A 57,208-nucleotide genomic window follows, 5' to 3' on the forward strand; every position below is an offset into this window, starting at 1 on the left:
TTATGAGTTATTGCCAGAAACATCGGAGACTTTTATTTATCTGGCAATGATCCGTATCATGGTCAGGCGGTTGGCATAATATTTAACCCCTCACCACTTTTCAAACATCCTCTAAGCAAGACGCAGGTATAAACCTTAAGGTTTATACCTGCGTCTTTTTTGATTTTTGGTAACTCTATGGAACCTTTTATATGGTGACTTGTAATTCTCAACTCACTATTGATACTCCTTAAGTATTTAGATGTCCTTAGTACCTGCTGATGCGTGGTTTTCAGTATTTCATATTCAATCACCAAGATTTCATACCTGGCTCTTAGTGCTTCGTATCTATTCATGAAGTGGCTATTCCTATTTGCTCTTCATTCAATAATGATATTTGAGCCGTTAAAACCAACTGGAGGGAGCGATCGCTTTTTACAGAGTACAAACAGCCAGATATCCCCGTCGCAGCTTGTATTGGGGGAAATCCTCGCACAATGCTACCCGTGTAACCCGTTCAAACGCGATTTTCAAACCTGCTTGATGGCGTGGATGATACAGCAACGAAATACATTAAACTAGCGATCGCATTCTTTAAACTACCGCTTTTAAAGTGCATTGATCCACACCTCTAAGAGTGTCCAGAAATGCGAACACAGCCGGACTTTGAAGGGAATTCGCCAGCACCGCCACTCTAATTACTCTCTCTAAAGGAACTGGTAAACTGTAAACCTGCACTTCTGGCGGTAATGGTTCGGCAGCAAGACGAGGAAGAATAGCTGCTCCTAAACCTTGCAAAACCATACCAACCGTTGTCGAATCTTGCTTAACTTCATAAGCAGGATTTACATGAAAGTTTAAATTTACCAAATGTTGCCGAAGCAAAGCGTAGCAGGCATTGCCGTAAGCCAAGATTAACGGGTAAGTTGCCAACTGCTCCCACGTAATTTTGTCAGTCTCTAGTTTGGGAGTCGGAGGCAGTACAACAATATACTCATCCCGCAAAATTTCCCAGCCTTCAAATTCATCACCACCGGGTAAAGCCGTGAAGCCAATATCAGCATGACCGTCGCGCAAAGCTTGTTCTGCACCCAGATAATCAGAATGTTCGATGATGCTGACGGCAATTTTTGGGTAGCGATCGCGAAACCGAGCAATCGCAGCTGGCAAAATGTGAGTTGCTACGCTGCGAAAACAAGCAATTCGCACACTCCCCCCATGCAAGCCTTTTTCTAAATTGGCTTCTTTCTCTATTGCTCCTAGCAGTTGCAGCACGCTTCGCGCATGATCGATGACTCGTTCCCCTACGGGTGTGAGATGAGCGCCGTGACGACCTCGATAGAGCAAAATCACACCTAATTCTTCCTCTAGGGTAGCGATCGCATGGCTGATCGCTGACTGTGAAAGTTCTAAATGCAGCGCGGCTTCGCTGAAATTGCCGTACTCTGCGACTGTAACCAAGGCACGCAATTGGGAAAGCTTTATCCGACTGCTATTGATTTCATTCATAGACGTTATGAAGGTAATGTATGAATTTTGCCAAAAGTCTTCATCCTCTATCTATGAATTTTATTCATACTAACTATGCAAATATTACTTTGTTTATCAAATAAGCAATTGTTAGATTTAATTTATCAGCTAAATTTGTTTCTGCAATCTAACAGCCTTGGTTTGTTTGCCCAATATTTTAAATTCCATTTTGTGGCATAACATCACCCATCTGGGTGATTCAAATGGGTGATCTTACAGCGCCATTAAAGCTAACTTTTGGCACTTCTGGGACATTTTCTAAGAAAGATGTTCCCAGGCTGAAGTGAGATTATCCGTTACAAATTGGGAAATAAAACAAGTTGGCTATACCACACCTAATGAAAGCAAAATCAGACATTTAGCGATTTACATTTCCCATAAGGTACTTTTTTATGCAACCTTACATCAGTGAGTTAGACAGACAAAAGCTGGAAGATATTTATGCTAAACAATACCAGCAGCCAGCCAAAGAATCAAAACTATCTTTGGTACTGAATAAAATTTGGCAGCTCTTGATTACCACTTTCACCAAAGAGCCAGAAATGAAAGTTTGGCAGCGAAGCGATCGCTTCGGTAATACTTGGTGGGAAGCCTACAATCCTGCTACTGGTCGCTCTGCCACTTTTGGCAATGAAATAGAACTGTTGAGCTGGATTGAAAAGAGTTATTAAGGATAATTTAAACCAGTTTCAGAGGTTAAAGCAATGAAACTTTCATCTAACAACATTCCTAAATTAAGTTCTCAACAGATTGAGGAAACCGACAATAAAAAAGGAAAATATTCTACTCTGCTTCGCCCGTTGAGCGCGTTTTGGCGGTTTAGCTATTATTATGCCGAATAAAAAGACCGCAGCAGAGGATAGTGAATAACTTTTGGGCGAATCTCATGAAGACTTGGCGGATGCTACATTAACGCTTGAGTGCTAAAGTCAAACCATCAGCAATTGGAACGAGACTCAGAGAAACCCGTTCATCACCGTGCAATTTTTCATTAAAAGCTCTAATGCCTTTAGTGCTTTGATCCTGAACTTGAAGATCGGCAACTCGTCCAGACCACAAAACGTTATCGATGACAATTAGACCACCGCGACGGATTAATTGTAGCGATCGCTCATAATATCCGTCATAATTCCCCTTATCAGCATCAATGAAGGCAAAATCAAACGTTTCCGCCTGTCCAGATGCCAACAATTGATCCAGGGTCTCTAGTGCTGGTGCAATACGCAGCTCAATTTTATCCGCCACCCCAGCCGCCTGCCAATATCGCCGCGCTACCGAAGTGTACTGCTCACTGACATCGCAAGCGACAATTTTACCAGTCGGGGGAAGGGCAAGGGCAACACACAAAGAGCTATAACCAGTAAATACGCCTACTTCTAGCGTTTTCGTAGCACCCAGCAACTGCACCAAAAGCGCCATAAATTGACCTTGTTCTGGTGAAATTTGCATTCTGGCTTGGGGATGATTGGCGGTTTCTTGTCGCAGTTGTCGCAAAATTTCTGATTCGCGCAAAGAAGCCGATAACAGATAATTGTAGAGCTGGTCATCCAAGCCAAGGGCCTTTTTTGTTGACATCATAGATTTATAACTTAAAGACACCCACAGCCTATACTATCGCTTAAAAGCGCCGCCCCGTTCACGGGTACGAGGCGTATAGCAGGGTTATAAAAATTGGGTGGAAGATGTCAAGGAAACAGAGGAGAAGTAAGAGGGCGATGGTGCGGATATTCTTGACCGTGATTTTGGTAGGATTGCTGACAGCTTGTGGTGTTGCTGCACCGCTACTAAATAGCCAACTGATAGAGAAAGCGATCGCATTTCAAGTCAGTCAAACTCAAAAACAGCTAAGTCAGCAGTTGAACCAGCCAACCCCCAGTGTTCAAATTAGTCAGCTGCGAATTAAGAAGCAGGAATCCTCGATAGTTAACAAGTTACCCACTTACCACCTTCAGGGAACCTACAACCTTAACCTCGAATTCCCCAGTCGTCAGGTGACTCAAAAGCAAAACCTTTTTGATGTTTACCTGCAAAGTCAAATTGAGGGTAAAACTTGGCGTTTGTTGATTCCCGAATCCACAACTGAAGATGCTAAACCTATTTGGCGCAGTTATTTAATTCCTCCCTTGTATTAAATGATACGGTTGGCGAATCTATAAATCTTAAACTGCGTCCGGGCGTACCTGCCTAACCTACGCAGATTAAACTGGTGTGAGTGAGTGAGTGTGTGAGGAGTAAGTTTAAATGCTGAGTTGGGAGCAGACTCCTAGAGAGATATCCCCCGAAGGGTATCTAAATGCTGCCATGCGCAGCGATCGTTTACAGACGCTACGCGACAAGGTATCCGCCCCGCTACGCGATCGCGCTTGGGTAGAAATTGATTTAGCCGCTTTAACTCATAATGTGCGGCAATTGAGACATTTTCTATCGCCGCAGACGGAACTAATGGCGGTGGTGAAGGCTGATGCTTACGGTCATGGTGCCATAACTGTTGCCCAAACGGTTTGTGAAGCGGGTGCTAGTTGGTTGGGTGTGGCTACGATTCCAGAGGGGATTCAACTGCGAGAAGCTGGGATTGAAGCACCGATTCTGATTTTGGGCGCGAGTAATACTCCAGAACAAGTACAAGCGATCGCCCACTGGAATTTGCAACCTACTTTGTGTACGCCACAGCAAGCTTTGGTATTTTCAGAGACACTAGGCATTGAAAATCGTTCTTTATCAGTTCATGTAAAATTAGATACCGGAATGTCACGGCTTGGCACCATCTGGCAGCAAGCCGCTGAGTTTGTCCAGCTAGTGCAACGGTTGCCACATCTGAAAATTGCCAGTATATATTCTCACTTGGCAACCGCTGACAGTCCAGACCCCACAGTGATGAGACAGCAGCACGAACGGTTTGAGGAAGCGATCGCCTTCATCGAAGCCACTGGTATTAAAGGGCCGAAACTACACTTAGCAAATTCCGCCGCCGCCTTAACTGACCGCTCCTTACACTACGACATGGTGCGAGTCGGTTTAGCTACTTACGGGCTTTACCCAGCGCCGCATCTAAAAGCCATTAACCTCAAGCCAGTTATGCAGGTAAAAGCGCGTATAACGCAAGTAAAAGATATTGCATCAGGTACTGGTGTCAGCTACGGTTATCAATTTATCGCCAGTGAGAATATGCGCCTCGCCGTTGTTGGCATTGGCTACGCCGATGGTATTCCTCGCAATCTCTCCAACAAAATGCAAGTTTTGATCCGAGGTCAGCTAGTGCCGCAAGTGGGGGCAATTACGATGGATCAGTTGATGCTGGATGTCAGCGCTATTCCCGACTTGCAAACTGGCGAAGTTGTCACTCTACTGGGGAAACAGGGAGAATTTCAAATTTCCGCCGACGACTGGGCGGCGACTTTAGGCACAATTTCCTGGGAAATTCTCTGCGGCTTCAAGCATCGTTTGCCTCGCGTAGCAGTGGGTGAAGCACTGGAAATTTCAGATCAAGCTGCATCATCTTAACTTTTCTATCCCTGTTAGATACAGGAAGAACCTCACAAAAACCCCTCTTTGCTGGCAAAGAGGGGTTTTTGTGGCTTGCAGCTTTCTTAGTCCCACTTGGGAGGAATGGCACTTAACTTTTGCCCGGAACTTTAGTTCAGGCTGAAAGCTAAAGTCCGCTTTAACGGACTGAAAAGCCTGCTATATATGGGTTGCAACCCGTTTGAATGGGTTGAAGCTTTGAGCTGTGAAATAAATTTCACAGCTCCACTTTAGAGCGATCGCACATCTCGCAGATTAAATTTCTGGAAAATGCCCAAGCTCTATTGGAGTAGAACATAACTGCACATTGGACAATCTATCCAAAGTCTTAAATAGTGAATTTGAGGAAAATATGAGAATAGTCAAGAATGTTTTAGTCAATACTCAAGTAGTTGCCTTGACGGGGCTTGTGGCTACTTTGATGCTGTCAGCAGCACCTGCTTCTGCACAGTCAAAAATTCCTCAGCGTGAAATGTCTTATTGCATGGCAACGCTGACCGGTCAAACTCCGGGGGCGCGGGTTAATTTGCGTTCCGGCCCTGGCACAAACTATCAGCAGAAAGGCTATGGACTTGTGGGCGATCGCGTTCACATATTACGAGAGTCCGGTGGTACCCCTCAAGATTTAGCAGTCGTTGAGAATCGCCAAGGGTTTTCTTGGTACAGAGTTGGGTTTCCTAAAAGTGGCGCTCGTGGTTGGGTTCGCGGAGACTTCATGACTCCTGAATGCTTCAACTAATCTAAGTTGCGCTCAAAAATGTCATTTTAAGCGAAGCATCTTTGAGGCGCTTCGCTTGATTCTTTTACCAGTATTGCCCCCTAGTCTTTAAAAAGGGGGGTATTCTCAAAGCCCCTTTGGGTTTGGGCAAAGCAAATGGGTTGGGCAAACTGTATTCAGCGATCGCAGGCTATCGGGGATAGAATTATTTTACTTGCCAATTTTTATTCCTTAAACTTGTTAAAATGCGATATTGCCATTCACCCTGAATAAATATTCCTTGGCGTATCCTTCAATAACAAATCCCAATCTTTTTATAGCAATCCTATTTGAGTTTTCAGATTACTACCCCTTCAGATACCCGACTTCTTAAAGAAGTCGGGTATCTCGCCTTCACGAATCATTTAGGACTGCGATCGCACATTACCACTGCGCTGATTGTGGGGTAGATAAAAAAAGATATATTGATTGGAAGTATAAAAACGATTGAGAATGGATAATTTTTCTGTTGAGACTGCATCGCAGTTATGGAACTACCTGGTTAATCAAACGTACTTTAAGATTTTACAGAACCTTCTCTGGGCGGCTGGGATTCTGCTGCTCACACGATTAGCCGTAGGTTGGATAGGTGGTCTTACCCGCAAAACACTCAGTCGCACAGAACCAACTCTACGCAAGTTTCTGGTTCAGGTAGCGGAGATTTTTACGCTGGTGGTCGGAATCGTGGCAGTTCTCAATAAGTTGGGAATTCAGACAACCAGCGTAGTTGCGGTGCTGGGGGCTGCTGGTTTAGCAGTGGGTTTAGCATTGCAGAATACCCTATCCCACTTTGCTGCGGGTGTGATGCTAATTAGTACGCGCCCGTTTGAGGTAGGAGATTTTATTGAAGGTGCAGGGGTTGCTGGTGTGGTAGATGCTATTGGGACTTTCTCTACTACGCTAATAACGCGAGATAACGTGGTGATTACGGTGCCGAATGGTCAATTATTTAGTGGAAATCTCAAAAATACCTCCGCACTGGGTAAGCGACGAGTGGATTTGGAAATTGATATAGGCGATCGCCCGATTGAACCCACGATAACTCTACTTTTATCCCTAGTTCAACCTCATCCCTTAATCTTGGATGAACCAAAACCTACTTGTCACGTTTCCTCAATCTCAGCAACAGGGACAGTTTTATATCTACGTCCTTGGTGTAGTACGGAAGCTTACGATCATGTGCGTTCGGAAGTGCAACAACTGGTTAAAGAAGCACTGCGGACTGACTCGCCAGTATAAGCTAAGAGCGATCGCTATCTGTCTCCTTGCTTCCCTGAATCGGAATTTCAATCAAAAATTCTGTGCCTTTTCCTGGTTCAGACAGACACCTCAAGACTCCTTTATGCTTCTCGACCACAATTTGATAGCTAATTGATAATCCTATTCCCGTCCCCTTGCCTACAGGTTTTGTGGTAAAAAACGGATCGAATATCTGTTCTCGGATCGCTTCCGATATCCCAGAACCATTATCAGCAATGCTGATTAAAACAGAATTTTCTACCACCTCGGTGCGAATGCGAATTGTAGGCGTTTTTGACTGGGGATTGGTGATTGGGAATTGGGAAAAGGAAATTTCATTCTTCTGTTTCCCAGTCAAGAGTCCCCATTCCTCAGTTTCCATCTCCAGCGCATCAATAGCATTGCTCAAAATATTCATAAACACCTGGTTCAGGGGGCCAGGGTAGCATTCAACGGGTGGAAGGATGCCGTACTCTTTGATTACTTCAATGCCGGGATTAACCCCTGTGGCTTTGAGTCGATGCTGTAAGATTAATAGCGTACTGTTGATACCTTCATGGATGTCAACACGTTTCTTTTTTGCTTCATCCAACCGGGAGAAGCTGCGTAGCGACTTAACGATTTGATGGATACGGTCGGTACCCACTTTCATAGAAGACAGGGTTTTAGGCAAATCTTGCGTGATAAAATCCAAGTCAATCGCTTCTGCTTTTTCTTGGATATCTAAATCGGGATTGGGATAGCGCTGTTGGTAGAGAGATAACAGCTCGAGGAGCTCGCTAACGTAGTCATTAACATAGGGCAGATTGCCGTGGATGAAGGTGACGGGATTGTTAATCTCATGGGCGACACCAGCAACCAGTTGACCCAAGCTTGACATTTTTTCACTCTGAATCAGTTGAGCCTGAGTTTGCCGTAATGTTTTTAAAGTTTGCAACAGACGCTTATTAGTCTGGCGGAGTGCCTCTTCTACTCGCTGACTCTTAGCGATGGTACGTTCTAACTTAGTTACATTAATCCGTAGATCCAGCTGGGCGATCGCTTGACGACCCAATCTTTGCAGCGCATCCAGTTGTGCTGGCGTTAGATTGCGAGGAACCCGGTCAAGCACGCACAGAGTACCGATTCCAAAGCCATTGGCTGTTACTAGGGGTGTTCCGGCATAAAACCGGATATCGGGGCCATGTGTCACCAACGGATTATTGGCAAATCGCTCATCTTCTAAGGCATCTGGCACAACCAGCATTTCATCCGGTTTGGATATAGCATGGGCGCAGAAAGCAATCTCTCTAGGGGTTTCGGTTGCTTCCACGCCGATTTTTGACTTAAACCACTGTCTATGAGCATCCACCAAGCTGATTAAGGCAATAGGAGTGCCGCAAATCTGGGCTGCCAAAGCTGTTAGATCGTCGAATGCCTCTTCCGGGGGAGTATCGATAATTTTGTACTGATTCAGCTCTTTTAGCCTTTCTTCCTCGTTGAGAGGCACTGGAGGGCTTTTACTGACTGCTTTGATGGGCGGGGTTGGCTCCGGGATGGCATCATTTGTAAGGTTTGGTTCGCGCCTTTTAGGAATTGACTGGCGATGCCTTGTTCTGGAAAAATGAATGTAAAGAGCTTGAATACATTCATCAATAAAATCCAATATTCTTTGAAAAAGCCTTTTCACACTTGGGTTATAAACGCTTATTTAAGGTTATGGTAGATCATTTATTATGACTACTATTTTGTACATAGACCCAAGTTATACAACTACGCAAATAGGCTTAAATTTTCTCAGCTAAAAAGCTGAATGTGAAAAAAACCTCCAAGGCTGAGTACAGCGAGGAGGTTTGTAGGGTTTTTTAGGGCTGTTTTATCCTCGTTACGGTAGATCAGTGTACCTACCGTAGCGAGAAACAGGTTCGCCAGAGCTAATTTTAGGCACTAACTGAACTCAGCTCTTTTGCTGGTTCTTCCAATAAATGAGTGTAGAGTTCACCCAGTTGCGATGCCACGCCATCCCAGCTGAACTGCTTCTCTACCCGGACTCTAGCTTTCTTACCCAGTTCTTTAGCCCATTCTGGATTTGCCAGAATGCGGTCAATGGCGACGGCAAAAGCTGCATCATCCTTGGGAGGAGCCAGTAACCCAGTTTCTTCGGGTACGACGGTGTACTGGAGTCCACCGACATCGCTGGCGACTACGGGTGTTTCGGAAGCCATCGCTTCAATTGCTACTAAACCGAAGGGTTCGTAGTGACTGGGGACAACGCAGACATCGGCAGCGGCGTAGTAACTGGGGAGGGTATCGTCACCCAGCCGTCCGGGGAAGGTGGTGATGTCTCGCAATCCCACTTCGCCTACAATTTTTTCGATGCGATCGCGTTCGATGCCATCACTTTGACCTGGACGAGATCCGCCACCGATAACTAGCTTCAAGTTTTGATCGCGCATCTGTGACTTGCCAACGGCGCGAACCACGGTTTCAATCCCTTTACGACGATCAAATCGACCTACATAAAACACTACTTTAGCGTTTGGGTCGATTCCTAGTTTCTCTCTTGCTGCTTCGCGGTTAACTGAACCAAACTTGCGGATATCGGTGCCACAGGGGATGATGTCGATGCTGCCTTTTGTGGAAACAAGCGATCGCATATGTTCTTTTTCCTGCGGGCTTGTTGCTACAATTCGATCCGCTTTCTCTAATACCTTCTTCTCTACTTCTAATCGGGTAGTGGCAATTAGAGGAATGGTTGAAACCGACTTATACTTAACTGCTCCCAAGGAGTGGTATGTATGAACTAACTGGATCGGTTGGATTTTCTTTAGCTCCATTCCTACCCAAGAAGAGAGCCAATAATTAGTGTGTACTACAGAATATTCAATACCTTCTTGCTGCTGAAATTTTAGCAGTTGTTCCACAAACGTTGGCAAATACTCGAACAAATTGTCTCTCGGCACAAATTGTTCAGGACCTGCGCTTAAGCGAATCGTTCGGCAATTGGCACTATGTTCAACAATAGTGGGTTGCTCTGGACTCACTTTGCGGGTAAACATATCCACCTGCCACCCTTGTTTAGCTAGTGCCTCACCCACCTGCCTTACATAAACGTTTTGTCCGCCTGCTTCTTCCTTGCCAATTTCAATTGCTGGATCTCCGTGGACTGAGATTAGAGCAATGTGTTGTTTTATCGTGGATAGCATATGTTTTGTTGGTGTTGAAACTCAACGATGTTTAGGGCGTAGGTTGATATTTTACTCAGGTGCCTCTTTAGCCCACTGAAATTTTGAGTTTGATATTTTACTGTTATCTAAATTTAGCTCACCGAATCTTAAAGAATCTTCATGAGCTATTGATTATTAGGATATAACCTTAACCTGATGTTCAACATCAACTACTGGGGGGAATCTGCCAGCCTACTCATTTCCCACCTGGGAAGTAGGGATGAGTAAATCTGACTATTTTGGCACCTTCCCAAAGGAATAAAAAATTTCTATAAAATGAGATAGATTCTTGAGTGCGATCGCGAAGTGTATGCGCGTTAGCCCTACTCACGCTCAATGCTGTTGTTTCTGGGACTGAGTAAATGACCATTTCCTTGCTAGAACTGTATTATTTGAATCATTAAGCCCATATCGTTACTGCCCCTATGCCTAATTTTAGTTTATTTCTTTAAAAAAGCAAAAAAAGCTTGAGGCGAACGGTTGCAATTTATTAAAACCTGCTATTATATATAATTGTCACCCTGGAGAGGTGGCTGAGTGGTCGAAAGCGACAGATTGCTAATCTGTTGTACGGTTGGTAACTCCGTACCGAGGGTTCGAATCCCTCCCTCTCCGTTTTTGAATATATAACCCCTGTCAGCTCGTTGCGATGTTCAAGGATTGCAGCGTTGCGGATATATTGCGGGTATAGTGAGTAACTTAAGATAAATAAAATATTTAATTTCCCTTGCGGACTGTGGAAGAGTTGAGCAAACAAATGGATAAATCAGCAACAGCTTCACGGATCAAACCTGGTCGGGCGATCGCTTTGTTCATTACCACATTAGCTACAGGTTTATTGACCGCGGCTTGTGAGAATACTACCCAAAGCAGCAGTAACCCACAAACGAGTAGCCCCACCGAGACAACAACTGCTGCCCCAGCCACCAACGCCAAAGGGCTCAAACTTGGATCGCTGCTGCCGACAACAGGCGATCTATCCTCAGTTGGACAACCCTTACCGGATGCCGTCCGGTTGTTAGTAGACACTGTAAACCAGTGCGGTGGTGTCAACGGCGAACCCGTGACATTTATTCCTGAAGATGACCAAACCGATCCTAATGCTGGCGCAGCAGCAATGACCAAACTGGCGCAAGTAGACAGAGTTGCTGGTGTCGTTGGTTCCTTTGCCAGCAGCGTCTCTACTGCTGCCCTGCCTATAGCTGTACGCAACAAAGTAATGTTTATTTCTCCAGGCAGCACCAGCCCTGTATTTACAGAACGAGCCAAAACAGGAGAATATAACGGCTTTTGGGCGCGGACTGCTCCCCCCGATACCTATCAGGCGCAAGCGTTGGCAAAATTAGCCAGCGAGAGAGGCTTTAAGCGGGTTGCCACTGTAGTCATCAACAACGATTATGGTGTTGGCTTTGAGAAAGAATTTGTGCAAGCCTTCAAAAAACTTGGTGGAACGGTTGTCAACGAAGGTAAGCCGACTCGCTACGACCCGAAAGCCGCCACATTTGAAAGTGAAGCCGCAGCAGCTTTTAATGACAAGCCTGACGCTGTGGCAGCTGTTCTCTACGCCGAAACTGGTAGTTTGTTCTTGAAGTCTGCCTACGAGCAAGGTTTAAGTAAAGACGTGACGGTGATGCTCACCGATGGTGTCTATTCCGAAGACTTTCCCGAACAAGTGGGTAAAAGCAGTGACGGTAAGTTTATTTTGGATGGAGCAATTGGGACAGTTCCTGGTGCTAATGGCCCAGCTTTAGCTGAGTTCACCAAGTTATGGAAAGACAAGACTGGAAAGGAACTGAGTGCTTATGTTCCTCACGGTTGGGATGCCGCAGCTTTGATGGTACTCGCCGCAGAAGCCGCTAAGTCGAACACTGGGGAAGGCATTAAAAGCAAGGTTCGCGATGTTGCTAACGCCCCAGGCACAGAAGTAACTGATGTCTGCAAAGCTATGGAGTTAGTGCGGAAGGGAGAAGATATTAACTACCAGGGAGCCAGCAGCAACGTGGATATCGATGCCAACGGCGATGTAGTCGGTAATTACGATGTCTGGAAGGTAGAACCGGATGGCAAAGTAGACGTAACGGGTAAAGTTAGCCCTCAATAGAAGGAGGAAAAAGGTAAAAGACAAAATTAAGAAATTCTTTTTTTTGCCTTTTACCTTTTACTTTTTTTTAGAAGCCGGAGAAGGTGTAACCAACACCAACCATTAGCCCTACTGGTATTTCATCGTCTTGAAAACCGACATTTAAAGCCGCTGTTGCTGTAAATTCGCGTGACAAGGGAACATCGACACCACCAGTAGCTAGGAAACCAATAGTGCTGTCATCACCTGTAGAAATGGTCACGCCGCCACCAACGTAAGGGGCGAATCTAAGAGTTTCAAATGGGTCTGTTTGCCGGATGTTAAAGTCGTAAGTGACGGGAATCAAAAAGGTGGCATCGTCACCGATTAACACCGAGGGACGTACTGACAGAGTGTTGCTAAGACCGATTTTGCTAATTATCGCGAAGCTGCCATCACCCAATGCGGTATCACCGCCAAAACCGATATTAACTCCAGCTCCGATGTAACTACGACCGGAACGGGTAGCGCGACCAAGTTCGATGTCTGTTTGGGCAACTTTGTTTTGCGATCGCGTTTCTGAACTTGTCTGTTGAGGCTGCTCTGTTAGAGCAGCGGCAGAGGTGCTTGCGCCTGGAAATGGTTTATTTGCCACCAGATCGGCAGCTGTTCCGGTTCCATTTGCCGCCGAGCGATCGCGCATCGAAGGCAGAGCAGTTGCATCTGCATTCTCATTGATAACTTTCTCTTGGCTGCTGTCTTGTGGCAAGACTGAAGCAGTTGATTCGGTAGCGATTTGGACACCTAAAGCTGCAACGGCTGGGTTGCTTTCTGTTAGGGGGATCGCCGCTGGGTCTGTCGCTGCTTCCACCGCTACAGGTTCTGAATCCACGGTGACAGCAGTCTCCATGTCGGTGATGGCATCGGGTGTCTCAGCTTGCGCTGACAACCCACCACCTACGACACATAGAGCTGTCAGACCCAATAGGAAAGAAACGTGCTTGAAAAAATTAGTATTCACGGACACTCCTCCAAAATTTACTAAAAAACTTACCAAAGCCCAACTTTACAGCCTATTATCACGGAAATTATAATTCCATGACGTTAATTTAGAAAATTTTCCAAATTTTCGCTACCTACCAGGGAATAAACTTGGCTGCGAATTGGGAATTGGGGATTGGGGAGAATAATTTAGGGTTTAGGCTTCACCGTTGGGAGAAAGACTGCCCATTGCGGCGACGAATTGCTGGGAGAGAAAAGGCAAAATCGCTTTGTTTTGGCTGTTAGTTTTGCCTTCGGTAAAGGCAACTAGCAGAAAAGGTTGCAAGCCTGGTATCTCAATGTAGGCAGCATCGTGACGCAAACTTGAAGTCCAACCAGCTTTAGACCACAATTGGGCTTTTTGGGGAAGTCCGGCACCTAAGAAACCGCGAACCTGATTTTCTTCGTTGGAGGTTTCATCGTCTTCTAGTTTGAGGCTGCGTTTCATCAGGCTCATCATGGCTTGCGATCGCGCACTCTCAACCGCCACACCACCGACAATGCTGTGCAGCAGCCTCGCTGTGGCATTCGTCGTCACCATATTGCGATTCTCCATCATCTCCCCCACAAATACCCGTTCTCGCCCATACGGACCATCACCCCACGTTTTTTGATTGACATTGATGGTTTCCATCTCTGTCCAACCGAGGGATTGAAAGTAGCGATTGACAATGTTACGCTGCTGCTTCCAGGTTTCAAATGGCCCAGGCGGTAACTCTGGCCCGCTAGTTGTCCCAGTCAAGACATCCAGAACTAAACTGGTCGCATCGTTGCTGGAATCAATTATCATGTCGCGGATGGCTCGTTCTAACTCGGTTGAGGTTTGGATCATGCCTGTTTCCAGCCATTCTTGTACGGCGACGAGATAGAACAGTTTCACGACGCTGGCTGGGTAAATTCGCTCGACACCGCGATAGCTAAAGCCTCGGACTGGGTATTTCCAAAATTCCGCTGCACTGAGCGCACCACCAGTATTTACTGGCACAGGGGGATCGTAAACTATCCAGGTAAGGGCGATTTGGTTGCGCGCTAAACTGGGAAATTCTGCCCAGGCGGTTTCTAAGATGCGATCGCCCAGTTTTTCTAGTTGTTCGTTTTTTTGAAAAAATGTCATTTGATCAGATGTTAAATGTCAGTTGTTGATTAGTTTTTACCACCAAGAGAGGTCGCACTGACTAATGACCATTGACCAATTGTGTGAGTATCGTTGCCAAGTTAATCTGAATCTCTATGATTCCCCCAACTGTACTCGTTTGGCAACTCAGGCAGCATCTGGGCGTCACTTGCGGGTTTCGTCGATGTACGATACAGCTTTGCAGGTGTGCCTGTGCGAGGATGACTATACAGCCTGGTTAGCGATTGAAGACAAGAGCAAAATTGAGCAGGCGAAAACGCCTTATCAAGCGATCGCACTCTCCAGGGCAGAAATCCAAAACCGCTTACACAAGGTAATTGCCTTTACCCTAGCAGCAATGCAACAGCCTAATTATTACCTGTGGGGTGGTACACTCGGCCCTAACTATGACTGTTCTGGGCTGATGCAGGCAGCTTTTGCCTCGGTAGGGATTTGGTTGCCCAGAGATTCCTATCAGCAAGAGGCTTTTGTAGAGACGCGAAATTTTGCGTCTCTACAACCAGGCGATTTAATTTTTTTTGGCGTTAATGATAGAACAACCCATGTAGGTTTGTATCTAGGCGAGGGGCGTTATATTCATAGTTCCGGTAAAGAGCAGGGGCGCAACGGAATTGGAATTGATTGCCTCTCACAACAGGGGGATTCCATTAGTCAGTCTTATTATGAACAGTTGCGTTCTTGTGGGCGAGTGGTTGCAAGTTATCAGCCCCTGTCATAAAGAAACTAAATGATTTGTGAAGCCAAGATACCCGACTTCTTGAAGAAGTCGGGTATCTGAAGGGCTGGCTCACAACTCTGATCTTGATTGCTATAGTAGGCTAAGTTTAGGAACGTCGCCCAGCACTCATATAGCAATCTTTGCCGGAGTTGGAAATTTTTTTTGTTTATAGTGCAGGCATCACGAGAGCGATAGGCTGTCTGATCTGTGAGATTGTTATAGTTGGGTTTCGCTACCGATTAACTCAACTATAGCTCTAACTCTGCACTGTTAAATTTCCCCTTTCTTCTGTTATAACTATCGTCTTCATTGCTCAGCACTTTTCTTCTCTAGCCGCCAGAGATTTGCACGTTTATCAACGGTCTTTATTTTATAATCTTTTTCCAGTTTAGAGTTTAATTCTTTGGAAGTATTATATACAAATATATCGCTGTAGCCATCAGGAACCTGAGGAATATTTGGCTCAATTACTAATTGAAGCCGCACTTTTGAATCTAGAAGATAGCTAAGAGACAGTAAATCACCTGGATTCAGGGAATTATTACTACTAATTAAAAGTGGGCGACTAGCTTGGTTGATTATTTCAGCCCTGTTTATATTGTAATGACTAGCTCCCTTGTTCCACCACGCCTCTGCTTGAGAACTCATGGCACATGACAGAACACCGCCCGAAAACAGCAAAGCCGCGATAACTTTCCATATTTGCTGATTTGATGAACGAATGGAGAAAATTTTAGCAGTCAAAAGGTAAGCTACAGCCAACTGACTTCCTAAATAAAAGGGAATTAAATATCGGGATCTTGTACTCAACTTCAATCCGAAGATTAAATCCGGAAGAATTAGACCTATTAAGCTTATCCCCACCAAGCACAAAATAAATAACGCACCTTTTTTTGGAGCATTACGATAAACGAAATAAACCGCGTATCCTACCATTATTAAAATTAAAGGAGCTGAATATAAGCCTAATTTAAAATCTAGAAAAACCTGCCCAAGGTCACTAGAAAAAGTTTGTAACCTAGAAAATATGTTTACAGCTCTTTGACCGCTACTTGTATTTTTTTCAATATTGCTCAAGTTAGCAATAAACACTAATGTCCAGGGAACAAAGGTGAGACATCCAGCCAAAGATGCAACTATATAGGCGGTAGATATCTTATTCAATCGACGTTCAACAATAGCTACATAGATTCCATGTGCAATTGCTACCAAACCAGACATGAGAAAAGTATAAAAGCCTAATGACAAACTTACTGCGTAAAGTCCCCAGCTAGACTTTGTTTTTAGACGGATTGCTCGCAATAGTGCCGCGCTTGATAGTAAGATTGTCACTATCCACAAACTATATTGTCTTGCTTCTTGTGCGTACAAAACGTGAAAGGGCGAAATACTAAATAGTGCTATGCTCATCCATCCGAATAGCGATGAATTGAACAATTCCAGGCATAACCAATAAACCAGGGGAAAAACTAAGAGGCTAATAGCAGCAGATAAACTTCGCGTTGCTGCTACCGAATCACCAAACCACTGCGTCCAAAATCTGGCGATTAGATAATACAGAGGCGGATGTTCAGCATTTCCTGCTAAAGCATTCATTGTGTCTTTTAAGTCTTTTTCAGGATTAAAAGTCTGGTACTTTTGTAAATCTGCGGCGCTGATTACCTGTCCTTGAAAAAGTTGCTGAACATATTCGGAGTGCGTATGACCATGAATCCGTAACGAGGTCATAGTTTCATCGTACCAGTAGACTTTACGATCCAGATTAACAAACCGGAAGAATATGCCTAAGAATAACAAGGTGATAACTAAAAGTTTTAACCAATTTGGAGGCAGTTCCCAACTTTGACTTAGTTGCTCTTTTCTTTTGTCTTTTTCTTTAGTGAGTACGGCCTGATTTCTAATTTCTTGCTGTAGAACTTGCTGGTCATTCTGATACATATTAATACCATCCGTTCTAGTAGATGTTTTGCTTGTGAGTGTGAACCAACTCTCTGCCGTTGCAGTCACATACCCCGTACTTCCACGTATAAAAAATACTCTAAATACAGAAACAGGTTGAGAATTATGCTTAAACCGTAAAATTACTGAATTTATTATTGTGGTACATCCTAAACAAGTCCAAGGAAATACTGCTATCAATGAGAGGAATCTTTACTCAATCTTTACAATTGGGGTGGTTACGAGAATATATATAAATTTTGTGTAAAGCAAATGGTTAAACTAAGTAGAAATGCTGGGTGTAGGACAAACTGTGAGTAATCTAAATTTTGTGGCTAGTGGCTTCTAGCAGGCTGAGCTTTTGCAGACTGCTGACTCCGGCAGGATCTGGCAATATAAGTAAACGTCAAGGAATCAAGCTTACATAAGCAAATTTGGTTTCTCCTGAAAACATATTTGCGGTGAGGAATTCTGGGTGAAACGCAGTATTTATAAGGCTTTGGCACTCAAGGTATCAACATGAACACTTCGTCAATTTCACAGAACGCTCAAAGACAGGACATCTCAAGCCTGATTAGTCCAGAATTATCGGTGGTGGTTCCGGTGTATAACGAGGTGGAGAGTTTGCCTCATCTGATTGAAGCGATCGCTACCTCGTTGAAGGAAATGGCTTTCAGCTACGAAATTGTTTGTGTAGATGACGGTTCCACAGATGGCTCCGCAGAATTACTTAAATCTCTGGCACAAACCCGCACCGACTTAAGAGCAGTGCTGCTGCGTCGCAACTACGGCCAAACTCCGGCGATGTCAGCGGGGTTTAACTATGCGCGAGGCAAAGTAATTATCACAATGGATGGTGACTTGCAGAATGACCCGGCTGATATTCCCCGGCTATTGGCAAAGTTAGAAGAAGGCTATGACTTGGTAAGTGGTTGGCGAAAGAATCGACAGGATGCTGCACTGAGTCGCCTACTTCCTTCCAAAATTGCTAACTGGCTGATTGGTAGAGTTACGGGTGTGGAGTTACACGACTACGGTTGTTCTCTGAAAGCCTATCGCAGCGAACTGGTAGCAGATATGAACCTCTACGGCGAGTTGCACCGATTTTTGCCCGCTTTGGCTTTCATTGAGGGGGCAAGAATTGCTGAGATGCAGGTACGTCACCACGCCCGTAAGTTTGGGCGCAGTAAGTATGGGATTTGGCGGACTTTTCGCGTCGTGATGGACTTGCTAACTGTCTACTTTATGAAAAAGTTTCTCACCCGTCCCATGCACGTGTTTGGGCTGTTTGGGATGGTAGCGATCGCCTTGGGAATACTGTTGGGTTGTTATTTAACTTTCTTAAAGCTGGCTTTGGGTCAAAGCATCGGCGATCGCCCGTTACTAATTTTGGCTGTCGTACTTCTGGTGACTGGCGTACAGCTATTTAGCTTTGGACTGCTGGCAGAACTGTTAATGAGAACTTATCACGAATCGCAAGGACGACCAATCTATCGGGTGAGGGAAGTAGTCGGAGAAAACGGTAACAATAGTAACAAGATAGATGGCTAAAGATTAAGAAGGAATTACGCTTTGAAAGTTTTTTGGACGCTAGAGCCACAAAGTCGCCGCAATCTGCTGATTTTATTTACGGCTGGGCTATTATTTTGGTCTAGTATGGCTTCTTTGCTGCCGACTCTGCCTCTGTATGTAGAGTCTGTGGGCGGAACGACGCAACAGATTGGTGTGGTCATGGGATCGTTTGCCATCGGGCTGATTCTGTGTCGTTCGTGGCTGGGACGTTTGGCAGATCGGCGCAGTCGAAAACTGGTGGTGCTGATTGGGGCGGTAGTAGCTGCGATCGCGCCTTTAGGTTATCTAGTTGTAAATTCGATTCCCCTGTTGATGGTGCTGCGGGCGTTCCACGGTATCAGCATTGCAGCTTTCACGACTGGTTACAGCGCCTTGGTGGTGGATTTGGCTCCGGTGTCCAAGCGGGGCGAGATAATTGGCTACATGAGCTTGGTGACACCAATTGGGATAGCAATGGGGCCGGCAATTGGCGGTTATCTACAGGCTGGGGCGGGCTACACACCGCTATTTCTGGCCGCATCTGGCTTGGGAATTTTAGGTTTAATTTGTGCCACTCTTGTCAAGGAACCTGGTATTACTAAAGAAACACTTGCTTCTCAGGTATCTGCTGGTTCAGAAAATCCTGCCCAGTTTTGGAAGCTACTAGCCAGCCCCCGCTTGCGAACTCCAGCTATAGTTTTGCTGCTGATTGGTTTGTCGTTTGGAGCGTTGAGTACCTTTGTGCCTTTGTATATTAAGGCGATTAAGGTTGACTTAAATCCTGGGTTATTTTACACAGCAGCAGCGATCGCATCTTTCATCTCCCGCATAATCGTTGGTCGCGCCAGCGATCTTTACGGACGCGGAATATTTATCACTGGCAGTATATTTTGCTATGCCATAGCGATGCTAATTCTTTCTTTCGCTGACACACCATCAAGCTTTTTGCTGGGTGGTTTTCTAGAAGGTGCAGGATCGGGAACGTTAATGCCAATGATAATTGCCTTAATTTCTGACCGTTCCACCGCCCAAGAAAGAGGTAAAGTTTTTGCTTTGTGCATTACTGGATTTGATGTCGGGATTGCGATCGCTGGGCCTGTTTTAGGTTCTGTTGCTGAACCTCTCGGCTATCGGGGAATGTTTATTATTACGACAGCTCTTTCATTCCTAGCTCTTATCGTCTTTGCCACATCTTCCAGCAAAAATATACCCCATTCACTCCGCTTCGCCATAGGCAGAGAAAAGGATGTTTATGCTTTGAATAAGTAAGTAGTGATAAAGATGCTAAGCTCCCCGAACGGCAGATAACCTCTTGGACTCAGCCGAATGCTCTTATCCAGCACTTCGGTAAAGCGAAGTGTTGGGCTGCTGATACTACCTCGGCGATTTACGCCAACCATTTGCTATAGCCTCTGACTCTGTGCAAAACCATCTCTCCCCACTTGCTGGATCAATCCGTGTTGACTCATAATCCTCTGCACCCGGAAGGTGGTAAATCTTGTTTCCAGTTCCAATGGAAATGTTTCCTTTAATATTGCATCCCGGTTTTGTTATAGATGTAACAGATGTCATTGGAGATGAAGAACGGCTACCACTATATTCCGGAGAACGGCTACCGCTAAATTTCATTGCCACAATCGCAATAACACCCACAACTGCAATGCGGATAACCTTTTCCAGCCCGTGTTTTGTTGGCTTTTGCTTATAAGGCAAAGGTCGAGGTGCAACCCCTTCAATTGAGGCATTGGAGGCACGAACTTTTCCATTTGCCTCCGTTGTTAGATCGTAAAGAACTGTATCCCCTACTTTTGGGCGGCGACTCGCTTCTTTGAGCGCACTGATATGAAGAAAAACTTCTTTACTTCCATCACTAGGTTGTATGAAGCCGAAACCCCGATCATCCTTCCATGTTTTCAGTTGACCTTTACGCAGAACAGGTTTCATGAAAGAGCCTCATTGTCTATGCCCATTTTATAGTGTTTCCCCATAAAGACAAAGTAACAACGCTAATTTCTCCCATAGATAACCTTGCGATATCTTAAAGCTTAAACACCGACAGATAACCTTGAAGTACCGCATCTTGGTGGATGCGGTTTGAAGAAAGTTTAATTAGCCAACTTTTGCGGGAGGAAATTATGCAGGAATCTGTAACTTATCAAGCCATTATCCGAAAAGGACGACAACAGGGAAAGCAAGAGGAGGCGCGATCGCTAGTTATGCGTATGCTAACCCGTCAATTTGGTAATCTAGATGAACAATTGCAACAGCGCATTGGGGCATTATCGGTCACGCAGTTAGAGGAATTGGCTTTGGCGTTGTTGGATTTTCACTCTGCTGCGGATTTAATTGTCTGGTTGGATGAGAATTAGTTATGACTACACAGAGCGATCGCGCTTTGTCTAGCCCAGAGCGATCGCGTTTGATTCCAAAAGCAAAAAGACAAAAGACACTTTTTTTGCCTTTTGCCTTTTTACTTATTAAACGGGCTAGGAGGGATTCGAACCCCCGACACCGTGGTCCGTAGCCACGTGCTCTAGTCCACTGAGCTACAAGCCCTTGTCCGAATCTCATAATAACACAACTCAAAGCGATGACGCAAAATTTTTCTGAAATTCAACCGCTAACTCATCTGGATGCTCAAGGTGAGGCGCAGATGGTGGATGTTTCCGGCAAATCCGCAACCAAACGCATTGCAGTCGCCGCCGCGCAGGTGCGGATGTTGCCAGAGACGTTGGCGGCGATTCAGGCGGGGAATGCGCCAAAAGGGGATGTCTTAGGAACCGCGAGACTGGCAGGAATTATGGCAGCCAAACAGACTTCAGGGCTAATCCCCCTGTGTCATCCCTTACCAATCAGTAAAGTAGAAGTGAATCTGACACCAGACCCCCAACTGCCGGGATATCAAATTCGGGCAGAAGTCGTAACAAAAGCTGAAACAGGCGTGGAAATGGAAGCCCTGACAGCGGTTTCTGTTGCTGCGCTGACAGTGTACGACATGGCAAAAGCCCTGGAAAAGGGGATGATAATTGAATCAATTCGCCTAGTGAGTAAAACTGGCGGCAAGTCGGGAGATTATCAACGCCCGGAAGATGCCACTTAGAGCTTTAAAATGAAGTTAGTTGTTAGAAATGACAACTTATAACTCCTAACTCAGAACTTCCATGCCTCCTCGTTGGCCTCGCAAACCCGACCGTAATGACCCCGCCTATCGTCGCCTTGATGACCGGATGAATTTTGCTATGCACGTAGCGATTTTTGCCGCCTGTAATTCTGGCTTGTGGTTTTTTCACAATTTGCAGAATGCTACATGGCCTTGGGCTAAATGGGTGACAGGAATCTGGGCAACGGTCATATTGATTCACATGATTTATATCTTTGGAGTGGCAGATTACTCCACTCCTGTAGTCGAATCTGTAGCCGCAACTCCGCAAGGGTTCCAACCAAAACCCAAAGAGAAGACAAACAAAACAACCAAGAAAACTACCAAAAGATAGACCGTAGGTTCTGCTTTTCGTTGATGAAAACTGCGAGGGGATCGATTGCAATTAAAGCAAGTAGATTCCCATTCACAAAAAGAGAGTAGATGTTATGGCTAAAGCGAACACCAGCGAAGCAATCGAAGCACTCGCCGCTGAAATTGGCGAAAACATTTACATTGACATTGCTAAATGGCATCTCTATTTACGGGATGCTCATCTGCACACTGTCTTGGCAGAACAGCTGTATCCCATGCTGGTTAATGATTCCTTACAAGAAGACCGGGTGCTGCAAGTTCTGGAAAATATCCCTGTCAAGTTAGGCGGAGGAAAACGGGAAGTTCCTCTGATAGACTTGCTGCCTATGCAGTGCCAAGTTAATTTGATGGATCTTTTAGAAGAGTATCAGCGCAACTTGTAAAAAGTTGTTAAATAAGAGCTTTTCCGTGGGCATCTGGGTGAGATAAATTGCGATCGCGCACGGGCGATCGCATAGTCTTCTATCAGGGTAGGGCGACACTTGTTTATTGGCTCAAAAGCGCCATCAGTAACGGCTTTCTTCAATACCGAGTTTTTAAGGATTTGCGACGATAAGCGTATTGACCATGAATATTGACAAGATAAGGCATTAGATAGGTAAGAGATCCGGCAATCCAGCGATCGCGAGTCATTTCTCCTCTGAAGAAGGCAAGACCGTGATTGATCAAAAATAAAACAGAGCCTACGAATACAGCAGTCCGTAAGCCTGTCGGGATCAATTCTTTGTCAAATAGACTGGCTAGATATCCTTTGAAGGCCTTCATTGGTTGCCTTTGTTATTAAGCTAACGAGCCAAGTTTCAAAACTCATCTCGGCTTAATATTTAGATATCACACCTTCCTGCCAGACTTTGGTAGTGTTGCATACGGTTGAGTGAGTGCGTTTGCTTAACGCCCCTTGCCATCTTTATCTCACAAAGCGCTGGCGAATGCGGGAGACAAAAATATCCACTTCTGGCAAATTCAGCCGCGTGGCAAATAAGGCATAAACCCCTAAGCCGACTAACCCAGCTAAACTTAGCTGCAACAACTGCAACAGCAAACTGTTGCTACCCAAAAATTGCTGAAAACCTCGACTAACGCCCCAAGTTGCTAACCCAGCCAAAAAACTAGCGCCAGTTAAACTGAGGATAGGTAAGCACCACTCCCGCCAAGGTAAGCCGTGAAGCTTGCGATCTAACAACCACACCAGCGCTATTGTTGAAGTAATATTCACCCCCACGGTTGCCAGAATCAAACCGGGTGCGCCGAAACGTTGGACAAGAATATAGTCGAGTATGGCATTAAGGAAGATATTCACGATACTGATGCGAAACGGTGTTTCGCCATCCCCCAAAGCATAAAAGACGCGCACCAGCACGTCACGCGCTAAGTAGACAAACATCCCAATGCCGTAAGCAATTAGGACTGAGGAAACTAGCTGGGATGCCCTTTGATCGAAAGCATAACGCTCATAAACCACGCGCACAATTGGCACTGCCAGAGTTACCATTAAGGCACTCAAAGGCAGCATGGTAACGGCGGTGAGGAGTATTCCCTGACGAATCCGCGCCTTGAGTTCAGTCCAATTTTCCGGGGCAGCCAGCCGCGAAAATATGGGCAGTAGCGGCACTAAAATTACATTGGAAATAATTCCCAACGGCGTTTGCACTAAAAGCCCAGCATAGGTCATGGCTGCTGCTGCTTGGGGAATATAAGAAGCGAAAAATAAATCGGTGTAGAGGTTAATTTGCAGCATTCCAGAGGAAAGAGTTGCTGGCCCCATCACCTTGAGGACATCCTTAACTCCAGGCTGGTGCCAGTCAAAGCGCAGGCGTAATGTACCCAAGCCCGCCCGCCATTGTGCCGACAGCTGGATTAACCACTGTAAGATGGCACCAGCAAGGGTTCCCCCAGCTAAAACTAATCCTCCCAGCTTGGCGTATTGGGGGGCGTTGATTTGGTCGCCGAGTTGCAGTGCTAAGATGCCGAGTCCGCCAATGACTGTAATGCTGGAGAATAACGGACTAACGGAGGGCAACCAGTACATATCAGCGGCGTTGAGGGTGCCAAAGCCAATGCCGATGAGTCCAGCAAGGATTGCCATCGGAGCCATGATCTGTAATTGATCGATGGCGATCGCTTTTACTTGTATCCCGTAGGCTGTCTCGCTTAAACCGGGTGCCACCAGGTTAATGAAGACTCCGGCAAATACAATTAAAACGATGGTGACGATCAAGAGTATCCCTCCCACCAACGTTGTAATGGTTTCCACCAAAGGTGCGGCTTCCGATTTGTCGCGCTTGGCTAAGACGCTGACAATGGCACTATGAAAAGGGCCATTGATGCCGCCCAGTAAGATCAACAAAAAGCCAGGGATGACATAGGCGTAGTTGTAGGCATCGGCGGTGACACCTACACCAAAAGCAGCTGCGATCGCTTGCTGGCGCACTAACCCAAAAATTTTACTAATCAGTGTGGCAATTGCCACAATCCCAGCAATTCCAGCTAGGGAACGAGCGGTTTTTTGCTTTTCAGTCACAAATGCTTAAAGATACCTCAAGAGCCTCATTTTATTTAAACGCAAAGAATGCAAAGGTTAACGGTTTAGGTAGCAAAGGTTTGTCTGACTCTGCGATCGCCTAAGATTACCTTTGCGTTACTCTGCATTAAAAAACTACTATGGATTGGCTTTACCAATATCCAACTCTGTATCCGGGTGTCCTAGTCAAACGTTATAAGCGGTTTTTTGCCGATATTGAGCTGGTGACTGGGGAAGTAATTACCGCCCACTGCCCTAATACTGGCCCAATGACGGCGGTTTCTACGCCTGGGAGTCCGGTGCAGGTGTCCTACAGTGATAATCCTAACCGCAAGTTGCCTTATACCTGGGAAATGATTCAGGTTGGCGATACTGAACCAGCGTGGGTAGGAGTGAATACAGCTTTGCCAAATCGGGTGATTAAGTTGGCGTTGGAGAAGTTTCTGTTTCCCGAATTGGGTAAATACAGTCTAATTCGCTTTGAAGTACCTTACGGGAAAGAGAAAAGCCGGGTAGATTTTTTGCTGACTGGCGATGAGTCTGACAAACCGATTTATCTGGAAGTCAAAAGTACAACTTGGGCGCAAGGTAAACTGGTGCTATTTCCCGATACGGTCACGACGCGGGGACAAAAGCACCTGCGAGAACTAACGGCGTTAATTCCCCAAGCGCGGGCGGTGATGCTTTATTTTATTAATCGTGGCGACTGTAACCAGTTTGCGCCCGGAGACATTGCCGATCCTTTGTATGGGGAGTTGTTGCGCGATGCTGTTTCCTTGGGGGTGGAGGTGTTACCTTGCCGCTTTGAAATTAACCCAGAGGGGATTCGCTACTTGGGGTTAGCTGATTTTATCCCATCAATGCCCAACCCTGTCTAATTGTCGCTAAAAGAACATTACGAGGAGGAGTACCCTAGCTTAAGATAGGGAGGCGATCGCCCAAACGCAAAAATAAGCACGCGCGATCGCGCTCTATAGGTTTAGGGTAAATAATCAGTGGAGCTGAAAAACGTTATTATTGCTCACAAAGCGGGAGATCCCCTAAGCCGCAGTTGGGCAGAAAAATGCGCTAGGCAACTGGAAAAACGCAATTGCCATGTTTTAATGGGGCCAAGTGGGGCGAAGGATAATCCCTATCCGGTTTTTTTGGCTTCCGCAATGCACCGCATCGATCTGGCGTTGGTGCTGGGTGGAGATGGCACAGCATTGGCAGCGGTTCGGCATCTATCTCCAGAGAGAATCCCGATTTTGGCGGTGAATGTTGGGGGACATCTGGGATTTTTAACACAGCCATTTGAGGAATTTCAAGACACTGAGAAGGTTTGGGACAGGTTAGAGGAGGATCGCTATGCTATCGAACGCCGGATGATGTTGCAGGCGGCGTTATTTGAGGGCGATCGCACGAATATGGAACCGGTGAGCGATCGCTTCCTCGCACTGAATGAAATGTGCATCAAACCCGCCTCCGCCGACCGCATGATTACCTCGATATTAGAAATGGAAATTGACGGCGAGGTGGTCGATCAATATCAAGGGGATGGGCTGATTGTCGCCACGCCCACTGGTTCCACCTGCTACACCATCTCTGCCAACGGCCCGATCGTCCATTCTGGCATGGAAGCTATTACCGTCACCCCAATCTGCCCTTTGAGTCTCTCCAGTCGCCCAATTGTCATCCCCTCCGGTTCTGTGGTGAGCGTCTGGCCTTTAGCTGACTACGAATTAAACACTAAACTATGGATGGATGGGGTGATGGCAACTGCAATTTGGCCCGGACAGCGGGTAGACATCCGCATGGCAAATTGTCTGGCTAAGTTTATTATTTTGCGGGAAAACTATTCCTATTACCAAACGTTACGAGAAAAACTCCAGTGGGCAGGAGCTAGGATTCGGTATAGTAACAATCACCGCAATTAGGAGCAGTAAGCAGTTACGACAAATCAGCGCCAGCTTTCTCAGGAGCTTTGTGGCAGAATTAACCCAATCGTTTTAAATTTGTGAGCAATGGCTTGGGCGGCTGGACATTTGTTACAGGGCGGCAAGTACACTATCGAGAAAGTGCTTGGGGAGGGACGCTTTGGTATTACCTATCTCGCTAAAGATGCCAAAGGTGAAAGGGTTGTCATAAAAACCCTGAATGATGCTCTGCTGAATGACTCAGACTTTAACAGGTTTGAGCAAAACTTTGTTAAAGAAGCATTCAAACTGGCTAAATGCCAACATCCTCATATTGTGCGGATGCTTGAGGAACCGTTTCTAGAACAGGAGCCTTCCCAAAACAAAGAACTGTGGTGTATTGCGATGGAGTATGTTGCTGGAATTGATCTAGCCCATCGACAAAGCGCTATTTTGTCAATTGAAGAAGCTCGCTGCTATATTCAGCAGATTGGTGAAGCTTTAATGGTGGTGCATCAGAAGCAGATAGTGCATCGGGATGTGAAACCAGCCAATATTATGATTAGGTCGGGTAAGAGTGAGGCTGTTTTAATTGATTTTGGATTAGCGCGGGATTTTGACCGCAAGTTGAGTGCAAGCGTTCTTGATACGGAGGCTGAACCAAATTTTGCTGCGCCTGAACTTTACTCGCGAACTGCTGAATTAAGAGCTTATACCGATATTTATTCCCTAGCAGCAACGCTATACAACCTATTAACAGGACAACTGCCCACCAGTGCAAAGGAGCGTCAGCTTAACAATACTGCTTTGAAGCTACCAAAAGAAATAAATCCTCAGATTAGCGATAAGGTTAATCGCGCTATTCTTCGGGGGATGGAACTAGATGCTCAAAAGCGCCCTAAGTCAGTAGAGGAATGGCTGGACGATTTGGGATGGAAGCGTGAGGCGATTGGTGGCTCTAATCCGCAGATTGAAGCGGAATCAAATAGACAGACACGATTAGCAGAGCAACAAGTTAAGTTAGGAGTCGCAAATTTGTGGATAGCAGTGGTGATTGGAATCCTATCAATTTTAGTAACGGTGTTGTTAGCAATGTATGGCGATCAATTGAAATCTATTTTCGGCAATCCTGACTCGCCATCCTCTTCAGAACCGTCGCCAGCTACCACTTCAACACCGCAAATTTCGCCTATTAAATCGCTGCCAAAGAAGTAGGGGCATGGCATTGCCATGCCCCTACAGATATATTCGACCCAACTGAGAACCGCTATATATAGCAGCCCTAAATAATTCGTGAAGGCGAGATACCCGACTTCTTAAAGAAGTCGGGTATCTGAACTCCAGACATCTCACATCTAGGGCGATTTTCCTGGGGCTAAACATCACTAACCGAGATGTAATGGATTAAAAAGCCTGTGTAAAAATGAATGTAGTCCTAGAGAAATTTTAATTATGTTTTGGACGACAGGGCAGCAGTTGGACAATGGCAAGTACGTCATTGACAGCGTTCTAGGGCAAGGAGGATTTGGGGTTACTTACAGAGCAAGACATGGGAGGCTGAATGATCTAACATTTGTGATCAAAACTCCCAACCCATTTTTGAGAAAGGATCGAGAATATGCCCGGTATGTAGAGCGATTTATCAAAGAAGCCCAACTGCTAGCCAAACTGTGTGCCAATCCTCATCCCCATATTGTGCGGGTTAGCGACTTCTTTTATGAAGGCGATATGCCGTGCTTGGTGATGGAGTATATTGCAGGGGAGAATTTATCTGACCTAGTAGAGCGCAAGGGGGCGTTACCTGAAACTGAGGCGGTGGAGTATATTCGTCAGGTTGGGGATGCTTTGGTATTCATACATCAAAGGAAGCTGGTACATCGAGATACCCATCCTGGTAACATCATGCTGCGTCCTGGTAGAGATGCTGATTTATCCCGTCTGTCTCAAGCTATTTTGATAGATTTTGGGTTGGCTGGAGAAATTCTTCCTAAAAGCCCTACTTCAAGACATTTTGCCAATAAAGATTTTGCTCCCTACGAGCAAATGATGGGTAGTGTAGCGCCTACCGTAGATGTGTACTGTCTCGCTGCCTCGCTGTACTATGCCGTTACCCGTGAATATCCGGCTGCTGCTTGGGATCGCAGGTATCACAGCGCTGATTTAGTGGCACCACAGCAACACAATCCCAGGATTAGCAAAGACTTAAATCAGGCAATTCTGTCAGGGATGGCATTAGAACCGGAAAACCGCCCTCAATCGATGGGGGAGTGGTTGCAGATGTTGGTTCCAGAGGTTACTGGTGACGATCGGAGTTCCGAGCAGGGAATAGATTACAACAAACTGCGAGAGTTACTAGCATCTGGAAACTGGAAACAAGCAGACCAAGAAACAGCAGATAGGATGCTAGAGGCAATCGGTAAAGAAAGATGGTGGGATGTTACATCAAACGATATATCTGAATTTCCCTGTGCCGACCTCCGCACGATTGACACTCTCTGGGTAAAATACAGCAATGGGCGCTTTGGCTTTAGCGTACAAAAGCGCATCTGGGAAAGCGTCACTGGGAAACCCGGCGAAGGGGTCGTGGTGAAACCCGGCGAATGGGACTTAAAAATATATAAGAAGTTTGGTGATCGCGTCGGCTGGTACGTGAAACAAAAAGACGAATGGCTCTCCAACAGTAACCTGACCTTCACCCTCAATGCCGCAGAGGGGCATCTCCCGGCTTTGGTGTGGTTGCACCCTTTTTACCCTTTGCACCCTTTATGGATAAATGGTAGAGAAATAAGTAATTGGGTTTTGTTATCTTCTCTCGTATCGAGACTTGTAAAGTGTAGCATTGCTTAGTTACAGAGGATTGTAACTATTTGCTAAAACAAACTTTTCTGCAACAGAATGCACTTCCTGTGGATCTGATACCTGGCACCGCTCCAAAGGAAGGCACATTTCCCCTGGCGATGTTTTTTCTGTTTTCCCGGTTTTCCCTTGACTACTATTCCAGCCAATAATTGGCTCCCCCAATGGTTTCTCTCCTCTGGCTTGGGTTGGGGGCAGTCTTTTTTACAAAATCCTCGATATTTAGCAGCGCATTCATCCAAGGTTTTTCCAAGTTGTAAAAAGGCTGGATGCGATGCCACTGAGAATCGTGTCAAGCGAAATTCACGATTATTACAGCGTGTTGTAACGTGATAGCAGTATCCAGGTAATAACTGACGTTGTTGGCGAGGCATTATGTAAAGCAGAAAGTATTGTATCAGTTTAAGAAGATATCATCTTGAATGCGATCGCGTCTGTAATTCAATCAAGAGTGCGATCGCGTTTGAAACTGTTAAAGTGCAACCAAGTCACAAGAAGAGAAAAGTACCAGATGGTGTGCGATATTTGTGGACAAGAAGGTGTGACAATCCGCAGGATTACTAGAACATATGGGAAAGGCAAAGATTTGCTGCTAATAGAAAATATTCCAGGGGTAAGTTATCCTCCTTGCGGTGAAAGCTACTTCACAGCAGAAACCCTTCATGAAATTGAGTGAATTAAACTCTATCGTAAAAATTTAGCTGTTGAACGTCCTGTGGAAGTAGCTAGTTTTGTGTAACGAAAAAGTGCAACTGAACAAGCGATCGTATTCCTCACACCACCAGCGCGATCGCTTCTTATAACAAACAGCTATCATCTGTTGTAATAACGTTGCTCAATCCACGAACGCACCTCAGCTTCTGAGCCAAGATAGCTAGAGCGACCACTAACAGGATCGTAAGCACGCCAATAAGTATGTCCGTGACCATCAGAAACCTGCCAAACACGCAATTCTGAAGCATTAACCAGGAATCTGAGAAAACCTTGCCAAATTCTATTTAGAGTAAATAACGCCGCTGAGGTTTTCATAACTAAAGCACCGAATCAGAGTAACTATTAGAGTACGATTGGCAGTAACTAACGCACTTCATCCGGCTGAGTTACCCGATTGGATGATTTTTGACTAATTCCAAGATTGGGTTAAACTTGGGAAACCGCGATGCTGCTACTTTAAAATATCTATCAATAGATAGATTGACCAAAATAGAAAATATTTATGCGAAATTTGAGCCTGCCTAATACATGGTTTGGTTTTTTTCTTATCGTTGTGTTGGTACTCGGCGTTTTTTTTCGCTTTGTTAATCTGGACAAAAAAGTTTATTGGCACGATGAAGCTTATACTTCATTGCGAATTTCTGGCTATACCAGTGCAGAAGTGAATCAGCAACTTTTTAATGGTCAAGTAATTGGCATCGAAGATTTACAAAAGTATCAGCGTCCTAATTCTGAAAAAGGCTTAATTGATACTATTAAAGCTTTAGCAATCGATGATGCTCAGCATCCGCCACTTTATTACATATTAGTAAGATTTTGGGTGCAGTTGTTTGGTAATTCGGTAGCAGTCACGAGAAGTTTATCAGTGCTGTTTAGCTTGCTGGTATTCCCTTGTGTCTATTGGCTATGCCTGGAATTATTTGAGTCGCCGCTAGTGGGATGGGTAGCGATCGCTCTAATTGCTGTCTCCCCTTTCCATGTTTTATACGCGCAGGAAGCGCGGGAATATAGCCTATGGACGGTGACGATTTTGTTATCAAGTGCTACACTGCTGCGAGCTTTACGACTAACCACAAAAGATGGAAATAAAACTTACCATATTCGGGCATGGGGAATTTACGCCGCCACTTTAGCATTAAGTATCTATACATTCCCATTTTCTGTATTGGTGGGAATCGGACATGGAATTTATGTAATTGTAATTGAAGGCTTCCGCTTTACTAAAAAAGTAGCTGCCTTCGTACTGGCATCCCTGATGGCGGTGCTATTGTTTTCTCCTTGGTTGGTAATTGCGATCGCTACTTGGTCGGAAACAGGAGCAAACTGGACAGCTGTACCCATTCCCTTAATAGCTTGGCTAAAAACGTGGGGAATTCACATTAATCGTGCTTTTATTTTAACCCAAGGCGACTTTGGCTTTGATACTCTATTAACCTATTTAACCTTACCTATTTTTTTAATTTTGGTTAGCTACTCAATTTATTTTATCTGCAAAAATACCAAAAAGGAAGTTTGGTTATTTGTTCTAACTTTGATGGGAACCTTAACTTTAGCTTTAGTGCTTCCGGATTTAATTTTAGGAGGACAACGTTCAACTTCTAGCCGGTATATAGTCCCTTTTTATTTGGGTATTCAGCTATCAATTGCTTATCTACTTGCCACTGGGATTACATCGGCTAGGTTTTTAGAACAGAAATTTTGGCAGATAGTGATGGCTGCACTGATTTCAGCAGGTATTGTTTCTTGTGCAATTAATTCTCAAGCTGAGACGGCTTGGAACAAAGTAGTTAGTTATCACAATTATCAAGTTTCAGAAATAGTCAATGAAGCAAAGGCTCCTCTTCTAATTACGAATTCTTTTGGGATTAATTTCGGCAATTCCCTGGCTCTTAGCTATGTATTCGAGGAAAAAGTACGCCTTATGGTAGTTCCAGGTAATACGCAGCCAGATTTTATGAATATTCTTAATATTCCTCAAGGTTTTAGCGATGTGTTTTTATTAAATCTTTCGGAGCAATTTCAGGAGAAAATTAAGAAAGAGTCTAATTTTAAAATAGAGCCTCTTTACAATGACAATTTTCTCTGGCTCTCAAAACTCGTAAAACCCTAAACTTTAGAGACAGCGATCGCGCTTATTCCTCGATTTCTATCAAACAACACTCGCGGACGCAGCAAAATTTTGAAAATTAGCAACAGAGAACTAATTTCACCGGGGGTATCCCGACGCTTCCACTGACCAGGACGGCAAAACAACATTTCTACTAATCGCCGATGTTCAGAAAGACTCAACTGCTCAAATGTCACTTGCACTGTCGGAAATTCATCAGTGAAACCAGTAGAAATAATTTGTCCTTCTAGATATATTTCTTCCTCCATAATTGCCAGCGTTACGGGCAATGGTTCATTGGAAGAAATCGGTGGCAATTGGGTCATAATTACTTGAGCGCCAGCTTCTGAAATTATCTTGGTAATTCCCCAATAATTCTGCCCTGCCACATTTATCTGCACCACTCGCCTCAAATCAAACCATTCATACAGATCGGGTTTGGGAACATCCAGCAAGATTAACAACGTGATGCCAATCATCAGCAAATTATAACCACTCCAAACCCAACCCAAGTTGATACCTTTGTATACCTCAGCTGTGCCATTAGTCATCATGCACATTCCCAAATTCCGCCACAAACTGACCGATGTTGCTAGGAATAAGATAATCAAAGGCCATGCTAAACGCCAGTTGAAAGCATAGCGATCGCGTGATATCCCTTTTGGCGTTACTTTAAAGCCTTTTGAGAAGGGATTTAGCATTACTTGAAATACAGTCAGTGCTAGGGGGAAACACAGCACTAAAGTATAAATATCCGATAACAAAGCTGAGCGCGAACGGTAATTTAGCCAGGAGAAAACAGATAGTTGCACCACATAGTAAGGTACAAAGAAATACAACAATTCAGCAGCTGTAGCCCGGATGGGAATAACGCCTAAAAATGAATATGCTAACGGCATCAACAGAAAATAAACCCGCGCCCAACTGGTGAACCAATGCAGCAATCCTTCTGAATGAGCCAGTCTTTGTAAGGGGCTTAGTCCGGGAATTGTTAACGGATTCGACTCAATAAAAAATCCTTGTAAAGTACCCCGCGCCCATCGCAGTCTCTGGGTAGCATGAGCAGCAATATTTTCTGCGGCTAATCCGGCACTCAATTTTTCATCTAAATAAATTAATCGGTAACCTTGGGCAGATAAACGAATTCCTGTAAAGTAATCTTCACTGAGTGAATCTGTTACAAAACCACCAGCTTGTTCCAAAGCGCTGCGTCTGACAATAAAAGAAGTACCAGAACAAATTACGCTGCCTGCTGCATCCCGAATTGGCTGAATTTGCCGATAAAAAACTTCTTCTTCTGGTGTTAAAACGTGTTCTAAGCCTAGATTATGGGCAATCGGATCAGAGTTATAAAAGCTTTGAGGTGTCTGTACGAGGGCGACTTTTTCATCTTGAAAGAAGCCTACCGTGCGGGTAAGAAAGTTTTTAGTGGGGATAAAATCAGCATCGAATACAACAATTAATTCGGCTTTGGTTTGAGGAAAGGCATGATTAAGATTTCCCGCTTTAGCATGACTATTATCTGCTCTTGTTTTATACTCGCATCCCAGTTCTTCAGCCAATTGTTCCATTTCTGGGCGCTTAGTATCATCGAGCAAATAAATCTTTTTGTTGGCATAATCTAAAGCTTGACAGCCTATGATAGTGCGCCGTAAAATAAAAACTGATTCGTTGTAAGTGGGAATTAAAATATCTACAAATGGTGTAAAAGTGCCGTTGAGGACATTCTTAGAAAGCTGGTCAGCTTCTTTCCTTCGGTCTTTCACGTTTAGCATCAAAAACAACTGAATAATGCTACTAGCTAGCATTAACATTTCCATGCCAAATAACCCCAGGCTAAAAATACCATTTAGGGGATCGGCAAGATTCAGGGTAGAAAGCGATCGCCAGACAATATAGCGACTCGTCAGCCCCAGCAAAATTCCCACCACAAAAAACCGCGATTTAACATTAGGTAGCGGGGAAATTTTCATCACCGCCAAGACAGTAAGCAGCAAAGCAATCGTGGGAACTAGCAGATATTTGCCAGCAACCATTGGCGCTTCCACCCACATAGGCGGCTTTTCTTGCCATTTTTGTAGTTCGGCAAACAGGTAACTAATCGTCCCTTCACCAGCAAACCATGCCGCAGCGATCGCGCCCGCAAAAGCCACAATCCCCACCATGATCAGCGTTGCGACCCGAAGCCGAAACACGCGCTTCAGGATACGACGCTTTGACATTTGCTTATTAATCTGCGAAGTCGTCATTCCTGTTAATTCCTCAAAGTTAGGTTGGTATTCAATTCTTCTAAATTAATCTCCCAATAGTCTGAATAAATTAAATTTTGCTTAGCTATCAAATTGGATTGTAACTCAATATATTTTTGGTTTCGGTGTAATCGTTGCATACAAGCCGCTTCAAACAATCCATAAACAGGATTAGAATGTTAGAGAACTAACATATACTAAAAAAAAAAGTAGGTTGGACTGGTATTAGCAACGTTACATATAATAATAGTTTTTTTCACCCATGTGTCAATAGAGCAAAAATGATAAGGGGCTGAAATCATTACTAAGTCTTACATGAACTCAAACTAATACTATGTTAATCTCTAGTTATAGCAATCCCATTTAACTTGTGAACGAGTATTCTGCTTGTAGGGACAAGGCGTTGCCTTGTCCCTACAGGGTTTCACGAATCATTTAGGATTGCTATAGCAGATATATATTTAAGCGTTTTCCCGCCAATTTCTCAGGAAAAACTCATCTTTCGATGTCAACATTAAGGGTAGATTGTCAGTAAAAATGATGTAGAGGAAGATGAGGTTATGAAGTTGAAGATAGCAATAGTGTGTGCCGTTGCCCTTTTGACTGTTGGCTGTACCAAAGAGGTAAGTTCCAATCAAGCAACTACCCAAGCTGAGGCATCAATAACCCCAGAAGCTAAGTCAGTTGCACAAGTACCCCTATCTGGAAAGTTTGTAGCGGCAGAACACCCTACTATGGGAATGGTTAGTGTGGTGACAGAAAATGGGAAAAACTATATAGAGTTAGATGAAGCTTTTAAAACCAATAATGGCCCGGATTTATTTGTTATCTTGCATCGTTCCGAAAAACCGCCAGTATCAGGTATAAAAGAAGAAGATTATGTAAGCATTGGTCGCTTGCAAAAAGTGAGCGGTACTCAACGCTATGCTATCCCTGCTAATGTAAATCCCGCAGACTTTCGTTCAGTGGCGATTTGGTGTCGCCAATTCAATGCTACTTTTGGTTTTGCTTTGTTGAGTAGCTAGTGAATTAACCCATAGTGAGGTTGTTATGGAAATTGCAGATTGGACAGCTTTAATTCATCCCGCGATCGCAGTTACATTCGTCTTCCCGCTGATTGGCATTGTCGTTCACTTCGCTTGGCAAACTCGTCAACGCCGTTTGCAAAATAAAGAAGGGAAAAGCAAAATTTCTCCAGTTGTTGGTAAAGAACACGTTCAAATCGGGAAATGGCTTTCAGCTGCGGTCGTTGGAGTTGCCTTGATAGGACTTGCTTACCCAATCTTTGGACATATTTTGAAAGATAACATTGGAAGCAAAAACCCTTTTCAAGTTGTCTTCATCGTACTAATGTTTGCAGCTACTATTGCCTCGTTAATATTCCTATACAAAGCCAGACAGGGACTTTGGCGAGGAGTTTTTGCTACTTTAACAGGTGCAGGTTTAGTTATTTTGGGGTTCCAAGAAGGCGTTTTTCGACGAGATAATGAGTGGTACTGGTCACACTATTACATCGGCATTGCAGCTGCAATGTTGATGATTTTCTCGTTAGCAATTATTGAGGATATCTATAAAGACAAATCAAATCGCTGGCGCAATGTTCACATCATTTTGAACTGCATCGCACTTTTACTATTTCTAGGACAAGGTATGACCGGGACGCGAGACTTGCTAGAAATTCCTTTAAGCTGGCAGAAACCTACCATTTATCAGTGTGATTTTGCTAATAAAACTTGTCCTCCTCCTGCACCACCGAAAAGTTAATATTTAAACGAAATTCTCTTGTTACCATCATAGAATTTCACTTTATATTGGCAATAAATGGATCTGTTGCGGATATAAAGTGAAATTCTATAAAAAAAACAAATGACGGGATTAATTACCTTTAAAGGATGTTTTAATAAGATTTACGCATTTTTGGGTAGGAGAGTCTGCGCCTGCTACAGAGAAAGCGATCGCGCCTAAAACTCCTAGTCCCAGCACCAAGAGAACTTGGCATAAATAGCGATCGCTATCAAGGCAAAAAATATGTCTATCAGCTTAAATATAAAGTCTCGTAAGGCGCTATTGTTTTTTTAACTTATGTTTACAGGTATGATTTTGGGCGATCGCTATTAATTTTTCATCCAAAATGCTATTACATTCCTGTCCGGTAACGAAAATTATACCCGCATGAGCAGCCGCCGTCAGTTTATCGAAACAGTTGCCAAAAGCGCGATCGCTACCCTCATCGCTTCTCCCTTAAAATCAGGAAAAGCTGCAACTCCCCCAATTTTAAAACCCGCCCGTTTAAAACCCGGTTCTATTGTGGGAATTGTCAGTCCCGCTAGTGCAACATTTCTCCGGGAAGAACTCGATATCGTCATAGATGTAGTGCGGGGACTGGGAATGGTTCCCAAACTTGCTCCCCATATCCTCGACAGATATGGTTATTTAGGGGGCAAAGATAAAGACCGCGCCGCAGACATCAATCAGTTTTTTGCTGACCCGAAAGTAACAGCTATTCTCCCAATGCGTGGCGGCTGGGGTTGCAGTCGGATACTACCATATTTAGATTACCAACTCATCCGCAAAAATCCCAAAATTATTGTCGGTTTCAGCGATATCACAGCGTTAATTTTGGGAATTAACGCTAAAACTAACTTAGTTACATTTCACGGCCCCAACGGTTTGACATCTTGGCGAACAAAACAAACTGATTCTTTCCGCCGCGTCTTAGAATCTGCCGAAACCATGACTTTTCAAAACCTAAAAGATGACGGCGATGAAAGTCGATTGATGCAGCTAAAATATCGCCAACAAACTATAACACCCGGTCGAGCGCAAGGCAAGCTTATTGGCGGCAACCTTTCAGTTTTATCGGGAATTGTAGGTTCTCCTTATATGCCCGATTTAAACGGTGCTATCTTATTTTTAGAAGAAATTAATGAAAATATTTACCGCATCGACCGCTTGATGACTCACCTAAAAATTGCCGGAGTATTTAATAAATTAGCTGGTTTTATTTTCGGGCAATGTAAAGGATGTTCACCTGATGCTGATTATGGTTCTCTCACCCTTGAAGAAGTAGTTTGGGATCATATTCAACCATTAGGAATTCCCTCTTGGTACGGCGCGATGATTGGTCACATTGAACCGATAGTTACGCTTCCTATTGGTTTAGATGTGGAGATTGATGCCACTGCTGGGACTATTAGGATGTTAGAACCAGCAGTGGTTTGAATTGACTCTAAGACAGAGGTCTTTGTTTAAGGAAAGCATTATTTGTGAAAGTTAATTAAATTTATACACAGACAACTACCTAAATTTTGACAAAACATAAGAGTTAGTGTTATTAATTAAATAATATAAAAAACATTTTATCCATAAGTCTATAGCAAAAGAAAATATGAGCCGAAGTAATTTACAGATTTTCGATAAAGAATTTTTATTCCCCTTACCCATCAAGATCGCTTTAGAGTTCAGTTTAAAACCCGCCCTAATGAACGACCAACTTACAGTATACAGCTTGAGTGTCAATTTGAATCAGAAGGTCAGTGGTATGCAGTAATACGTGCTAATGATTTCCACGATCGCCCTCATCTTGATATCCTTTCGCCTTCAGGCGAGGAAAACAAGAAAGTTTGGTTATCAGACCAGATGGACAATAAGATGAATATGAAAGAGGCAAAGCGATTTTTAGATGAATCCTGGGAAAAAGAGAGGCAACGCTATGAACAACAACTTGAACAGTATAGGCAGCAACTTAACCAATGAGCAACGCCAGCAGATGGCAACTGCTAATATAGCCGTTGCATTTGATTATCTAGACTTTTTGCTGGAGAACCCTGAAGCACTTGAAGAAATTCCTGATGGTGCAACAGTCATTCTCTCTACAGGTGATTCTTGGGTTGATGAACAAAACAATCAGATTGCAGTACAGGTGGAATGTGCTGGTGAAACTATTCATCATGTACAGGAGTTAGTCAGGAGTGCATAAAACGCTGACTCCTGTCATCTCCAGAGTGATAACAGGCTGTACACTGCTTATCCTTAAAGCAGGTAATCAGTTCTTTACCGAGGTTTAGGTGACAAGAGCCATCTAAACCTCGGTAATTAATTCATTAAGCTGCTTTACAATAATTAGGAAGCTGTAAAATTAGCTCGATCGCATCCCCAACTACTCTGTCCGTTTCAACAAAATACCCTTCAGTCCCGCAGCTTTTGCTCCCTGATAATCTTCCTGGTGACTGTCGCCAATGTGCCATACGTCCTCAGCTTTTGCCTGATGTTTTTGCAACGCGACGGCGAAAATCTGTGGATCGGGTTTAGCAGCACCAACCTCAGAGCAAATAGTTACGGAAGTGAAATATTGTATCAAATTTAAAGATTGCAAAACCGAATAAATCCGAGAATCGAAATTTGACACCACACCCAGTTCAATTCCCATCTTGCGCCACTTTTCCAAGGATGCAGGGACATCTGAATAAACAAACCAAGGTTCAGGGGTGGAAAAGTGGTTGTAGAGTTCGTCAAAAAAACTGGCAAAATTGGAAAACTTTTCGAGAACACCAGCTTTGTGAAAAGTGGAAAGCGCGATCGCACGCCACCAATCAGACTCGCAATCGGGAATTTTTTGGGGTTCTGTACCTGGAAACACTGGCGGCGGCGAAGCTTTAAAACTCTCGTAGAAAGCTTTTTGCAAGTCTTCTGGCGACACTTCCACATCAAACCGACGCGCGATCGCGCCATACACCTCGCCTATACTACCCCGCACCCCAAACATAGTGCCAACAGCATCGACAAAAATCACTTTGGGACGCTTCCGGCTATTTTCGTGTTCCATCTCTAGATTGCAAACCCTACAACACCACCCACTATATTCATTATCATGTCATTGAGCGTATCCCAGTAGAAAGCTGCAAACTGCCTATTCAGAATCAAGCCATAGCGCGATCGCAAGATATTAAGGTAAACTCACTGATATTTCCGAGTAAACCAACGAACCCCATGATAAAAATTAGATTTTGCTACCAGTGCAAGCTTCTCCAGATATCTTGATAAACTGGCAAATGCTTAAGCCAAATGCTCTAGGCAATTCAGTAATAACCAAGATTAAGGGATGAAATTTTTATCAATCATCCATTTTATCTAACTTTCAAATATCGGATAATTATAATGGTACTTAAATAAACTTTTTGTTTTTTATTTGGCAATATTGCTTCTAATTTAGTTAATTAAAAAATGACCCAAAGCCTATGTATAACTACAAACAGCTTAGGAAATACCGCTAAATACAACCCCATAAAAAATGCGGGCTATAAAAGCCATAACTAATTTTCTTAAAATATTTAAGCATTTTTTGCTCATTAATAAGCAAAGCAAAATATGGTGGTTAATACCCACCTGATAACTATATCTCTTAACCCCCTCCTGAAGATCCAACCGCAGGATGGTTTCATACAACCCTTAGAAAATATCGAAAATTGCGACATTTTGTAGGGGCATGGCATTGCCATGCCCCTACCGCCAACCAAAATCAACGTTACAGAATTTTCTTTTAATAAATGAAATCACCTTGCTCGTGAAGATCCAACCGGGGCTTGGTGGTGGGGTGAAAGCTACTTAGACAAAAAATCAACCAAAGGTTGAGTAATCCAATTCAAGCCGACTTTCAGCTGATGATTTAGCGATGGCATCCGATACAGATAGGCAAGACGGCGGAGAATGTAAGCCGGAGTACCATCCAGTTTGATTCCCAAACCTGTCAGCGTGGCGTTATCGGTTCCCAACGTCATCATCTCCCCTAATTGCTGATAGCGGAAGGGAAGCAAAGGACGACCGCTCAGCGATGCCCAAATATTCCAGGCGGCAAAATCAGACTGCTGGAACGCAGACTGGGCCGTTGCGGGGATAGCTTGTCCCGTGACATCATGACAATCGGCAAGGTCGCCGAGAGCAAAGATATCTGGATGGTCAACCAGTTGCAGAGTCGGCGTAGTAGTCAATTGACCGCGTTGATTTTGTTTGACAGGGAGGCTTCGCACCGCATCCGCCATGCCCACTCCCACCGTCCACAGCACCAAATCCACCGGAATCGGGTCTACCTGTCCTTTATACACCAGCGAGATTGTCGTCGGTGAGATCGACTCAACCGACGTATCCAAATCAATCCAAACACCTCGGTCTTCCAAAGCTTTCCGCGCTGCATCCCGGTTAAAGTCGGTTGAAGTTCGCAGAATCATATCGCTTAGTTCAATCAAGCGTATCCTACCGCGATCGCCAAGACGGTCAGCCAACTTACAAGCCAACTCTACGCCGCAGTAACCAGCACCCGCGATCGCGATGCGAATCTTATCAGCTTCCGACTCCTCCAAAATTCTCAGGCGTTCTTCCAGACGATACGCATCAGCCATAGTGCGGAAACCAAAAGCATACTCAGCAGCTCCCGGTACCATGTCTAGGGAAGTCTCCCCACCCAACGCCAACACCAAGCGATCGTAGGCAAAATCTTGACCGTCGTGCAAATGTACTAGATGTTCCTCGATATCAATTCCAGCCACGACACCCTGACAGAAGCGTACACCCGTGTTAGCCAGAATTTCTTGAAACGGCGGGGCAATTTCCCAGGTTTGCAGTTCCCCGGTAAGCAGTTCATACAGTAGCGGTGTGAACAAAAAGCGGTCATCCCGATCGACTAAGACAATTTCGGGACGTTCCGACCTTTCCCACGGCAGTTCGCTCAAGCGCAAAGCGGTGTAAAGACCACCAAAGCCGCCACCGAGTATACAGATACGTGCAGGTTGCTGGGTCATAGTTGGATGCGCGGACACTTCTAGCTGGGCAACTACTTTCAGTCTACTGATTCTGCCGTTCTATAGCCATCAGCCAGCGAGCTAAATATTTCCCCTCGTGGAGTTCATCTAATTGTGTCAGCCGTCTCACATTCGACGAATGGCGATTTCGTCTTTTTGAAGGAGAGTAAATGCGCCGCTCATTCTTGACTCCCCTGTTCAGGTCTAAACTCTGCGATCGCTTCTATCTTACCCACAATATTACTGTTGAACTGGGGCAAATCCTCAGCAGGTATCCAATACTCCTGATGTCGAGAACTCCCCACAGTCTGAACCTCGTACCGCGCAATAAATTCCGTTTTCACCTGAAATTTGGTGACATAGCCAACATAGCCAGAAGCTGCGTCTTTGGTGTTCCAATCTCTAGCAATTTGCACAGCATACGCCTCCGTTAGTACCGGATAAAAGATTGGTTGATAGGGAAGCCGAGGCGGAAACGCAGTGTAGCCGCTTTCTGCGATCAAATCCCACTCTTTTTGTCCAACCGGACGAAATAGCACTGTAGTCTCATTCATGTGTCAATCTCAGGATTAATTCCCATTACACGTAATTGTTCAGTTAAACGTTCAGCTCGTTGTTGTTTAGCCGCCTCTTCTTCAGGACTTGGAACTAACATCCCTTCAAATCCCTACTTACCAAGTCACGCGATCGCGTAATTTTTCCAACAAACTTGGGCCAACTCCTGGCACTCGATCCAAATCTTGTAACGATGTAAAAGGTTTCTGCTGACGCGCCTCAATAATACGCCCAGCTAGCTTTGGCCCAACACCCGGCAAAGCCTCTATTTCTTCTTTACTTGCCCTATTGAGGTTGACTTTTTGAGGAATTTGATTTTTGCTTTTTTCAGATATTTTAGAAGCTGGAATCATTCCAGTCTTTCCCTCACCTCCAACTCCTCTCCCGTTCTGGGAGAGGGGAGAAGGAGTTACAATGGGTTGCGCTCCTGAAGCATTTTTTACCGGACGACATTGTTTTTCCTGAGCATTTATTTTTTGTAAAATCCTATCAGGAACACCCAACAGTGCATTAGCATAAAGACGCTCAAACTCGCGATTGTAATGAGCCGCAACCCTCTGGCTTTGAATTACCAAAACCGTCTCATCATTGCCAGTATTGGCAGCATCTGACCAATTGTGAGAACCTGTAATTACAGCTTTTCCATCCACAACCCCGAATTTATGATGCAATAAATCTCCCTTTGGTAGCAGTGGTACGCCAACAGTTTTAATTGGCTCTTGCCAAGGGCGATTCTCGGCTTCGTACTTGCAAGAATTACTCAAAGCAACCCCCATCATATCTAAAGCTTCGCTGTAGGGACGATAGATAAAATCTGGGTCAATTAAAGCCCGGATCTGCACTCCTTTTTGATGGTCGGCTTCCAAAATATTAACCAGACGCTGATCTGAAAAAACAAATAAAGCCAGAGCAACAGATTGGGCAGACGTATTTAAGGTTTTGCCAATTAAGCCATTACTACTTTGATTCCAAGATTGTGTAGTCGAGGTTGGAGAAAACTGGACGGTGACAGTAGTATCTAAAAGGTTGACTTGTTGCGCTGGTCGAAACGTCTTTTTGACACCAAACTTACTATCAGGTTTGCCTCCTGGCCCATCTCCCCACATTAAGTTAAACTCTTGGGTAAAAATGGATGCCACTTCAGGACTATCAATTTTTAATAAGTTATTAGCATTTCCCAAACTGCTAGGTGCGGAAAAATCTCCATGAATGTCGCTAGAAGTAAAATTTGCTGAAGTAACAATTACACTTGTGCCATCAACGATGACAAACTTGTGGTGCATCAGGCTGCTGCCTTTGGAACCGTCAGCAGTATCATCAATTGTGGGGATACCAGCGTTGCGTAAAATTACCAAGGCATCTCCTTGATTAATTTCCGCACTCGTGAGTTGATTATCGGCGTTTCGGTCTACTAGCTGGCGAAATTCGTTATAACGTTGGCGTTCTCTTGGCGGTAGTTTCGCCACCTCAGCAGCAGTAAAACTACTCCAAGGGCGACTGTAGATATTTTCCAAAATCACCCGCACTTTCACCCCCGCCTGCTTGCGTTCCGCCAACGCCGCCGCAATTTTAGGCAAGCGCAACTCCTGTACCGCTACATCGACTGTGGATTTAGCAGCAGCGATCGCATCCACAATATGATGCTCTAAGTCATCTCCCGGTCGTTTTTGCAGTCGGTAAGGCTCAATGTATTCTGATGTAGCCGCGTGGTTGAAGTATACCTGAACAAACGGATCTTGAGGCAGGGGCTTAAGGATGGGATTTTGCGACTGCACCCGCCCACAGGCGGCGAGAGTCAGCGCTATGAGAAATACATACCCCAAACGGATTTTAGTCAGGGAAAAGAGATTCACGGTGAGATGTTGGCTAACAGGCCGCAGTTTTATTACGTCGTGAAAACATAATTTTCGCTCATCCACCCACACAATAAACTCACGTATTAAAAGGTTTCATAACTTTTTGACCCAAAAAACGAAAACCGTTCTCAGAAACTCGCCCTTCTTGCATTAACATAAACTGCAAGCGGATAAAATTTATATTTTGTCCAACCGCCTTCACGGCGGAGAGTTTCCACAGGGTAGCAGCATTGTGGGGGTGGGGTGCCAAAAGCCACGCCACTATTTTTTTATGACAACAAGAAAAAAGACTTTTCCGTGCGGTCACAAGGGCTATGGGCAAATCTGTCATCGGTGCGCCTCTGAACGCGCCACTTGGGTTCAAAAAAAACAGGAAAAACAGCAGTGGGAGGAAACCTTCGCCAACGACCCCATTGATTTGAGACACCTTCCAGCTCATTTGGTGGTAAAGGCGCGTACCATCATTGCTAGATTGGAAAATACCCGGAACTATACAGAATTTAAGGGAAAGCGGCTACGCCACAACCGCACAATCATCAGTATTCCCTTAAGCCGCGACTACCGGATGATTTGCCGCGACTGCGGTAGCAGACTGGTACCGGAAGAAGTTATGTCCCACGAAGAATATAACGTCTGCAAACCGGGCGGATAGAGTCTGGTTAACTGTTCGTTGTTCAGGCTTTTGGCGCTATATGCTGAAAGTGTAGGAAGCCTGTCGCTTGAGCAACCATGCAAGTTTACCTGGATTATAGTGCCACCACGCCCACTCGCCCGGAGGCGATCGCTACCATGCAGCAAGTTCTTACCCAACATTGGGGGAATCCTTCTAGCTTGCATGAGTGGGGACAACGGGCAGCAACCGAACTCGAACAAGCAAGAATGCAGGTTGCGGGATTAATTAACGCACCTTCCTCAGAGTCGATTATCTTCACTTCTGGCGGCACTGAGGCAGACAATTTGGCAATTATGGGGGTTGCCCGCAGCTATAGATCGCCTCAGCATATGATTATCTCCAGCATTGAGCATTCAGCTGTGGCAGAACCAGCACGGTTACTAGAATTATGGGGTTGGGAGGTGACGTGCTTGCCAGTGGATACTAAAGGCAGAGTGAATCCCAGAGATTTAGAATCAGCGCTACAACCCAATACAGTCTTGGTTTCGGTAATTTACGGTCAAAGCGAAGTTGGTACGCTACAACCGATTGCGGCACTTTCACAAATTGCCCGTTCCCAAGGTGTTCTGTTTCACACCGATGCTGTGCAGGTGGCTGGACGGTTGCCCATAGATGTGCGGCAGCTACCCGTGGATATGCTATCTCTCTCCAGCCATAAAATTTATGGCCCTCAAGGTGTTGGGGCGCTTTATGTGCGTCCTGGTGTGGAGTTAGTACCCTTGTTGTGCGGTGGCGGACAAGAATTAAAGTTGCGTTCCGGGACGCAGGCTGTACCAATTATTGCTGGTTTTGGTGTGGCAGCAGAACTGGCAGCGCAAGAATTGGCAACGGAAACATTAAGATTGATAAAATTACGCGATCGCCTCTTCTCCCTCTTATCTGACAGCCCCCACCTCATACCCACTGGCGACAGACTGCATCGCCTACCCCATCACGTCAGCTTCACCGTCACTGGGGGAATCACCGGAAAGACCCTCGTGCGCCAGATGAACCTCGCTGGAATTGCCATCAGTGCTGGCGCAGCCTGTAGCAGCGGTAAACTCAGCCCTAGCCCCGTGCTGCTGGCAATGGGCTACAGCGATGCAGCTGCTTTAGGAGGAATTCGACTCACTCTGGGACGCGATACCACCGAAGCTGATGTAGACTGGGCGGCGATGGTGCTAAAGCAAGTTTTGCAAAGATTGATGCCCTTAGCCTTAGCTAAGTGTTAATGAAACATATCATAAATTGAAAATCACCTATGGCATTCACAATAGAACAACCTTCAAATTCCTACCTGCACATTAAAGGAGATATTCCACTTGAAATAACTGAAGGAAAATTTATTTTTGTTACGAGAAAGCTTCCTCTAAAAATTTACTCTCTTGTTCAACCCGCGAAAACCATTCCAGTCTTTGGCAGCTAAGTTGTTCATTGAAGAATTTTTAGAAGAAGACGATTTGATGCTAGCGTTTTCCTTAACTCAAGCAATTAACGCTAAAAAGAAACAGTATTAGGGTAGACAGTTGGGCTGTTGGGAACGCATCGTAATTCAGGTGTGCAGACAAACTTGTGATAATTTTGGTACGGCAATTCGAGAAGGACAAGATAAGCTTTTGCGTCAAATGGGGTATAACCCAGTATTCCTGATAGTCAGAAATGATATGCCACAAGCTATCAATGCTTGCAGGATGGGTGGTTGGACACTAAGAGTAGGTAGGGAGACTTACGGCTACCTGCGTCAGGTTACGGGCTTCGACTTAGAATCGTGGTTGAAAGCAAGAAGCGATCGCTATAACATCAGACCCTAAACCGACGCTACTTCACCTAACCTTAAGAAGTGAAAACGCAATTTCAATTGACTATGGCAGAACTTCCCAAAACTCTAGAAGAAGCGATCGCCCAATCCCGCGAAGCTACCAAAGCCGCGATCGCAAATGGTTACACCAGGCTAAAAGTTGAGTTAGTCTTCCCAGAACTCAAAATTATGCCTGTAGCTTGGCAATTTATCCCAGCTTTTGAAGACATAGGTTCTGGGCTAAAAGTTTTCTTCCCTGACGCTGGTGCAGCTGCTCTGGCTCGTCGCGACTGGCCAGAGGTGCCTTTTAAAATACAAGATATTGGCACCAGCAAAAGCTCCCTAGAAGATAAAATTCAGCCAGAAGACAAGATTATATTGTTGGTTGAGCCTTCCTCGGTAGAAGTCCTGCAAGTCGAGAAGCTGTGCGAATATGCCGGAGATCGTCCCGTTGTCATGCTCAACCCCCGCTTAGAAGATCCCTCTATCGTGGGGATTGGCTATGCAGCGCGACAATTGCGCGATCGCTTCCTCGTCTCCCTGGAGTCTTGCTACTACCTCCGATCCCTAGAAGGTGCTGCCTTACTTCGTTGCTATCCTCAATCTTGGCAAGTCTGGCTGGAAACTAGCGACGATTACAAGCTGATTGCTGAAGTCTCCGAAAGACCAGTCGGGGAAGAACTCGATCAAATTATCGCTCAGGCTACAGGCACCAGCACTAGCACCAGCGACACCCCAGCACCTAAAAAATCTGGATTGTTTACCAATTTACAACGATTCATCCGCGCCCTGAGTCGTTAAAAAGAATTAAAAATGAAGAATGCCCCATTTTTAATTTGAGCGCGTCCTGCTGGTTTCGCCTGATAAAGTGCAGCTTCAGTCTTAAGCCCGACGACTAAAGTCGCGTCTAAACAAACAAAGCCTGCCAACGCAAGCTAGTAATATCAAGCTTTTGCATTGGCAAGCTTTGTTGTTCCAGCATCGAGGCTTCTAGCCTGTGGGTTATATTTGCAAAAATCGGATGCTCCCGCAGCGTTGCTAGGGACGGTTCTATTAGCAAATAAATTTATAAAAAATAATCTATAAATAGCCGACGTAATTAAACATAACTTGTGACAAATATATCCATTACTCATTATCATTTGAAAACTAAGTTACCTTTATTTTCCTGGAATTAAATCTAATAGTTTGACATAGACGCGATCGCATCTGGTTGTCTCCACGCCCTCGGTTTCTTTGTAACCGCTATTTTCATAAAGTTTAACTGCCTGTTGGAGAACGCTGGCAGTTTCCACCCAAATTTCTTGAAAACCAAGGAATGCGATCGCTTTCTCCAACTGATGTAACAAATACTTACCTAACCCTTGCCCTCGCACCTCTGGCAACAAATACATCTTGCGTATTTCTACCGCTTTTTCTCCCCGATGTACCGGATAATAAGCACCAGTTCCCACCAAGCGCCCAAGTCTTTCCACTACCCAAAATTCACCCCCAGCATCGAGATAAAATTTTTCTACCTCCAGCACATCCCTGTCGGCTCCCTCTGGCTCCCAAAGCAAGCCATACTCAGTTAATACTGAATGGATAACATCAGCTGCGGCTGCGCGATCGCTTTCTTCCCAACTCCGAATCAAAAAATTACCATATTGTATTTTCATGCCCGTTTTCAACCATTGGAACTACAAATAATTATCAAAAAAGTCAAGTTATTGCAACACCATACTCTCTGATAATTTATTCTTAATAAGGTAAATATAAGCTAATATTATTTATCTTAGATATACTTATACAAAATAAGTTGTGAAGTATTATAGTGTTTTTCAGATGGGTGGAATGTATTACGCTTCTGACGTTCCCAATACCAAGGTAGGGACATGGCAATGCCATGTCCTTACAGATGTATGGCACCCAACCCTTGAATTGCTATAGTAACCTCTCTTTGTCGGCAAAGAGGGGTTACTAATATCAGGTTTTTAACTATGAATTCTCGGTTCTGGGTGCAGAGTTTCCAACAACTCACTTTCGGCAACCGCTAATTCTTCCAGCCGCTCTTTAACAACATCACGCTCAAAGTAAGTATTAGCCAGCACCCAATAAACGCCATAATGACGAGCCTCAGATGCCATCAAACTGCGATAAAACTTGGCTAGATCGGGATCTGGAGAGTGATTAGCAAGTAATCCCAGCCGTTCGTGAGAGCGAGCCTCAATTAAACCAGAAACAAGCAGAGAATCCAACAATCGCTGAGGTTCCTGGGGACGAATTTGCGCCTTCATTCCAGCACCATAGGGAGGAGCCGAGAGGTGTCCCAGAGGGATGTGGCGGCGTTCTAGCCACTGATTGACTTGCTCAAAGTGTTCTAGTTCTTCACGAGCGATCGCTGTCAACATCCGCACCAGCTGAGTATTAGAAGGGTAGCGAAACATCAAATTCAAAGCTACGCCAGCAGCTTTTCGTTCGCAGTGGGAATGGTCTAACAGGATCGTGTCCAAGTTAGCGATCGCCATCTTTACCCAAGCCTGACTGGTTGGTTGCTTCAAAGCGACTATCGTTGGCGGCGTTACTGAAGAGGCGCTAAGCTCAGAATTTTTGGAAATTTCTAACATTCAAGCAAAAGCCAGAGGATTTTAGTCTGAATTTTGTCCCCAGTGGGCAGCTCAGACATATTTGTTCATCCGCAAGGGATATGCCAAACCCTTAAATATGCTACTAAGGCTAGGCAAGATATGATTGAACTGTAGTCTACCATACTTACAATCTGGGAAGTACCGCCATTTAAAAGAATTGAAGATTATACATTATAAATTAAAGTGTGTCTTTTTTGATTTTTAATTTTTAGGCAGGCATTCCCTACTTCAGGCTGTGCATCACCTTAATAATAGTCGGCACTATCCAGTGTTGTGAGAAATCGGAAGTTAGGAAAAGCAAAATGACCCACCGTCGCATTGTGATAGGTGATGTGCATGGCCACTACGACGGCCTAATGAGATTATTAGAAGCGATCGCGCCTTCTGATGAAGATTCAGTTTATTTTTTGGGGGACTTAATAGATCGGGGGACTCAGAGCGCTCAGGTTGTGAAATTTGTCAAGCAAAGTTCCTACCACTGCCTCCTGGGAAACCACGAGCAAATGTTAATAGACGTATTGGGCGATGGAGAAGTATATGGCCCAGCCCTGCAAGGATGGCTTTATAGTGGCGGACACGCCACCGTCAACAGTTATGGCGAAGCTGGCATTCCCCAAGGAGATATAGACTGGATGCGAAGCTTGCCAACACACCTAGACTTAGGCGACATTTGGTTAGTTCACGCAGGCGTTCATCCGCAAATCCCTCTCGAAAAGCAAAGCGCTGAAGAATTTTGTTGGATTCGGGAAGAATTCCACAGTATAGCCAAACCATACTTCCCTGATAAACTAATCATCACAGGTCACACCATCACCTTCACCTTGCCTGGGGTGACACCAGGGAAATTAGCCCAAGGAAATGGCTGGCTAGACATTGATACTGGTGCCTACCACCAAAAAAGCGGCTGGTTGACAGGCTTGGACATCACCAACAACCTTGTATATCAAGTCAACGTCTTGCGCGGTCGCGTTCGCAAACTCTCACTATCAGAAGCCGTAACGCGAATCGATCCATCACAGGTGGGTAGAATGCGTCGCCATATGCTTAGACCATAAGGCAAAAAGGCAATCCTTTCAAAGGATTGCCTTTTTGAAGAGTTTGTCTTTTAGGAGAGGGCGCGGATGTTCCTCTTGTAAGCCAACTCATCCAGTCCCTCGCCCACATTGGCAGTCGCCGGGTCGATGGCACGTTCCAAGGCGTTAATTCTGTCCTGTGTCCCCGGATGGGTACTCAAGAAATTAGGCACCGAGCCGCCTCGGAGTAGCTTTTCCATAAAACCCACCATCCCTGCGGGGGCATAGCCTGCATTTGTTAAGGTTTCCAGACCCTTTTGATCAGCCTCAAATTCATCTTTGCGACTGTTCGGACGGCGTAGAGCTAGATCCACACCAATTTGCACCGCCAAATTGCGGTCTAAGCCAGCAGCAGCCGCCACACCGCGAGCGATCGCAGTTTGGCGCATTTGCTCCAACGCATGACGGGAAGCAATATGGCCGATTTCGTGAGCTAAGACACCTGCCAGCTGAGCTTCATTATCTGCCGCCTTTAGCAAGCCAGTATGGATGTAGACAAAGCCCCCCATCGTAGCAAAAGCATTAACGCTTTTATCGTTAACTACCTGAAAAGTATAAGGAATATCCGGGCGATCGCTACTACTAGCCAGCCGCTGACCAATCTCATTAACATAGCGGGTTATTTGCGGATTACGATACAAGCGAATTTCTCTAGTCACCAGTTGTTCATTAATTGACCGACCAATCTGAACTTCCTGGCTATCAGAAACATTCGACATCTGAATCACCTGAACGCCGCGCAAAATCAGGTCTAACCAGGGTATCGCTTGCCCTGGTTGCGGCAAACCTACCCAAATAAATAGCGCCATCACCGCTGACAGCAACGGGTATAACCAGCGGCGATTTGCCTGACGATAAAAAAACGATAACGGATTCAACTTCATAGCCAATACGCGCAAGAATACTTCAAACAGCTGCAATCAAAGACTCTGGAATCCAAGACGCAAAGCAGCAAGTCTTGGTTGCCTTTCTAGGATTCCCCTGGCACATAGTTTTCTAACTTTTGTTCAAAAAAAGAGATTTTTGCCTAAATAGTCAAGATAAGAGCGATAAGTCCTAAAAATAAAGATAATCATTGAATTTATCCTTTATCCTGCCGTTAACTCAACACCATCAAAATGCGATCGCTTAAGCCTTGCCAGATTCCTACGCAATATCACGTAGACAAGCATTTTTCCGAAAAGCAAATTAAGCGATTATGCCGATGAAGTAACCAGGCAGCCTCACAGAAAATGCAGATAGTATCTATATCCTCACGTTTAATATATGCAAGCTCAAGAACATTTAACATCGGGAAGTATTGGTCAATTAGTTGAGCATTTATTAATCACTCGCACAATCACTCGCGCTGACCAACGGCGGCTGATGTCCACACTGTTATCGAAAACAGCCTTAAACGCCGAAGAGCAAGCTCAAGTAAATCGAGTCCTTGACAAGCTAAAAAATGGATGGTTGCGCGTAGTAGAGTAAATAATCCTCTTTTTTTCAGCAGATTTACTTATCCAGTCAGCCACACCACTTCCTGACGACACTCATGTTACTCTGACAAAAGACTACCGGATCGTGACTCATCTAGCTTGCGATCTATAGAGTTAGATGTTATTTTCCACCAGTCTTTTAGCTAGAGCCAGGACATTTCTGCATGAAGATTTTGGATTCTCAAGGTCGCTTATTCGGCAAGGTAAGCATTTTAGATGTTGCTGCTGCCTTAGTGATTCTCTCAGTTATTGTCGGGATCTTCTTCTTCCCCGGCACCTCCGGTTCGGTTGCTCAAGTCGGCGTTACCACAAAACCAGTAGAAGTAGATGCCATTGTTCGGGGTTTGAACGTCCTAGACCCGCAAGGATTAATGGAACAGTTTGAGAAAGACAAAAAAGTAAATATTATCATCCGCAATCAACCCGCCGGACAGATGGAGATTAAATCCGTCAAACTCCTGCCACGAACAGTGGTTGTGCCGCAACCAGATGGTTCTGTCAAAGCCTTAGCCGATCCCAGACAAGATTCTTTCAGCACCGATATGCTAATGAATTTTGCTACAAAAGGGCAAACTACTAAAGATGGTCTAGTCATAGGCGGCACTAAAGTCAAAATTGGTATGCCCCTAGAACTCGACGGTTCAGATTACAACTTTAACGTCACTGTGATTGATATCCGGTTGGAAGGCTAAAAGAATGGAATCATGGCTAATTGGTCAAGAACGCAATTAGCCATGATTCCATTAGCCATTAAGCAATTTCAAAAATCGCCGGATTAAGCCAATTGTCACCGCAGGCATTTCTAACTGGGGTGTCAGCCCCACATCATCCAGAGGTTGAAAAACCTTGACGGCTTGCGGATTCAAAGCTGCAAGCCGCCTGCCAATATCAGGGCCTGTAAACTGAGATTTTTCGCCCCACATGATGGCAGTAGGCACGTTTAGCTGCCCAATGTACAGTGAAAGATCGAAGCATAAATCCCCCCGCACAAAAGAAAGCGCTGCATATTCAGCATTTGGTTCCAGGGCAGATTCCAGATAGGCGTTGACAATTTCTTCGTAAACGCGATCGCTCTGAGCAAATTGGCGTTGTTCTAAGAAACTGCGGATACCGCCGCTGGTAGCAACGCCAGTGCTGTAAATTAGTTTATCTAAAATGGGTGTGCTGACGAGCTGGGCAAAAAAGCTGCGCGTGTAATTTTCGCCAAAGTCAGACAACCCAGCCGCTGTCGTCAAAATCAGGGACTTAAATAAATCGGGACGAGCGATCGCAGCTCTAATTGTAAAGGCAGCCGAGAGCGAAGACGCAATTACAGGCGTTGCGCTATTACAAGTCAGCTCCAGAAACTCGATAATCGTGTTGATGTAGTCATCTATTTGGTAATTCCGGGCTGGATGATCGGATCTACCCCAACCAATTAAGTCTGGTGCTAAGATTCGATACTCAGTAGCAAAAGCTGGGTAGACTTTCGACCACTCATAAGCGGACGAGCCTCCACCAAAGCCATGCAGGAAAACCAATGTGGGCAACTCTTTCAAACTGGTGGCAGCTGTTGACCGCCACGGTTCCCCTTCGTTAGTGTAGTACACCATTCTTCCCAACGAGGTGACAACTGAGTGCTGTTCAAATCCTGGTGGCTGAATCATGGGACAAACCTCCTATCTACTGCCATCATCGCCGATTTAGGTCTAGCAAAACCTCTGGCTGTGGAATGGTGATTAGTCATGAAGAACTTCCCCAATCCACACAGTCGATAGAAATGCCAAGAAACTCTAAAACCAAACCTCGTCTGTTTAAAGATTTGGTAAGTGGTTCTCTCACCCGAAAAATAGCCGTATTAAGTAAAAAAAACTAATAGCGCCTTAGTTTGACATCTGTGGCAGTTCGGAGACATCAGCTAGATAACGGATGCGAAACCGGAAAAAATCAGAGATAATTTTAACGGTAGGGGGTAAAACCCATCACCCCATTTTTCCGTACTTATGTAGACTTTCAGCTACGCTTAAACGAGTAGCCACCAGCAAACGTTGAGGAATGGAACATTTGCCATCATTTCCGGATCAGGAAGTTTAAAGTGCGGAATCTTTCGACTCGCCCAAGAAGCATTAATTGGGATGGCAATATAAAAAATGCTTTGGGAGTCAAGGAGGCTGGATGAACACAAGGAGAGTTGGTAGTTTAAGGTCGTCGCTTCCATTGAAAAGCCAGAAAGAAATCATCGTCCAGTGTCCAGTGCTAGATGCAGTTAAAGGCAATCCGGTTGTTGAAAAAGGGCGTTTACATAGTGTTATGGCAAAGCAATACAGTCCTGTGTGTGATGAAGTGGGCGAGTTTGAAGCATCAGCGACAGCTGATTTTCTCAACGCTGCTACCGTTGTCGCTTCTGCTGGCGCAAAGCCGTTAGAGTCTGATTTCGGCTTTCCGGTAAAAAAACCTACCTGCGTTCGCCTCAACATGGAAGATTTGACATGCTTTGAAGTAGTGGAACGTCAGTTTCAACAATGGGGAGTCACCTTTAGAAACGCGATCGCTCTCCAACCCTCAAACCCTGCCTTTCCCGTTCAGTCTGGCACCACAGTCCTCATGGGTGCGCCGAAAAACGGCTTGATAGAAGTGTTTTTCGAGTATCCAGTACGCTTTGTCAGCGGCTTTACCACCAGTTCTCAGCGAACTATTTTATCTGCCTTTGACGCCCAAGATAAACTCCTCGCCCGCACCGAGATACCTGGGCCAAATCTCGCCGGAACTGACTCCCCAATCCCTCCCAACACGCTCCTGAGCGTAAACGTACCTGATATCAGTCGGATTACTTTCTACGCCTTTGACGGTCAGCTAACCGTCGATGACTTAAGCTTTGGTTTCTAAGAGATAAGTTAGCGTTCCCACGTTTGAACCTTCCACTGAGAAAAAACTTATCGAGAGAGCCAGTAGGTTAGATATAATCTATCTGACTTAAGCAGGAAATCTCCGTGGCACAGGCGTCTAAATGGCGGCAGCAAATCGCTAACCTCATTGAAAGCTCGTCGCACAAACCATCAAAGTTGGCACTTTTCCAGCGGTTTCCTCAAGCAAGGTTGTCGCAAGGAGGCTGGCTGCTGGCGATCGCATTTATGTTGGCAATGCTTTTCTGGAACTGGAAGCTTCTGCTGGCTACCTGCGCTGGTGTGTTGGTAATGTTGCTGGTTTACTTGATGCAGGAATGGGACTGGCAAGTACACTGGTCAAGTATGCAACGGTTTTTTAGCGGCTCCAATCGTCAATTAACTCTGGCAGTTGGTAGCGGCGGACTGGCCACCTTCAGCACCTACATGGCTGCTTCCATCTGGGTAGACTCAGATAGCCCCTGGATTGCAACTGGTGCGATTCTTCAAGGCTTAGGCACCCTGTTAACTCTCATTTTGTTGGTGTGGCAAATTATTAGTCGTCAAGTGAATCGCGAAGAAGGTAATCTGAACCATCTGTTAACGGAACTAACAGAGGTTGACCCCCTGAAGCGTTTGCTTGCAGTTCGTCAACTGAGCGCTTTAGTAACAGATGCTCGGTTAGAGCGCGATCGCAAACGTACCATCGCCGAATATTTTCGCCTGATGTTGAGTCGAGAGCCGGAAGCTGTCATCCGCGACGCAATTCTTGATGGTCTGCAAGAGCTGGAATCACAGCAGCTAACTAAAGCCAGTCAGCCGTTAAAGATACCCATCACTGTGAAAAGCTCTGCCAGAAAATTAAGAATTAAAAATTGACCGGATGTGCAACTTTTTCTTAGCTCCCCAATTGTCCCTTGGGTTGGGAGTATCACACTATAAAGAAAGTTGCACATGGCTTACATCGGGGATGCTTCACTTTTAATTTTCAAACTTGGGTTCAGCTTTTTCCACTGAAGCATCGTTGATTCCCAAAGTTAGCTCTAAAGGTGTCTGGGAAGGATATGCCTTCACAACCTCCCGATAAACATCGTAATTCGTCGGCAACGTCACCGTCTGGTTGCCAGAGCGATAGGTGATCTGGTAGTCCACATCTCGCAACAGACCAGGTGTACTTGTCTGTTCGCCTGGTTGTTGTCGCTGTTCAATTTCATCCAGCGTCGGTTGTGGCGGGAGAGCCGCCCACCAAAGTTCCCGCTCATGAGGGCCAATAACCGCTCCTTCTGGTTTCTCGCCATTGCGGTTGAGCAAAGAAGTAGAGCCAAAAGTTTCTATTCGCTCTAGATTGCGGCTGGGATTAGTAAAGTAGTGAACTTTCCAAGTAAAAGTAGTCCGCGCTGTTGCTTCATACTGGCTGGTAGTTACAGTGCTGCACCCAGCAAGAGCAACCAAAAGAAAAAATCGTGTGACGGTGGCAAAAATTTGCTTTTGTTGTAAAAATTGACCTTTAAGACTCACTGTATGCTGACACCAATTTAAAAGACTAAATGCAGCTGGCTCCGCTATTTCCTATTGTGTACCGAATTCTTCAGCCTGCCTTTCCTAACTGTCTGTGGTCGGGTGCTGCAAATTCAAAAGCGATCGCTCTCACCTTTGATGATGGCCCCCATCCTCAGTACACCAGAGAGCTGTTACAAGTGCTAGACCGCTACAGCATCACTGCTAGTTTTTTCTGGCTCGGTGCCTGTGTCAACCGTTACCCAACAGTTGCTAAAGAAGTCTACGACCGGGGCCACTGGATTGGATTACACGGATACGATCATCGCGCCTTTCCTAAACTCAGCCCAACGGAACTCCAGCAAAGTATAGAACACACCCAACAGGCAATCCAAAAAGCTTGTCAACTAGATTCACGCTACATCCGAGATATCCGGCCCCCCAACGGTTTGTTTACACCCCAAACCTTAGATTTATTGCACCAGTGGAACTATCGACCTGTCATGTGGAGCGTCGTCCCGGAAGACTGGGTGCGTCCAGGAATTTCCCTGGTCGTAGAGCGGGTGCTGCGGCAAGTTCGCAATGGTTCAGTGATTGTTCTGCACGATGGCTACTACGGTGGACAAGACGTAGCCCAAACCACTAGCCAGCTAATTCCCCAACTATTGCAGCAAGGATACCAGTTTGTCACCATTGATTTTTTGTGGCAACAAGCCAAATTGAGTGGTCAATGCGGATTTTGCAATATATATTGATGTTTTAGATGTCACATTTAGTCCCAGTTGATTAGAATGACTGAATAGAATTCAGCCATTTGTCTCAACCGCTGACCTATAAAGCTTAATAGTATGGAGTTATATTTGAGCTTAACGTAAGATAAAAGGACAATTTCTCGTAGTTTTGGCTTGCACGTTCATTACTGCTTAGTGCTATTGTCGCCAATCCTTTGACGCTGGAAAAGCGGCCAATTGATAGAAAGGCAGCGAAAAACTGGCTTGTTTTCTCAAGAAAGCGAGTAAGTAAGAGCAAATCCTGTAAAAATTAGTTCAAGGAGATGGGCTGCATGATGGGTGCATCAATTCCAATTGCATTATCCATTTGGAAAAGCTCGCCAGACATTAATTTCATATTTGCAGGATTAAATAATCAAAAAACGTGCAATTTTTGTAAGAGAGGCTACAATCGGAAAGGTCTTGAACATATCCAGCATTAACACCTACCCCAACGCTTTTAAGTTCGCCCTGGCGTTGCGAGGAATGTATTCTCTCTTTCTCTCACCTAGTCAGTGAGCAACCTTTGAATGCTGGCAAACTATACCACTGACTAACTTGTTTGTAGATTAACCACACCATCTTCTGGTCTTTAACTGAAGGAGCATGAGGAATTAGGCATGACCCAGGCCAACGACGTACTCGAAATCATCATTCAGCCTGACAGCGAAATGTTAGAGCTATTAATTGACGAAGAAGCGGATCGAGATGAAGAA

At 45.0% G+C, this 57,208-nt stretch carries 57 protein-coding genes and 2 tRNA genes (1 of these 59 cut by a window edge); 36 read left to right on the top strand and 23 right to left on the bottom strand.

All coding sequences use genetic code 11. From position 1 onward, the window contains the following. Positions 1–573 precede the first annotated feature (573 nt). Positions 574–1,488 (bottom strand): LysR family transcriptional regulator, encoded by a 915-nt coding sequence (locus H6F66_RS05560; RefSeq protein ID WP_190419071.1) that lies wholly within the window; start codon positions 1,486–1,488, stop codon positions 574–576. 413 nt (positions 1,489–1,901) lie between these two features. Between H6F66_RS05560 and H6F66_RS05565 the strand changes: the two genes are divergently transcribed. Beyond that, positions 1,902–2,180: a hypothetical protein gene (locus H6F66_RS05565; RefSeq protein WP_190419073.1), complete on the top strand. Its 279-nt coding sequence runs from the start codon at positions 1,902–1,904 to the stop codon at positions 2,178–2,180. A 33-nt stretch (positions 2,181–2,213) separates the two neighbouring features. After that, on the top strand, positions 2,214–2,351 hold the full coding sequence (locus H6F66_RS05570; RefSeq protein WP_190419075.1) for a hypothetical protein: 138 nt from the start codon (positions 2,214–2,216) through the stop codon (positions 2,349–2,351). 67 nt (positions 2,352–2,418) lie between these two features. On the opposite strand, the gene H6F66_RS05575 is transcribed toward H6F66_RS05570, so the two are convergent. Next, positions 2,419–3,087: a class I SAM-dependent methyltransferase gene (locus H6F66_RS05575; protein WP_242017768.1), complete on the bottom strand. Its 669-nt coding sequence runs from the start codon at positions 3,085–3,087 to the stop codon at positions 2,419–2,421. 104 nt (positions 3,088–3,191) lie between these two features. On the opposite strand from H6F66_RS05575, the gene H6F66_RS05580 reads away from it, so the two are divergent. The 4 genes from H6F66_RS05580 (at position 3,192) to H6F66_RS05595 (ending at position 7,027) form a co-directional block, all read left to right on the top strand. Next, positions 3,192–3,641, top strand: coding sequence for a hypothetical protein (locus tag H6F66_RS05580; protein WP_199295414.1), 450 nt, complete (start codon positions 3,192–3,194; stop codon positions 3,639–3,641). 169 nt (positions 3,642–3,810) lie between these two features. Next, complete coding sequence (gene alr / locus H6F66_RS05585; RefSeq protein WP_199313305.1) at positions 3,811–5,010, top strand: alanine racemase; 1,200 nt, start codon at positions 3,811–3,813, stop codon at positions 5,008–5,010. A gap of 373 nt (positions 5,011–5,383) precedes the next feature. Continuing rightward, the gene (locus H6F66_RS05590; protein WP_242019295.1) at positions 5,384–5,770 is read left to right on the top strand and encodes an SH3 domain-containing protein; all 387 of its coding nucleotides are present in this window, start codon (positions 5,384–5,386) and stop codon (positions 5,768–5,770) included. Positions 5,771–6,241: 471 nt separating this feature from the next. After that, entirely contained in the window at positions 6,242–7,027 is a 786-nt protein-coding gene (locus H6F66_RS05595; protein WP_190419080.1) for a mechanosensitive ion channel family protein, read from the top strand. A 1-nt stretch (position 7,028) separates the two neighbouring features. On the opposite strand, the gene H6F66_RS05600 is transcribed toward H6F66_RS05595, so the two are convergent. Together H6F66_RS05600 and H6F66_RS05605 are read right to left on the bottom strand one after the other, a co-directional pair. Then, positions 7,029–8,672 carry an ATP-binding protein gene (locus H6F66_RS05600; protein ID WP_242019299.1) on the bottom strand — a complete coding sequence of 548 codons (1,644 nt, stop codon included), beginning with the start codon at positions 8,670–8,672 and terminating at the stop codon, positions 7,029–7,031. Positions 8,673–8,946: 274 nt separating this feature from the next. Then, the gene (locus H6F66_RS05605) at positions 8,947–10,212 is read right to left on the bottom strand and encodes a glycosyltransferase family 1 protein (protein WP_190419082.1); all 1,266 of its coding nucleotides are present in this window, start codon (positions 10,210–10,212) and stop codon (positions 8,947–8,949) included. Positions 10,213–10,756: 544 nt separating this feature from the next. Here H6F66_RS05605 and H6F66_RS05610 point away from each other — a divergent pair. Together H6F66_RS05610 and H6F66_RS05615 are read left to right on the top strand one after the other, a co-directional pair. Next, a tRNA-Ser gene (locus H6F66_RS05610) sits at positions 10,757–10,848 on the top strand. A gap of 142 nt (positions 10,849–10,990) precedes the next feature. After that, positions 10,991–12,334 carry an ABC transporter substrate-binding protein gene (locus tag H6F66_RS05615; RefSeq protein ID WP_190419083.1) on the top strand — a complete coding sequence of 448 codons (1,344 nt, stop codon included), beginning with the start codon at positions 10,991–10,993 and terminating at the stop codon, positions 12,332–12,334. A 67-nt stretch (positions 12,335–12,401) separates the two neighbouring features. Here H6F66_RS05615 and H6F66_RS05620 read toward each other — a convergent pair whose 3' ends face one another. Then, positions 12,402–13,313, bottom strand: a complete 912-nt coding sequence (locus H6F66_RS05620; protein ID WP_190419085.1) for a hypothetical protein — start codon at positions 13,311–13,313, stop codon at positions 12,402–12,404. 177 nt (positions 13,314–13,490) lie between these two features. Next, a complete protein-coding gene (locus tag H6F66_RS05625; RefSeq protein ID WP_190419087.1) occupies positions 13,491–14,447 on the bottom strand; it encodes a serine hydrolase in 957 nt (318 codons plus the stop codon). A gap of 64 nt (positions 14,448–14,511) precedes the next feature. Between H6F66_RS05625 and H6F66_RS05630 the strand changes: the two genes are divergently transcribed. Beyond that, positions 14,512–15,186 carry a C40 family peptidase gene (locus H6F66_RS05630; RefSeq protein ID WP_190419089.1) on the top strand — a complete coding sequence of 225 codons (675 nt, stop codon included), beginning with the start codon at positions 14,512–14,514 and terminating at the stop codon, positions 15,184–15,186. A 306-nt stretch (positions 15,187–15,492) separates the two neighbouring features. Here H6F66_RS05630 and H6F66_RS05635 read toward each other — a convergent pair whose 3' ends face one another. Continuing rightward, positions 15,493–17,193 (bottom strand): glycosyltransferase family 39 protein, encoded by a 1,701-nt coding sequence (locus H6F66_RS05635; RefSeq protein WP_199295413.1) that lies wholly within the window; start codon positions 17,191–17,193, stop codon positions 15,493–15,495. Positions 17,194–17,643: 450 nt separating this feature from the next. On the opposite strand from H6F66_RS05635, the gene H6F66_RS05640 reads away from it, so the two are divergent. Further along, entirely contained in the window at positions 17,644–18,675 is a 1,032-nt protein-coding gene (locus H6F66_RS05640) for a glycosyltransferase family 2 protein (protein ID WP_190419092.1), read from the top strand. A 21-nt stretch (positions 18,676–18,696) separates the two neighbouring features. Then, positions 18,697–19,944: an MFS transporter gene (locus tag H6F66_RS05645; protein WP_190419094.1), complete on the top strand. Its 1,248-nt coding sequence runs from the start codon at positions 18,697–18,699 to the stop codon at positions 19,942–19,944. Positions 19,945–20,049: 105 nt separating this feature from the next. Here H6F66_RS05645 and H6F66_RS05650 read toward each other — a convergent pair whose 3' ends face one another. After that, a complete protein-coding gene (locus H6F66_RS05650; protein ID WP_190419095.1) occupies positions 20,050–20,619 on the bottom strand; it encodes a cold shock domain-containing protein in 570 nt (189 codons plus the stop codon). A gap of 191 nt (positions 20,620–20,810) precedes the next feature. Here H6F66_RS05650 and H6F66_RS05655 point away from each other — a divergent pair, with 191 nt between their 5' ends. Then, positions 20,811–21,044, top strand: a complete 234-nt coding sequence (locus tag H6F66_RS05655; RefSeq protein ID WP_199313302.1) for a DUF4351 domain-containing protein — start codon at positions 20,811–20,813, stop codon at positions 21,042–21,044. A gap of 113 nt (positions 21,045–21,157) precedes the next feature. Here the strand turns inward: H6F66_RS05655 and H6F66_RS05660 are convergent. Beyond that, positions 21,158–21,231: transfer RNA gene (locus H6F66_RS05660), tRNA-Arg, on the bottom strand. Between the two features lie 34 nt (positions 21,232–21,265). On the opposite strand from H6F66_RS05660, the gene moaC reads away from it, so the two are divergent. From moaC to H6F66_RS05675, 3 genes are all read left to right on the top strand, one after another. Then, on the top strand, positions 21,266–21,775 hold the full coding sequence (gene moaC, locus H6F66_RS05665; RefSeq protein ID WP_199295412.1) for a cyclic pyranopterin monophosphate synthase MoaC: 510 nt from the start codon (positions 21,266–21,268) through the stop codon (positions 21,773–21,775). A gap of 61 nt (positions 21,776–21,836) precedes the next feature. Next, complete coding sequence (locus tag H6F66_RS05670; RefSeq protein ID WP_190419099.1) at positions 21,837–22,169, top strand: 2TM domain-containing protein; 333 nt, start codon at positions 21,837–21,839, stop codon at positions 22,167–22,169. 94 nt (positions 22,170–22,263) lie between these two features. Further along, positions 22,264–22,572 (top strand): DUF3181 family protein, encoded by a 309-nt coding sequence (locus H6F66_RS05675; protein ID WP_190419101.1) that lies wholly within the window; start codon positions 22,264–22,266, stop codon positions 22,570–22,572. A 139-nt stretch (positions 22,573–22,711) separates the two neighbouring features. Here H6F66_RS05675 and nrtS read toward each other — a convergent pair whose 3' ends face one another. Further along, positions 22,712–22,954 (bottom strand): nitrate/nitrite transporter NrtS, encoded by a 243-nt coding sequence (gene nrtS, locus H6F66_RS05680; RefSeq protein WP_190419103.1) that lies wholly within the window; start codon positions 22,952–22,954, stop codon positions 22,712–22,714. Positions 22,955–23,096: 142 nt separating this feature from the next. After that, positions 23,097–24,710, bottom strand: coding sequence for a murein biosynthesis integral membrane protein MurJ (gene murJ / locus H6F66_RS05685; RefSeq protein ID WP_190419105.1), 1,614 nt, complete (start codon positions 24,708–24,710; stop codon positions 23,097–23,099). 140 nt (positions 24,711–24,850) lie between these two features. Between murJ and sfsA the strand changes: the two genes are divergently transcribed. From sfsA to H6F66_RS05705, 4 genes are all read left to right on the top strand, one after another. Continuing rightward, positions 24,851–25,588: a DNA/RNA nuclease SfsA gene (gene sfsA / locus H6F66_RS05690; protein WP_190419107.1), complete on the top strand. Its 738-nt coding sequence runs from the start codon at positions 24,851–24,853 to the stop codon at positions 25,586–25,588. 117 nt (positions 25,589–25,705) lie between these two features. Then, positions 25,706–26,626 (top strand): NAD(+) kinase, encoded by a 921-nt coding sequence (locus H6F66_RS05695; RefSeq protein WP_190419109.1) that lies wholly within the window; start codon positions 25,706–25,708, stop codon positions 26,624–26,626. A gap of 87 nt (positions 26,627–26,713) precedes the next feature. After that, entirely contained in the window at positions 26,714–27,820 is a 1,107-nt protein-coding gene (locus tag H6F66_RS05700) for a serine/threonine-protein kinase (RefSeq protein WP_190419111.1), read from the top strand. 237 nt (positions 27,821–28,057) lie between these two features. After that, positions 28,058–29,452 (top strand): serine/threonine-protein kinase, encoded by a 1,395-nt coding sequence (locus H6F66_RS05705; RefSeq protein WP_190419113.1) that lies wholly within the window; start codon positions 28,058–28,060, stop codon positions 29,450–29,452. Here H6F66_RS05705 and H6F66_RS27535 read toward each other — a convergent pair whose 3' ends face one another. After that, positions 29,453–29,626: a hypothetical protein gene (locus H6F66_RS27535; protein WP_199295411.1), complete on the bottom strand. Its 174-nt coding sequence runs from the start codon at positions 29,624–29,626 to the stop codon at positions 29,453–29,455. It lies immediately after the preceding gene. A 253-nt stretch (positions 29,627–29,879) separates the two neighbouring features. Here H6F66_RS27535 and H6F66_RS27540 point away from each other — a divergent pair, with 253 nt between their 5' ends. Next, positions 29,880–30,137, top strand: coding sequence for a YgiT-type zinc finger protein (locus tag H6F66_RS27540; RefSeq protein WP_199295410.1), 258 nt, complete (start codon positions 29,880–29,882; stop codon positions 30,135–30,137). A gap of 137 nt (positions 30,138–30,274) precedes the next feature. On the opposite strand, the gene H6F66_RS05720 is transcribed toward H6F66_RS27540, so the two are convergent. After that, positions 30,275–30,490 (bottom strand): hypothetical protein, encoded by a 216-nt coding sequence (locus H6F66_RS05720; protein WP_190419115.1) that lies wholly within the window; start codon positions 30,488–30,490, stop codon positions 30,275–30,277. A 187-nt stretch (positions 30,491–30,677) separates the two neighbouring features. Between H6F66_RS05720 and H6F66_RS05725 the strand changes: the two genes are divergently transcribed. Then, a complete protein-coding gene (locus tag H6F66_RS05725; RefSeq protein ID WP_190419117.1) occupies positions 30,678–32,285 on the top strand; it encodes a glycosyltransferase family 39 protein in 1,608 nt (535 codons plus the stop codon). On the opposite strand, the gene H6F66_RS05730 is transcribed toward H6F66_RS05725, so the two are convergent. After that, a complete protein-coding gene (locus tag H6F66_RS05730) occupies positions 32,282–34,531 on the bottom strand; it encodes a glycosyltransferase (protein ID WP_190419119.1) in 2,250 nt (749 codons plus the stop codon). The genes H6F66_RS05725 and H6F66_RS05730 overlap by 4 nt on opposite strands. 560 nt (positions 34,532–35,091) lie before the next feature. Between H6F66_RS05730 and H6F66_RS05735 the strand changes: the two genes are divergently transcribed. The 4 genes from H6F66_RS05735 to H6F66_RS05750 all read left to right on the top strand — a co-directional run bounded on the left by H6F66_RS05735 (position 35,092) and on the right by H6F66_RS05750 (position 38,510). Further along, positions 35,092–35,556: a DM13 domain-containing protein gene (locus H6F66_RS05735; protein ID WP_190419121.1), complete on the top strand. Its 465-nt coding sequence runs from the start codon at positions 35,092–35,094 to the stop codon at positions 35,554–35,556. A gap of 25 nt (positions 35,557–35,581) precedes the next feature. Beyond that, positions 35,582–36,295 carry a DUF4079 domain-containing protein gene (locus H6F66_RS05740; RefSeq protein WP_190419123.1) on the top strand — a complete coding sequence of 238 codons (714 nt, stop codon included), beginning with the start codon at positions 35,582–35,584 and terminating at the stop codon, positions 36,293–36,295. 408 nt (positions 36,296–36,703) lie between these two features. After that, on the top strand, positions 36,704–37,753 hold the full coding sequence (locus tag H6F66_RS05745) for an LD-carboxypeptidase (RefSeq protein WP_190419125.1): 1,050 nt from the start codon (positions 36,704–36,706) through the stop codon (positions 37,751–37,753). A 490-nt stretch (positions 37,754–38,243) separates the two neighbouring features. Continuing rightward, positions 38,244–38,510 (top strand): hypothetical protein, encoded by a 267-nt coding sequence (locus tag H6F66_RS05750; RefSeq protein ID WP_190419127.1) that lies wholly within the window; start codon positions 38,244–38,246, stop codon positions 38,508–38,510. Between the two features lie 180 nt (positions 38,511–38,690). Here H6F66_RS05750 and H6F66_RS05755 read toward each other — a convergent pair whose 3' ends face one another. The 4 genes from H6F66_RS05755 to H6F66_RS05770 all read right to left on the bottom strand — a co-directional run bounded on the left by H6F66_RS05755 (position 38,691) and on the right by H6F66_RS05770 (position 43,733). Continuing rightward, positions 38,691–39,356: an HAD family hydrolase gene (locus tag H6F66_RS05755; protein WP_190419129.1), complete on the bottom strand. Its 666-nt coding sequence runs from the start codon at positions 39,354–39,356 to the stop codon at positions 38,691–38,693. 775 nt (positions 39,357–40,131) lie between these two features. Further along, positions 40,132–41,325: an NAD(P)/FAD-dependent oxidoreductase gene (locus H6F66_RS05760; RefSeq protein WP_190419131.1), complete on the bottom strand. Its 1,194-nt coding sequence runs from the start codon at positions 41,323–41,325 to the stop codon at positions 40,132–40,134. A 179-nt stretch (positions 41,326–41,504) separates the two neighbouring features. Continuing rightward, positions 41,505–41,879 (bottom strand): hypothetical protein, encoded by a 375-nt coding sequence (locus tag H6F66_RS05765; RefSeq protein ID WP_190419133.1) that lies wholly within the window; start codon positions 41,877–41,879, stop codon positions 41,505–41,507. A 117-nt stretch (positions 41,880–41,996) separates the two neighbouring features. Beyond that, positions 41,997–43,733, bottom strand: coding sequence for a phospholipase D-like domain-containing protein (locus tag H6F66_RS05770; protein ID WP_190419135.1), 1,737 nt, complete (start codon positions 43,731–43,733; stop codon positions 41,997–41,999). Positions 43,734–44,007: 274 nt separating this feature from the next. On the opposite strand from H6F66_RS05770, the gene H6F66_RS05780 reads away from it, so the two are divergent. The 4 genes from H6F66_RS05780 to H6F66_RS05795 all read left to right on the top strand — a co-directional run bounded on the left by H6F66_RS05780 (position 44,008) and on the right by H6F66_RS05795 (position 46,987). Further along, entirely contained in the window at positions 44,008–44,388 is a 381-nt protein-coding gene (locus H6F66_RS05780) for a hypothetical protein (protein WP_190419140.1), read from the top strand. 77 nt (positions 44,389–44,465) lie between these two features. Beyond that, a complete protein-coding gene (locus H6F66_RS05785) occupies positions 44,466–45,620 on the top strand; it encodes a cysteine desulfurase family protein (RefSeq protein WP_190419142.1) in 1,155 nt (384 codons plus the stop codon). Positions 45,621–45,914: 294 nt separating this feature from the next. After that, entirely contained in the window at positions 45,915–46,199 is a 285-nt protein-coding gene (locus H6F66_RS05790; RefSeq protein ID WP_190448073.1) for a hypothetical protein, read from the top strand. 53 nt (positions 46,200–46,252) lie between these two features. Continuing rightward, on the top strand, positions 46,253–46,987 hold the full coding sequence (locus H6F66_RS05795) for a DUF1995 family protein (RefSeq protein ID WP_190419145.1): 735 nt from the start codon (positions 46,253–46,255) through the stop codon (positions 46,985–46,987). A 359-nt stretch (positions 46,988–47,346) separates the two neighbouring features. Here the strand turns inward: H6F66_RS05795 and H6F66_RS05800 are convergent, their stop codons facing one another. Both H6F66_RS05800 and miaE read right to left on the bottom strand, forming a co-directional pair. Then, positions 47,347–47,844 (bottom strand): GNAT family N-acetyltransferase, encoded by a 498-nt coding sequence (locus tag H6F66_RS05800; protein WP_190419147.1) that lies wholly within the window; start codon positions 47,842–47,844, stop codon positions 47,347–47,349. Positions 47,845–48,159: 315 nt separating this feature from the next. After that, positions 48,160–48,792 (bottom strand): tRNA isopentenyl-2-thiomethyl-A-37 hydroxylase MiaE, encoded by a 633-nt coding sequence (gene miaE / locus H6F66_RS05805; RefSeq protein WP_190419149.1) that lies wholly within the window; start codon positions 48,790–48,792, stop codon positions 48,160–48,162. A gap of 323 nt (positions 48,793–49,115) precedes the next feature. Here miaE and H6F66_RS05810 point away from each other — a divergent pair, with 323 nt between their 5' ends. Then, positions 49,116–49,868: a metallophosphoesterase family protein gene (locus H6F66_RS05810; protein WP_190419151.1), complete on the top strand. Its 753-nt coding sequence runs from the start codon at positions 49,116–49,118 to the stop codon at positions 49,866–49,868. A gap of 50 nt (positions 49,869–49,918) precedes the next feature. Here H6F66_RS05810 and H6F66_RS05815 read toward each other — a convergent pair whose 3' ends face one another. Continuing rightward, on the bottom strand, positions 49,919–50,770 hold the full coding sequence (locus H6F66_RS05815) for a M48 family metallopeptidase (protein ID WP_190419153.1): 852 nt from the start codon (positions 50,768–50,770) through the stop codon (positions 49,919–49,921). A gap of 382 nt (positions 50,771–51,152) precedes the next feature. Between H6F66_RS05815 and H6F66_RS05820 the strand changes: the two genes are divergently transcribed. Beyond that, positions 51,153–51,356 (top strand): hypothetical protein, encoded by a 204-nt coding sequence (locus H6F66_RS05820; RefSeq protein ID WP_190419155.1) that lies wholly within the window; start codon positions 51,153–51,155, stop codon positions 51,354–51,356. A gap of 172 nt (positions 51,357–51,528) precedes the next feature. Next, a complete protein-coding gene (locus tag H6F66_RS05825; protein WP_190419157.1) occupies positions 51,529–52,056 on the top strand; it encodes a DUF4330 domain-containing protein in 528 nt (175 codons plus the stop codon). 51 nt (positions 52,057–52,107) lie between these two features. On the opposite strand, the gene H6F66_RS05830 is transcribed toward H6F66_RS05825, so the two are convergent. Then, the gene (locus H6F66_RS05830) at positions 52,108–53,010 is read right to left on the bottom strand and encodes an alpha/beta hydrolase (protein WP_190419159.1); all 903 of its coding nucleotides are present in this window, start codon (positions 53,008–53,010) and stop codon (positions 52,108–52,110) included. Positions 53,011–53,518: 508 nt separating this feature from the next. On the opposite strand from H6F66_RS05830, the gene H6F66_RS05835 reads away from it, so the two are divergent. Together H6F66_RS05835 and H6F66_RS05840 are read left to right on the top strand one after the other, a co-directional pair. Continuing rightward, on the top strand, positions 53,519–54,229 hold the full coding sequence (locus H6F66_RS05835) for a hypothetical protein (RefSeq protein ID WP_199313303.1): 711 nt from the start codon (positions 53,519–53,521) through the stop codon (positions 54,227–54,229). A 104-nt stretch (positions 54,230–54,333) separates the two neighbouring features. Continuing rightward, a complete protein-coding gene (locus tag H6F66_RS05840) occupies positions 54,334–55,104 on the top strand; it encodes a hypothetical protein (RefSeq protein WP_190419161.1) in 771 nt (256 codons plus the stop codon). Positions 55,105–55,206: 102 nt separating this feature from the next. Here H6F66_RS05840 and H6F66_RS05845 read toward each other — a convergent pair whose 3' ends face one another. Then, positions 55,207–55,707 carry a hypothetical protein gene (locus H6F66_RS05845; protein ID WP_190419231.1) on the bottom strand — a complete coding sequence of 167 codons (501 nt, stop codon included), beginning with the start codon at positions 55,705–55,707 and terminating at the stop codon, positions 55,207–55,209. 65 nt (positions 55,708–55,772) lie between these two features. Between H6F66_RS05845 and H6F66_RS05850 the strand changes: the two genes are divergently transcribed. Continuing rightward, entirely contained in the window at positions 55,773–56,477 is a 705-nt protein-coding gene (locus H6F66_RS05850; RefSeq protein WP_190419163.1) for a polysaccharide deacetylase family protein, read from the top strand. A 635-nt stretch (positions 56,478–57,112) separates the two neighbouring features. Then, positions 57,113–57,208, top strand: the beginning of a protein-coding gene (rpoD, locus tag H6F66_RS05855; RefSeq protein ID WP_190419165.1) for an RNA polymerase sigma factor RpoD. Its footprint extends 1,113 nt past the window's final position; the window shows 96 of its 1,209 coding nt (coding positions 1–96); the start codon lies at positions 57,113–57,115; the stop codon falls past the right edge of the window.

The sequence above is a fragment of the Trichocoleus sp. FACHB-6 genome, from assembly GCF_014695815.1.
Classification (GTDB): domain Bacteria; phylum Cyanobacteriota; class Cyanobacteriia; order Cyanobacteriales; family FACHB-T130; genus Funiculus; species Funiculus sociatus.

What these genes read in the sequence shown, in the direction of transcription:
- H6F66_RS05560 (WP_190419071.1), bottom strand. Translation starts at nt 1,488, where the DNA reads ATGAATGAAATCAATAGCAGTCGGATAAAGCTTTCCCAATTGCGTGCC.
- H6F66_RS05565 (WP_190419073.1), top strand. Translation starts at nt 1,902, where the DNA reads ATGCAACCTTACATCAGTGAGTTAGACAGACAAAAGCTGGAAGATATT.
- H6F66_RS05570 (WP_190419075.1), top strand. Translation starts at nt 2,214, where the DNA reads ATGAAACTTTCATCTAACAACATTCCTAAATTAAGTTCTCAACAGATT.
- H6F66_RS05575 (WP_242017768.1), bottom strand. Translation starts at nt 3,087, where the DNA reads ATGATGTCAACAAAAAAGGCCCTTGGCTTGGATGACCAGCTCTACAAT.
- H6F66_RS05580 (WP_199295414.1), top strand. Translation starts at nt 3,192, where the DNA reads ATGTCAAGGAAACAGAGGAGAAGTAAGAGGGCGATGGTGCGGATATTC.
- alr (WP_199313305.1), top strand. Translation starts at nt 3,811, where the DNA reads ATGCGCAGCGATCGTTTACAGACGCTACGCGACAAGGTATCCGCCCCG.
- H6F66_RS05590 (WP_242019295.1), top strand. Translation starts at nt 5,384, where the DNA reads ATGAGAATAGTCAAGAATGTTTTAGTCAATACTCAAGTAGTTGCCTTG.
- H6F66_RS05595 (WP_190419080.1), top strand. Translation starts at nt 6,242, where the DNA reads ATGGATAATTTTTCTGTTGAGACTGCATCGCAGTTATGGAACTACCTG.
- H6F66_RS05605 (WP_190419082.1), bottom strand. Translation starts at nt 10,212, where the DNA reads ATGCTATCCACGATAAAACAACACATTGCTCTAATCTCAGTCCACGGA.
- H6F66_RS05615 (WP_190419083.1), top strand. Translation starts at nt 10,991, where the DNA reads ATGGATAAATCAGCAACAGCTTCACGGATCAAACCTGGTCGGGCGATC.
- H6F66_RS05625 (WP_190419087.1), bottom strand. Translation starts at nt 14,447, where the DNA reads ATGACATTTTTTCAAAAAAACGAACAACTAGAAAAACTGGGCGATCGC.
- H6F66_RS05630 (WP_190419089.1), top strand. Translation starts at nt 14,512, where the DNA reads ATGACCATTGACCAATTGTGTGAGTATCGTTGCCAAGTTAATCTGAAT.
- H6F66_RS05640 (WP_190419092.1), top strand. Translation starts at nt 17,644, where the DNA reads ATGAACACTTCGTCAATTTCACAGAACGCTCAAAGACAGGACATCTCA.
- H6F66_RS05650 (WP_190419095.1), bottom strand. Translation starts at nt 20,619, where the DNA reads ATGAAACCTGTTCTGCGTAAAGGTCAACTGAAAACATGGAAGGATGAT.
- H6F66_RS05655 (WP_199313302.1), top strand. Translation starts at nt 20,811, where the DNA reads ATGCAGGAATCTGTAACTTATCAAGCCATTATCCGAAAAGGACGACAA.
- moaC (WP_199295412.1), top strand. Translation starts at nt 21,266, where the DNA reads ATGACGCAAAATTTTTCTGAAATTCAACCGCTAACTCATCTGGATGCT.
- H6F66_RS05670 (WP_190419099.1), top strand. Translation starts at nt 21,837, where the DNA reads ATGCCTCCTCGTTGGCCTCGCAAACCCGACCGTAATGACCCCGCCTAT.
- H6F66_RS05675 (WP_190419101.1), top strand. Translation starts at nt 22,264, where the DNA reads ATGGCTAAAGCGAACACCAGCGAAGCAATCGAAGCACTCGCCGCTGAA.
- nrtS (WP_190419103.1), bottom strand. Translation starts at nt 22,954, where the DNA reads ATGAAGGCCTTCAAAGGATATCTAGCCAGTCTATTTGACAAAGAATTG.
- sfsA (WP_190419107.1), top strand. Translation starts at nt 24,851, where the DNA reads ATGGATTGGCTTTACCAATATCCAACTCTGTATCCGGGTGTCCTAGTC.
- H6F66_RS05700 (WP_190419111.1), top strand. Translation starts at nt 26,714, where the DNA reads ATGGCTTGGGCGGCTGGACATTTGTTACAGGGCGGCAAGTACACTATC.
- H6F66_RS05705 (WP_190419113.1), top strand. Translation starts at nt 28,058, where the DNA reads ATGTTTTGGACGACAGGGCAGCAGTTGGACAATGGCAAGTACGTCATT.
- H6F66_RS05720 (WP_190419115.1), bottom strand. Translation starts at nt 30,490, where the DNA reads ATGAAAACCTCAGCGGCGTTATTTACTCTAAATAGAATTTGGCAAGGT.
- H6F66_RS05725 (WP_190419117.1), top strand. Translation starts at nt 30,678, where the DNA reads ATGCGAAATTTGAGCCTGCCTAATACATGGTTTGGTTTTTTTCTTATC.
- H6F66_RS05730 (WP_190419119.1), bottom strand. Translation starts at nt 34,531, where the DNA reads ATGACGACTTCGCAGATTAATAAGCAAATGTCAAAGCGTCGTATCCTG.
- H6F66_RS05735 (WP_190419121.1), top strand. Translation starts at nt 35,092, where the DNA reads ATGAAGTTGAAGATAGCAATAGTGTGTGCCGTTGCCCTTTTGACTGTT.
- H6F66_RS05740 (WP_190419123.1), top strand. Translation starts at nt 35,582, where the DNA reads ATGGAAATTGCAGATTGGACAGCTTTAATTCATCCCGCGATCGCAGTT.
- H6F66_RS05745 (WP_190419125.1), top strand. Translation starts at nt 36,704, where the DNA reads ATGAGCAGCCGCCGTCAGTTTATCGAAACAGTTGCCAAAAGCGCGATC.
- H6F66_RS05750 (WP_190419127.1), top strand. Translation starts at nt 38,244, where the DNA reads ATGAACAACAACTTGAACAGTATAGGCAGCAACTTAACCAATGAGCAA.
- H6F66_RS05755 (WP_190419129.1), bottom strand. Translation starts at nt 39,356, where the DNA reads ATGGAACACGAAAATAGCCGGAAGCGTCCCAAAGTGATTTTTGTCGAT.
- H6F66_RS05760 (WP_190419131.1), bottom strand. Translation starts at nt 41,325, where the DNA reads ATGACCCAGCAACCTGCACGTATCTGTATACTCGGTGGCGGCTTTGGT.
- H6F66_RS05765 (WP_190419133.1), bottom strand. Translation starts at nt 41,879, where the DNA reads ATGAATGAGACTACAGTGCTATTTCGTCCGGTTGGACAAAAAGAGTGG.
- H6F66_RS05780 (WP_190419140.1), top strand. Translation starts at nt 44,008, where the DNA reads ATGACAACAAGAAAAAAGACTTTTCCGTGCGGTCACAAGGGCTATGGG.
- H6F66_RS05785 (WP_190419142.1), top strand. Translation starts at nt 44,466, where the DNA reads ATGCAAGTTTACCTGGATTATAGTGCCACCACGCCCACTCGCCCGGAG.
- H6F66_RS05795 (WP_190419145.1), top strand. Translation starts at nt 46,253, where the DNA reads ATGGCAGAACTTCCCAAAACTCTAGAAGAAGCGATCGCCCAATCCCGC.
- H6F66_RS05800 (WP_190419147.1), bottom strand. Translation starts at nt 47,844, where the DNA reads ATGAAAATACAATATGGTAATTTTTTGATTCGGAGTTGGGAAGAAAGC.
- miaE (WP_190419149.1), bottom strand. Translation starts at nt 48,792, where the DNA reads ATGTTAGAAATTTCCAAAAATTCTGAGCTTAGCGCCTCTTCAGTAACG.
- H6F66_RS05810 (WP_190419151.1), top strand. Translation starts at nt 49,116, where the DNA reads ATGACCCACCGTCGCATTGTGATAGGTGATGTGCATGGCCACTACGAC.
- H6F66_RS05815 (WP_190419153.1), bottom strand. Translation starts at nt 50,770, where the DNA reads ATGAAGTTGAATCCGTTATCGTTTTTTTATCGTCAGGCAAATCGCCGC.
- H6F66_RS05820 (WP_190419155.1), top strand. Translation starts at nt 51,153, where the DNA reads ATGCAAGCTCAAGAACATTTAACATCGGGAAGTATTGGTCAATTAGTT.
- H6F66_RS05825 (WP_190419157.1), top strand. Translation starts at nt 51,529, where the DNA reads ATGAAGATTTTGGATTCTCAAGGTCGCTTATTCGGCAAGGTAAGCATT.
- H6F66_RS05830 (WP_190419159.1), bottom strand. Translation starts at nt 53,010, where the DNA reads ATGATTCAGCCACCAGGATTTGAACAGCACTCAGTTGTCACCTCGTTG.
- H6F66_RS05835 (WP_199313303.1), top strand. Translation starts at nt 53,519, where the DNA reads ATGAACACAAGGAGAGTTGGTAGTTTAAGGTCGTCGCTTCCATTGAAA.
- H6F66_RS05850 (WP_190419163.1), top strand. Translation starts at nt 55,773, where the DNA reads ATGCAGCTGGCTCCGCTATTTCCTATTGTGTACCGAATTCTTCAGCCT.